The 55,921-nt window shown below is 70.0% G+C and carries 52 protein-coding genes and 1 pseudogene (2 of these 53 only partly in view); 32 read left to right on the forward strand and 21 right to left on the reverse strand.

Annotated elements, in window-relative coordinates:
• The 4 genes from K0H49_RS25870 to K0H49_RS25885 form a co-directional block, all read left to right on the forward strand.
• Window positions 1-448 carry the 3' portion of a hypothetical protein gene (locus K0H49_RS25870; protein ID WP_219218803.1) on the forward strand. It extends 836 nt beyond the left edge of the window, so the window shows 448 of its 1,284 coding nt (coding positions 837-1,284); the start codon falls outside the window, past its left edge; its stop codon occupies window positions 446-448.
• A 74-nt stretch (window positions 449-522) separates the two neighbouring features.
• Entirely contained in the window at window positions 523-894 is a 372-nt protein-coding gene (locus K0H49_RS25875; RefSeq protein ID WP_219218805.1) for a hypothetical protein, read from the forward strand.
• Window positions 895-921: 27 nt separating this feature from the next.
• Window positions 922-1,617: a C39 family peptidase gene (locus tag K0H49_RS25880; RefSeq protein WP_219218807.1), complete on the forward strand. Its 696-nt coding sequence runs from the start codon at window positions 922-924 to the stop codon at window positions 1,615-1,617.
• A complete protein-coding gene (locus K0H49_RS25885; protein ID WP_219218809.1) occupies window positions 1,617-2,186 on the forward strand; it encodes a hypothetical protein in 570 nt (189 codons plus the stop codon). The genes K0H49_RS25880 and K0H49_RS25885 overlap by 1 nt, the downstream gene beginning before the upstream one ends.
• Before the next feature lie 18 nt (window positions 2,187-2,204).
• On the opposite strand, the gene K0H49_RS25890 is transcribed toward K0H49_RS25885, so the two are convergent.
• From K0H49_RS25890 to bglX, 3 genes are all read right to left on the reverse strand, one after another.
• Window positions 2,205-2,627 carry a surface-adhesin E family protein gene (locus K0H49_RS25890; RefSeq protein WP_219218811.1) on the reverse strand — a complete coding sequence of 141 codons (423 nt, stop codon included), beginning with the start codon at window positions 2,625-2,627 and terminating at the stop codon, window positions 2,205-2,207.
• Window positions 2,628-2,692: 65 nt separating this feature from the next.
• On the reverse strand, window positions 2,693-4,072 hold the full coding sequence (locus K0H49_RS25895; protein ID WP_219218813.1) for a CoA transferase: 1,380 nt from the start codon (window positions 4,070-4,072) through the stop codon (window positions 2,693-2,695).
• Between the two features lie 24 nt (window positions 4,073-4,096).
• Window positions 4,097-6,382 carry a beta-glucosidase BglX gene (gene bglX, locus K0H49_RS25900; RefSeq protein ID WP_219218815.1) on the reverse strand — a complete coding sequence of 762 codons (2,286 nt, stop codon included), beginning with the start codon at window positions 6,380-6,382 and terminating at the stop codon, window positions 4,097-4,099.
• A 323-nt stretch (window positions 6,383-6,705) separates the two neighbouring features.
• On the opposite strand from bglX, the gene K0H49_RS25905 reads away from it, so the two are divergent.
• The gene (locus K0H49_RS25905; RefSeq protein ID WP_219218816.1) at window positions 6,706-8,370 is read left to right on the forward strand and encodes a glucan biosynthesis protein G; all 1,665 of its coding nucleotides are present in this window, start codon (window positions 6,706-6,708) and stop codon (window positions 8,368-8,370) included.
• A 46-nt stretch (window positions 8,371-8,416) separates the two neighbouring features.
• Here the strand turns inward: K0H49_RS25905 and K0H49_RS25910 are convergent, their stop codons facing one another.
• Complete coding sequence (locus K0H49_RS25910; protein WP_219218818.1) at window positions 8,417-9,055, reverse strand: 3-oxoacid CoA-transferase subunit B; 639 nt, start codon at window positions 9,053-9,055, stop codon at window positions 8,417-8,419.
• A 1-nt stretch (window position 9,056) separates the two neighbouring features.
• Window positions 9,057-9,869: a CoA transferase subunit A gene (locus K0H49_RS25915; RefSeq protein WP_219219199.1), complete on the reverse strand. Its 813-nt coding sequence runs from the start codon at window positions 9,867-9,869 to the stop codon at window positions 9,057-9,059.
• Between the two features lie 91 nt (window positions 9,870-9,960).
• Here K0H49_RS25915 and K0H49_RS25920 point away from each other — a divergent pair, with 91 nt between their 5' ends.
• The 3 genes and pseudogenes from K0H49_RS25920 to K0H49_RS25930 all read left to right on the forward strand — a co-directional run bounded on the left by K0H49_RS25920 (window position 9,961) and on the right by K0H49_RS25930 (window position 12,839).
• Window positions 9,961-10,572, forward strand: a complete 612-nt coding sequence (locus K0H49_RS25920; protein ID WP_219218820.1) for a LuxR C-terminal-related transcriptional regulator — start codon at window positions 9,961-9,963, stop codon at window positions 10,570-10,572.
• A gap of 219 nt (window positions 10,573-10,791) precedes the next feature.
• A pseudogene (locus K0H49_RS25925) lies at window positions 10,792-11,097 on the forward strand (signal peptide protein); the annotation flags it as partial.
• 149 nt (window positions 11,098-11,246) lie between these two features.
• Entirely contained in the window at window positions 11,247-12,839 is a 1,593-nt protein-coding gene (locus tag K0H49_RS25930; protein WP_219218823.1) for a glucan biosynthesis protein, read from the forward strand.
• An 18-nt stretch (window positions 12,840-12,857) separates the two neighbouring features.
• On the opposite strand, the gene K0H49_RS25935 is transcribed toward K0H49_RS25930, so the two are convergent.
• The gene (locus K0H49_RS25935; protein ID WP_219218825.1) at window positions 12,858-13,337 is read right to left on the reverse strand and encodes a ribonuclease HI family protein; all 480 of its coding nucleotides are present in this window, start codon (window positions 13,335-13,337) and stop codon (window positions 12,858-12,860) included.
• Window positions 13,338-13,407: 70 nt separating this feature from the next.
• Between K0H49_RS25935 and K0H49_RS25940 the strand changes: the two genes are divergently transcribed.
• The 6 genes from K0H49_RS25940 (at window position 13,408) to K0H49_RS25965 (ending at window position 22,888) form a co-directional block, all read left to right on the forward strand.
• Window positions 13,408-14,346, forward strand: coding sequence for a DedA family protein/thiosulfate sulfurtransferase GlpE (locus tag K0H49_RS25940; RefSeq protein WP_219218828.1), 939 nt, complete (start codon window positions 13,408-13,410; stop codon window positions 14,344-14,346).
• A 125-nt stretch (window positions 14,347-14,471) separates the two neighbouring features.
• Window positions 14,472-15,017, forward strand: coding sequence for an RNA polymerase sigma factor (locus K0H49_RS25945; protein WP_219218830.1), 546 nt, complete (start codon window positions 14,472-14,474; stop codon window positions 15,015-15,017).
• Window positions 15,018-15,093: 76 nt separating this feature from the next.
• Complete coding sequence (locus K0H49_RS25950) at window positions 15,094-16,149, forward strand: FecR family protein (protein WP_219218832.1); 1,056 nt, start codon at window positions 15,094-15,096, stop codon at window positions 16,147-16,149.
• 123 nt (window positions 16,150-16,272) lie between these two features.
• The gene (locus tag K0H49_RS25955) at window positions 16,273-18,678 is read left to right on the forward strand and encodes a TonB-dependent siderophore receptor (protein WP_219218834.1); all 2,406 of its coding nucleotides are present in this window, start codon (window positions 16,273-16,275) and stop codon (window positions 18,676-18,678) included.
• A 204-nt stretch (window positions 18,679-18,882) separates the two neighbouring features.
• A complete protein-coding gene (locus K0H49_RS25960) occupies window positions 18,883-21,528 on the forward strand; it encodes an autotransporter family protein (RefSeq protein ID WP_219218836.1) in 2,646 nt (881 codons plus the stop codon).
• 124 nt (window positions 21,529-21,652) lie between these two features.
• Window positions 21,653-22,888 carry an MFS transporter gene (locus K0H49_RS25965; RefSeq protein ID WP_374122420.1) on the forward strand — a complete coding sequence of 412 codons (1,236 nt, stop codon included), beginning with the start codon at window positions 21,653-21,655 and terminating at the stop codon, window positions 22,886-22,888.
• Here K0H49_RS25965 and K0H49_RS25970 read toward each other — a convergent pair.
• Complete coding sequence (locus K0H49_RS25970; RefSeq protein WP_374122421.1) at window positions 22,875-23,279, reverse strand: FKBP-type peptidyl-prolyl cis-trans isomerase; 405 nt, start codon at window positions 23,277-23,279, stop codon at window positions 22,875-22,877. The genes K0H49_RS25965 and K0H49_RS25970 overlap by 14 nt on opposite strands.
• A 139-nt stretch (window positions 23,280-23,418) precedes the next feature.
• On the opposite strand from K0H49_RS25970, the gene K0H49_RS25975 reads away from it, so the two are divergent.
• Together K0H49_RS25975 and K0H49_RS25980 are read left to right on the forward strand one after the other, a co-directional pair.
• Complete coding sequence (locus tag K0H49_RS25975) at window positions 23,419-23,667, forward strand: hypothetical protein (protein WP_219218841.1); 249 nt, start codon at window positions 23,419-23,421, stop codon at window positions 23,665-23,667.
• A 27-nt stretch (window positions 23,668-23,694) separates the two neighbouring features.
• On the forward strand, window positions 23,695-24,624 hold the full coding sequence (locus K0H49_RS25980) for a DUF6279 family lipoprotein (protein ID WP_257625132.1): 930 nt from the start codon (window positions 23,695-23,697) through the stop codon (window positions 24,622-24,624).
• Between the two features lie 23 nt (window positions 24,625-24,647).
• On the opposite strand, the gene K0H49_RS25985 is transcribed toward K0H49_RS25980, so the two are convergent.
• Window positions 24,648-25,382 (reverse strand): hypothetical protein, encoded by a 735-nt coding sequence (locus tag K0H49_RS25985; RefSeq protein WP_219218844.1) that lies wholly within the window; start codon window positions 25,380-25,382, stop codon window positions 24,648-24,650.
• A 95-nt stretch (window positions 25,383-25,477) separates the two neighbouring features.
• Here K0H49_RS25985 and K0H49_RS25990 point away from each other — a divergent pair, with 95 nt between their 5' ends.
• Window positions 25,478-26,056, forward strand: a complete 579-nt coding sequence (locus tag K0H49_RS25990; protein WP_219218845.1) for a peroxidase-related enzyme — start codon at window positions 25,478-25,480, stop codon at window positions 26,054-26,056.
• A 9-nt stretch (window positions 26,057-26,065) separates the two neighbouring features.
• Here K0H49_RS25990 and K0H49_RS25995 read toward each other — a convergent pair whose 3' ends face one another.
• Together K0H49_RS25995 and K0H49_RS26000 are read right to left on the reverse strand one after the other, a co-directional pair.
• Entirely contained in the window at window positions 26,066-27,823 is a 1,758-nt protein-coding gene (locus K0H49_RS25995; RefSeq protein ID WP_374122422.1) for a phosphoethanolamine transferase, read from the reverse strand.
• Between the two features lie 46 nt (window positions 27,824-27,869).
• Entirely contained in the window at window positions 27,870-28,616 is a 747-nt protein-coding gene (locus tag K0H49_RS26000; RefSeq protein WP_219218854.1) for a phosphatase PAP2 family protein, read from the reverse strand.
• A gap of 125 nt (window positions 28,617-28,741) precedes the next feature.
• Between K0H49_RS26000 and K0H49_RS26005 the strand changes: the two genes are divergently transcribed.
• Window positions 28,742-29,416 (forward strand): response regulator, encoded by a 675-nt coding sequence (locus K0H49_RS26005; RefSeq protein ID WP_219218856.1) that lies wholly within the window; start codon window positions 28,742-28,744, stop codon window positions 29,414-29,416.
• Window positions 29,413-30,783 (forward strand): sensor histidine kinase, encoded by a 1,371-nt coding sequence (locus K0H49_RS26010; RefSeq protein ID WP_374122423.1) that lies wholly within the window; start codon window positions 29,413-29,415, stop codon window positions 30,781-30,783. The genes K0H49_RS26005 and K0H49_RS26010 overlap by 4 nt, the downstream gene beginning before the upstream one ends.
• A 19-nt stretch (window positions 30,784-30,802) precedes the next feature.
• Here the strand turns inward: K0H49_RS26010 and K0H49_RS26015 are convergent, their stop codons facing one another.
• Window positions 30,803-31,225, reverse strand: coding sequence for an acyl-CoA thioesterase (locus K0H49_RS26015; protein ID WP_219218859.1), 423 nt, complete (start codon window positions 31,223-31,225; stop codon window positions 30,803-30,805).
• 229 nt (window positions 31,226-31,454) lie between these two features.
• On the opposite strand from K0H49_RS26015, the gene K0H49_RS26020 reads away from it, so the two are divergent.
• Complete coding sequence (locus tag K0H49_RS26020; protein ID WP_219218861.1) at window positions 31,455-33,155, forward strand: electron transfer flavoprotein-ubiquinone oxidoreductase; 1,701 nt, start codon at window positions 31,455-31,457, stop codon at window positions 33,153-33,155.
• A gap of 24 nt (window positions 33,156-33,179) precedes the next feature.
• On the opposite strand, the gene cysE is transcribed toward K0H49_RS26020, so the two are convergent.
• The gene (cysE, locus tag K0H49_RS26025; protein WP_219218863.1) at window positions 33,180-33,956 is read right to left on the reverse strand and encodes a serine O-acetyltransferase; all 777 of its coding nucleotides are present in this window, start codon (window positions 33,954-33,956) and stop codon (window positions 33,180-33,182) included.
• A 32-nt stretch (window positions 33,957-33,988) separates the two neighbouring features.
• On the reverse strand, window positions 33,989-34,738 hold the full coding sequence (locus K0H49_RS26030) for an RNA methyltransferase (protein ID WP_219218865.1): 750 nt from the start codon (window positions 34,736-34,738) through the stop codon (window positions 33,989-33,991).
• A gap of 193 nt (window positions 34,739-34,931) precedes the next feature.
• Here K0H49_RS26030 and K0H49_RS26035 point away from each other — a divergent pair, with 193 nt between their 5' ends.
• From K0H49_RS26035 to K0H49_RS26045, 3 genes are read left to right on the forward strand one after another with little or no spacing between them, the layout of a single operon-like run.
• Entirely contained in the window at window positions 34,932-35,993 is a 1,062-nt protein-coding gene (locus K0H49_RS26035) for an inositol monophosphatase family protein (protein WP_219218867.1), read from the forward strand.
• Window positions 35,993-38,245, forward strand: a complete 2,253-nt coding sequence (locus tag K0H49_RS26040; RefSeq protein ID WP_219218869.1) for an FUSC family protein — start codon at window positions 35,993-35,995, stop codon at window positions 38,243-38,245. Before K0H49_RS26035 ends, K0H49_RS26040 begins: the two co-directional genes overlap by 1 nt.
• Window positions 38,242-39,336 (forward strand): mechanosensitive ion channel family protein, encoded by a 1,095-nt coding sequence (locus K0H49_RS26045; protein WP_219218871.1) that lies wholly within the window; start codon window positions 38,242-38,244, stop codon window positions 39,334-39,336. Before K0H49_RS26040 ends, K0H49_RS26045 begins: the two co-directional genes overlap by 4 nt.
• Here K0H49_RS26045 and K0H49_RS26050 read toward each other — a convergent pair.
• The 3 genes from K0H49_RS26050 to K0H49_RS26060 form a co-directional block, all read right to left on the reverse strand.
• Window positions 39,333-39,734 carry a YgiW/YdeI family stress tolerance OB fold protein gene (locus K0H49_RS26050; RefSeq protein ID WP_219218872.1) on the reverse strand — a complete coding sequence of 134 codons (402 nt, stop codon included), beginning with the start codon at window positions 39,732-39,734 and terminating at the stop codon, window positions 39,333-39,335. The genes K0H49_RS26045 and K0H49_RS26050 overlap by 4 nt on opposite strands.
• 93 nt (window positions 39,735-39,827) lie before the next feature.
• A complete protein-coding gene (locus K0H49_RS26055; RefSeq protein ID WP_219218875.1) occupies window positions 39,828-41,204 on the reverse strand; it encodes an ATP-binding protein in 1,377 nt (458 codons plus the stop codon).
• Window positions 41,204-41,866, reverse strand: a complete 663-nt coding sequence (locus K0H49_RS26060) for a response regulator transcription factor (RefSeq protein WP_219218877.1) — start codon at window positions 41,864-41,866, stop codon at window positions 41,204-41,206. The genes K0H49_RS26055 and K0H49_RS26060 overlap by 1 nt, the downstream gene beginning before the upstream one ends.
• Before the next feature lie 115 nt (window positions 41,867-41,981).
• On the opposite strand from K0H49_RS26060, the gene K0H49_RS26065 reads away from it, so the two are divergent.
• Window positions 41,982-42,560 carry a PadR family transcriptional regulator gene (locus tag K0H49_RS26065; RefSeq protein ID WP_219218879.1) on the forward strand — a complete coding sequence of 193 codons (579 nt, stop codon included), beginning with the start codon at window positions 41,982-41,984 and terminating at the stop codon, window positions 42,558-42,560.
• A complete protein-coding gene (locus tag K0H49_RS26070) occupies window positions 42,561-43,388 on the forward strand; it encodes a siderophore-interacting protein (protein ID WP_219218880.1) in 828 nt (275 codons plus the stop codon).
• A 4-nt stretch (window positions 43,389-43,392) separates the two neighbouring features.
• Here the strand turns inward: K0H49_RS26070 and queG are convergent, their stop codons facing one another.
• Entirely contained in the window at window positions 43,393-44,460 is a 1,068-nt protein-coding gene (queG, locus tag K0H49_RS26075; protein WP_219218882.1) for a tRNA epoxyqueuosine(34) reductase QueG, read from the reverse strand.
• Between queG and tsaE the strand changes: the two genes are divergently transcribed.
• From tsaE to K0H49_RS26090, 3 genes are all read left to right on the forward strand, one after another.
• A complete protein-coding gene (tsaE, locus tag K0H49_RS26080; protein WP_219218892.1) occupies window positions 44,446-44,955 on the forward strand; it encodes a tRNA (adenosine(37)-N6)-threonylcarbamoyltransferase complex ATPase subunit type 1 TsaE in 510 nt (169 codons plus the stop codon). The two genes, queG and tsaE, sit on opposite strands and share 15 nt — an antisense overlap.
• Entirely contained in the window at window positions 44,952-46,391 is a 1,440-nt protein-coding gene (locus K0H49_RS26085) for an N-acetylmuramoyl-L-alanine amidase (protein WP_219218894.1), read from the forward strand. Before tsaE ends, K0H49_RS26085 begins: the two co-directional genes overlap by 4 nt.
• 136 nt (window positions 46,392-46,527) lie before the next feature.
• Window positions 46,528-46,791, forward strand: coding sequence for a glycine zipper domain-containing protein (locus K0H49_RS26090; RefSeq protein WP_219218896.1), 264 nt, complete (start codon window positions 46,528-46,530; stop codon window positions 46,789-46,791).
• Window positions 46,792-46,940: 149 nt separating this feature from the next.
• On the opposite strand, the gene K0H49_RS26095 is transcribed toward K0H49_RS26090, so the two are convergent.
• Entirely contained in the window at window positions 46,941-47,603 is a 663-nt protein-coding gene (locus K0H49_RS26095; protein ID WP_219218897.1) for a DedA family protein, read from the reverse strand.
• Between the two features lie 47 nt (window positions 47,604-47,650).
• Between K0H49_RS26095 and K0H49_RS26100 the strand changes: the two genes are divergently transcribed.
• Genes K0H49_RS26100 through K0H49_RS26110 form a run of 3 tightly spaced genes read left to right on the forward strand, consistent with a single transcriptional unit; the run spans window position 47,651 to window position 50,342 of the window.
• Entirely contained in the window at window positions 47,651-48,151 is a 501-nt protein-coding gene (locus tag K0H49_RS26100; protein ID WP_219218899.1) for a GNAT family N-acetyltransferase, read from the forward strand.
• Between the two features lie 27 nt (window positions 48,152-48,178).
• Window positions 48,179-49,393, forward strand: a complete 1,215-nt coding sequence (locus K0H49_RS26105) for a dienelactone hydrolase family protein (protein WP_219218901.1) — start codon at window positions 48,179-48,181, stop codon at window positions 49,391-49,393.
• 10 nt (window positions 49,394-49,403) lie between these two features.
• Window positions 49,404-50,342, forward strand: coding sequence for a LysR family transcriptional regulator (locus K0H49_RS26110; RefSeq protein WP_219218903.1), 939 nt, complete (start codon window positions 49,404-49,406; stop codon window positions 50,340-50,342).
• Here K0H49_RS26110 and K0H49_RS26115 read toward each other — a convergent pair.
• The 3 genes from K0H49_RS26115 to K0H49_RS26125 all read right to left on the reverse strand — a co-directional run bounded on the left by K0H49_RS26115 (window position 50,339) and on the right by K0H49_RS26125 (window position 54,455).
• Complete coding sequence (locus tag K0H49_RS26115) at window positions 50,339-51,700, reverse strand: MFS transporter (RefSeq protein WP_219218905.1); 1,362 nt, start codon at window positions 51,698-51,700, stop codon at window positions 50,339-50,341. The genes K0H49_RS26110 and K0H49_RS26115 overlap by 4 nt on opposite strands.
• A 38-nt stretch (window positions 51,701-51,738) precedes the next feature.
• Window positions 51,739-52,554, reverse strand: a complete 816-nt coding sequence (locus tag K0H49_RS26120) for a fumarylacetoacetate hydrolase family protein (protein ID WP_219218907.1) — start codon at window positions 52,552-52,554, stop codon at window positions 51,739-51,741.
• Window positions 52,555-52,667: 113 nt separating this feature from the next.
• On the reverse strand, window positions 52,668-54,455 hold the full coding sequence (locus K0H49_RS26125; RefSeq protein ID WP_219218909.1) for an IlvD/Edd family dehydratase: 1,788 nt from the start codon (window positions 54,453-54,455) through the stop codon (window positions 52,668-52,670).
• Between the two features lie 158 nt (window positions 54,456-54,613).
• On the opposite strand from K0H49_RS26125, the gene mutL reads away from it, so the two are divergent.
• A protein-coding gene (gene mutL / locus K0H49_RS26130) for a DNA mismatch repair endonuclease MutL (protein ID WP_219218911.1) crosses the window boundary here: on the forward strand, window positions 54,614-55,921 show its 5' portion. The gene runs 570 nt beyond the window's last position; only the first 1,308 of its 1,878 coding nucleotides appear in the window; it begins with the start codon at window positions 54,614-54,616; its stop codon lies beyond the right edge, outside the window.

A 55,921-nucleotide genomic window follows, 5' to 3' on the forward strand; every position in this document is an offset into this window, starting at 1 on the left:
CACGGGCACCGGCACGGGCGCAGCGGGTGGTGCGGGTGGGACCGGCGGCTCGCCGATGACCGCCAACACCGGGCCGCGCACGGCCGGCAACGGCACCGGCGGCGCCGGCGGCGCGGCCACCAACGGCAGTGCCACCAACGGGAACGCCAGCAACGGCAACAACACGGCCGGCAACGGCGGTGCGGGCGGCAGCGGCACGGGCGGCGCCGGCGGCGCGGGCAGCGGCGGCACCAACACCGCGATGGGCGGCACCGGTGGCGTCGGCCAGGGCGGCACTGGTGGCGCCGGCGGCACCAACACCGTGAGCGCGGGGACCTTCAACATGTCCAACACGATGACTTCGGTCGGGCAATCGGCCGCCGGCATCATGATCGCCAACCAGCAGAGCGGGATCAGCAGCCTGGTGCAGCAGAGCGTCAACGTCCAGGCCAACCTGAGCGTGCGCTGAGTCGCTGCCGGGTCCTTGGCGGCGCGCCCACCGCGCGCCGCCAAGGACCGTGTCTTTCCTCTCGAGGAGCCATCATGCGTACCACGTCCCTGCGGCGCGGCCTGGCAACGGCGGCGATCGCGCTGCTGCCGGCTCTGCTGCCCTTCCCGCTCGCGGCCCAGACCGGCCATCGAGCGCCCGATCCCGCAGCCGCGCGCCCGGCCTTCGCCGCACCCGTGGATGCCTCGGCACTGGCCACCATACGGGGCGGTCACGAACTCACGCAGAACGACATGCGGCTCGACGGCGTGACCGCCGGCAACACCGCGAGCCAGGTCACGACCGGCGCCAACACGATCTCCACGGGCGCGTTCTCGGGCATGGCCGGCTTGCCGCTGGTGGTGCAGAACTCGGGGGCGAACGTGCTGATCCAGAACGCCGTGATCGTCAACGTGAAGATGCAATAGCGGCTTTCAAGCCGCCTGGAGTGCCCCATGTCGCCTCTGCGCCTTCTGTGCCCCGCCGCCCTGCTCTGCCTGGCGGCCTCGGGCACCGGCCTGGCCCAGGACCGCGCGGTCCGGCTGACCGAGATGGGGGGCGCGAGCTATGCGGTCCCGGTGCGCAGCATGCAGCAGATCAAGCAGGCCGGCACGCTGCTGCAGCAGTACGACTTCAGCTGCGGCTCGGCCGCCGTCGCGACGCTGCTGACACACCACTACGGCCGCACGACCTCCGAACAGGAAGTGTTCGAGCAGATGTTCGCGGCCGGCGACCAGGACAAGATCCGGCGCGAGGGCTTCTCGCTGCTCGACATGAAGCGCTTCCTGCACACGAGGGGCTTTGAAGCCGACGGTTTCCAGCAGCCGCTCGACAAGCTGCGCGAGTCCGGCGTGCCGGCGATCGCCCTGATCACGGAGAACGGTTACCACCACTTCGTGGTCGTGAAGGGGCTGGACAACGAGCGCGTGCTGATCGGTGACCCGGCCAACGGCACGCGCGCGATGGCGCGCGCCGCCTTCGAGGCGCAGTGGAAGCAGAAGCTGCTCTTCGTGGTCCACAACCGGATGGAGATCGCACGCTTCAACCTCGCGTCCGACTGGCGCGCCGCGCCCGCGGCGCCGCTGGCCTCGGGCCTGCTGCGCGATGCACTGCTCAATTCGATGCCCAGAAACGGGCCGGGACAGTTCTGATGAACACCGCACACACCCCCGCCCGCCTGGCCCTGACCCTGCTGCTGGCCATGGGCGCCGCAGCCGCGGCGAACGCACAGCCCGGCAAGGCGCCCGCCGCGGACCGGACGACCTGGATGACCGTCGGCGACGCCACGCTGGAGCGGATGCGCGGCGGCTTCGACCTGGGCGGCGGGCTGATGGTGTCTTTCGGCATCAGCCGCTCGATCACGGTCAACGGCGTGCTGCTGGCCGCGATCACCTTCAACGTGCCGGACGTGGCGCGCATCACGCCGGTCCAGGCCGCGGCCCTCGAGCGGCAGATGAACAGCGCCAACCTGGTCCAGGTCGGCCCGAACAACAGCGTGGTGGCGACAACCGGCGTGGCGGGGGCAGCTGGCGTGGCAGGGGCAGCCGGTGTGGCGGCGCCGACCAGCCTGCCGGCGGCTGCGACCGTGGTCCAGAACACCCTGGACAACCAGAGCATCCAGACCCGCACGCTGATCGACACCACGACCAACGCCATGAGCCTGGCCAAGAGCATCAATGCGGCGGGCGCCCTGCGCGATGCGCTGCTGCGCGGGCGCTGAGGGTGGGCAAGGCCGCGTTCAATCGACGCCGCGGCAGGCCGCGCGCACGATGCGCGCGGTCGGATTGGGCGACATCCCGAGGAAGTTCATGGGCTTGGGCGCCTTCTGGTAGTCGACTTCCTTGAGCACCGGCCCCTGCCACAGGGGCTGGGCATGGAAGCTCACACGCCGGTACTCGGCGCGGCCGGCGCGGCAATCGAAGGCCACCTCGGACACATAGGAACGATAGGGCAAGCCCTCCCAGTTCTTGCGCGGGCCCGCGCGGCTCACGCGCACGCTCATCACCCGTACATCGCCGTCGCTGCGGGCCGCCAGGGGATCGACCTCGACCGTCTCGGCGCCAGGGTCCGACCGATTGCCGACCACGGTGAACCAGGTGGCCTGCGCCTGCACAAAGGTCGACACGACCCACACGAGAGTTCCGACCCACCACAGCTTCACGCTGATTCCTTGTTGCTGAACGATGCGGTGCCGATTCTAGTCAGCGCGCGCGCTTCGACTGGCGCTCAGGGCCACGCGGCGGCGTGGCTGCCGGGCGGCATCGACGGCCGCGGCCAGCCCGCCGGCGTGCGCGCCAACAAGGCGCTGTGGCGCACCGAGCGCAAGGCGCCGAAGCCCGAGGCCGAGGTCTCGAGCAGGGGCGCGATGTCGGGCTTGGCCGCAGCGAGCCCACCCTCGATTCGGCCCAGCCCGCGCAGCCATTGCCCGGTCTGCGCCAGCGACACCTGCACGTGCCAGCTGCCGCCTTCGCGCTGCTGCCGGCGCAGGGCCGTCGCGGCACCGAAGGCCATGAGGTAGCCCGTGGCCTCGTCGAGGATCTGCATGGGCATGGGGCGGGGCTTGCCATCGCCCGCGGCCTCGCCCTCGGCATGGTTGAAACCCATCGCGGTCTGCACCAGCGAATCGAAGCCGCGCCGGCCGGCCCAGGGGCCCTGCGTGCCGTAAGCGGTGAGCGAGACATAGACGATGCCGGGCCGCAGCACGGCCAGTTCGGCCGGGCCGAAGCCCAGCGTGGCCAGGCCACCGGGCCGGTAGCCCTGCGAGAACACATGGGCCTCGGCCACGAGCCCGCGCAAGGTGGTGCGGCCCGCGTCGCCTTGCAGATCGACATGGGCCGACAGCTTGCCGCGGCTGGTCTCGGCGATGGCCTCGATGTTGGGCAGGTTCGGCGAGTTGGTCAGCAGCACGTCCGCGCCATGGGCCGCCAGCGCGCGCCCGCCGACCGGGCCGGCCAGGATGCGCGTGAGGTCGAGCACGCGCAAGCCGCTCAACGGGCGCTGGTCCTCGCGCAGCGGCGGTAGGGTGCGTGGCGCCGCCTCGCCGATGCGCTCGATGGTGAACAACGGCTGCGATGCGATCGCCTGCCCCTGGGGCGTGGCGTCCCAGTCGGCGAAACGGCGCAGCGCGGTCGCGACCAGGCCGCGTTCGGCCGCGGCGGTCTCGAAATCGATGGCGCGCCAGTTCAGGAGCGCCTGCTCGGCATCGGCGCGCGTGGCGGTCGCTGCATCGAGCCCCAGCAGCTGGAGCGCACCCTCTCGATGGTGTTTGAAATTGGCATGGATGCGCACATGGCCGTCGGCGCAGCGGTAGAGGCCGGAGAAGGCATCCCACAGATCGGGCACGCGACCGTCGAGGCTGAACCAGCCGGTGCACTCGAGGGCCGCATGGGCCATGTCGACCGCCACCTGCTGGCGCGGCACGCCGCGCTGGTGGCCCAGTTCGCAAGCCGCGAGCGCGGCCGCGGCGATGGTGCTCTGCGCCGCGGCACCCACGGCGAAGGACGAGGGCAGCACCGGGTCGGCGCCCGCCAACTGCGCGAAAGCCAGCGCCTCCTCGGGCAGCGCCGCCTGCCGCCAGAGGCTCTCCAGTGTGTGCCTTGCATTCATCGTTCGCCCCTGCTCGCCAAGAAGCTATCGAAGCTCGAAAGTCTGCTGCTTCACGGCCTCGGAATCCAGGCCGACCTGCACGTTGAAGGCACCGGGCTCGGCCACGTTCTGCAGTTGCGCGTTGAAGAAGCGCAGCTTGGATTCGTCGATCGTGAAACGCACCGTCTGCTGCTCGCCGGGCTGCAGCATGAGCTTGCGGAAATCCTTGAGCTCCTTGACCGGGCGCACCACCGAGGCGGCCACGTCCTGGATGTAGAGCTGCACCACGGTCTCGCCCGCGCGCTGGCCGGTGTTCTTCACGTTGATGGCCGCTTCGATCCTGCCGTTGCGGGCCATGGTCGGCCCCGACAGCACCACGTCGGACAGTGCGAAGTCGGTGTAGCTCAGGCCATAGCCGAAAGGGTACAGCGGACCGTTGGTCTCCTCGAAGTACTGCGAGGTGTAGTTGCCCGGCTTGCCCACGGTGAAGGGCCGGCCCAGGCGGGCATGGTTGTAGTAGGTCGGGATCTGGCCGACCGAGCGCGGGAAGGAGATGGGGAGCTTGCCCGAGGGGTTGTAGTCGCCGAACAGCACGTCGGCGATCGCGTGGCCGCCTTCGGTGCCGGTGTACCAGGTCTCGAGGATGGCATCGGCCTCCTGCTGCTCGCGCTGCAGCGCCAGCGGGCGGCCGTTCATCAGCACCAGCACGAGCGGCTTGCCGGTGGCCTTGAGCGCGGTGATCAGGTCGCGCTGGCTCTGCGGGAGGTCGAGGCTGGTGCGGCTCGACGATTCGTGCGACATGCCGCGCGCCTCGCCCACGGCGGCGACGACCACGTCGCTCTGCCGCGCGGCGGCCACGGCCTCCTCGATCATCGCGGCCGGGCTGCGCTTGTCCTGCACGACCTCGGGCGTGTCCCAGTTGAGGAAGTTCAGGTACTTGACGATGGCCTCGTCGTTGGTGATGTTGGCGCCGCGTGCATAGACCACGCGCCCTTGCGTGCCGACGGCCGCGTTCAGGCCGGTGCGCAGCGTGACGGCGTTCTTCGAGTTGCCGGCGGCCGACCAGCTGCCCAGCATGTCGATCGGCGCATCGGCCAGCGGACCGACCAGCGCAATGGTCTTCGACTTCGCGAGCGGCAGGGCGCTGTTGCGGTTCTCGAGCAGCACCATCGACTTGCGCGCCACCTCGCGCGCCGCCGGGCGGTGCAGGCGGCTCTCGGCGTCGAGGTCCGCCGGATCGTCCTTGGCCACGCCGATGCGCAGGTAGGGGTTGTGGAACAGGCCCATGTCGTACTTGGCGCCCAGCACCTCGCGCACCGCGCTGTCGATCTCGCCGGTCGTGACCTCGCCCGACTGCACCAGGCCGGGCAGCTCCTTCAGGTAGACCGAATCGGCCATGCTCAGGTCGATGCCATTCTTGATCGCGAGCCTGGCGGCCTCGCGCTCGTCCTTGGCCACGCCATGGCGCATGAGCTCGACGATCGCGCCGTGGTCGCTCACGGTCACGCCCTTGAAGCCCCAGTCCTTGCGCAGCAGGTCCTGCATGAGCCAGGTGTTGGAGGTGGCCGGCACGCCGTTGATGGAGTTGAGCGCCACCATCACACCGCCCGCGCCGGCATCGATCGCGGCGCGGTACGGCGGCAGGTAGTCCTGGTACATGCGCATCGGGCTCATGTCGACCGTGTTGTAGTCGCGCCCGCCCTCGACCGCGCCGTACAGCGCGAAGTGCTTGACGCTGGTCATGATGCGGTCGGCCGGCACCGGCAGCGAGCCCTGAAAGCCCTTGACCGTGGCGCGCGCGATCTCGGACACCAGGTACGGGTCTTCGCCGAAGCCCTCGGAGGTGCGACCCCAGCGCGGGTCGCGCGCGATGTCGACCATGGGCGCGAAGGTCATGTCGACCGAATCGCCGGCTGCTTCCTTGGCGGCGGTGCGTGCCATCAGGCTCACGGCCGCCATATCCCAGCTCGAGGCCAGGCCCAGGCCGATCGGGAAGGTGGTGCGATGGCCATGGATCACGTCGTAGGCGAAGAACATCGGGATCTTCAGCCGGCCTTTCATGGCCGCGTCCTGCAGCAGCCGGTTGTGCGGGCGGTTGACCGAGTTGAAGGTGCCGCCCACGCGACCGGCGGTGATCTCCTCGGCGAGTTGCGCGATGGGCATCTCGGGGCCGATGCTGATCAGGCGCAGCTGGCCGATTTTTTCATCGAGGCTCATCTTTCCCACGATGTCGGCAATGAAGGCACTCTTGTTGTTCAGCGCTGCGGGATCGTGTTGGGCGAAGGCCAGCGGGCTGGCCAGGCCGGCCGCGACGGCCAGCAGAAACGACATCTTCAAAATCAATCCCTTTCAGATGGTGAGCCGCAAAGCCGGTCTTGGCCGACAGGCTCGCGCAATCGGCGATGCTAAGCTAAGCGCATGTTGGCGAGGCGATCACGCCTCGTTGCCGAAGCCTTCGCATTTCATGCTCATCGCCCGCGCAATTCCTCCTACACAGTCGGGCCTTTCAAGCGTCGAAGCCACGGTTCCCGACGCATGAACGCCACGACCTCGAGTGTGGCGGAGCCTCCCGCGGATTCTTGTCGGGAATCACCGCGAGTTCATCGCACCGCACCCGCACCTCTGCCTTCCACCTGCCTCGCAGACACCACTTCATGACTTCCAAGCCCAACGCCCCACTGAAGAAGACGCCGTCGCTCCCCCTGCTGTGCGCAGGCGCCCTCGCCTCCCTGCTGTGCGCCGGCCAGGCCCAGGCCTTCTCGCTCGACGACGTGACCGCCAAGGCGCGCGCGCTGATGGAGCAGCCCTATGCGGCGCGCGCCAACAACCTGCCGCCGGTCTTCAGCGGCATGCAGTTCGCCGACTACCAGAAGATGCAACCGCGCGCCGACCGCTTCGAGTGGCGCGACCAGGCCACGCCCTTCCGCCTGAACTTCTATCACCAGGGCATGCACTTCAATGCGCCCGTGCGCATCAACGAGATCAACGGCGACACGGTGCAGGAGATCAAGTACGACCCCGAGCGCTTCGACTTCGGCAACCTGAACTTCGACAAGGGCGCGACCAGCACGCTGGGCTATGCGGGCTTTCGCGTGCTCTACCCGATCAACCAGGCGGGCAAGAACGACGAGATCATGAGCTTCCTGGGCGCGAGCTACTTCCGCGTGGTCGGCAAGGGCCAGGTCTACGGCCTGTCGGCGCGCGGGCTGTCGATCGACACCGCGCCGCCCGGCGGCGAGGAGTTTCCCGACTTCCGCGAGTTCTGGGTGCAGCGACCCTCGGGCACGGACAAGCAGATCGTGATCTACGCGCTGCTCGATTCGCCACGCGCCACCGGCGCCTACCAGTTCATCCTCACGCCCGGCGGCAAGGATGCGGTGGTCGACGTGCAGGCCAACGTCTTCGTGCGCGGCGACATCAAGACGCTGGGCGTGGCGCCGCTGACCAGCATGTTCCTCTACGGCCCGAACCAGCAGTCGGACCTGAAGCGCAACTTCCGCCCGGCCATCCACGACTCCAACGGCCTCGCCATCCAGACCGGCAGCGGCGAATGGCTGTGGCGTCCGCTGAACAATCCGAAGAACCTCGCGATCAGCACCTTCACGGTCGAGAACCCGAAGGGCTTCGGCCTGCTGCAGCGCGGCCACGAGTTCTGGCGCTATGAAGACCTCAAGGACCGCTACGACCTGCGGCCCAGCGCCTGGATCGAACCGCAGGGCAACTGGGGCAAGGGCAAGGTCACGCTGATGGAGATCCCCACGCCCGACGAGACCAACGACAACATCGTGGCCTTCTGGACCCCCGACGAGCCCACGCGCAAGGGCCAGGCCCTGCAGTTCGCCTACCGCATGCACTGGACCACCGACGAGCCCGCGCTGCACGGCCAGGACAACGCCTGGGTGCGCCAGACCTTCCACACCGACGGCGAGCAGCTGCAGGCCAACCTGATCCGCGCGTTCGACGGCAGCAGCGCCTTCCTGATCGACTTCGAGGGCCCGGTGCTGGCCAAGCTGCCGCCCGACACGCCGGTCAGCGCGCTGGTGAGCGTGGGCGACAACGCCGAACTGCTGGAGAACACGGTGCAGCGCAATCCCGCCATCAAGGGCGTGCGCGTGTCGCTGCGGGTGAAGGTGAAGAACCCGGCGCTGCCGGTGGAGATGCGCGCCGCGCTGATGCAGGGCGACAAGCCGTTGAGCGAGACCTGGAGCTACCAGCTGCCGCCGAATCCGCAGGCGGTGGTGCCGCCCGTGGCACCGGCGGTGACGCCAGTGGCACCTGCTGCAACCCCCGCACCGGCGGCACCACAGCCCGCCTCCTGAGCAAGGGAGGCCGGAGCCGCCGAGGGCGGGCGGCTCCGGGGCAGGATCAGCGGATCAGCTGAACGCCGGTCTTGGCCTGCAGGGTCTCGAAGCTCACGCCGTCGGCGAGTTCGACCAGCTTCAGGCCCTCGGGCGTCACGTCCAACACGGCCAGGTCGGTGATGATCCGGTCGACCACGGCCACGCCGGTCAGCGGCAGCGTGCACTCTTCGAGGATCTTCAGGTCCTCGGTGCCGTCCTTCTTCTTCGCGACGTGCTCCATCAGCACGATCACGCGCTTGACGCCGGCCACCAGGTCCATGGCGCCGCCCATGCCCTTGACCATCTTGCCCGGGATCATCCAGTTGGCCAGGTCGCCCTTGGCGCTGACCTGCATCGCGCCCAGGATCGACAGGTTGATCTTGCCGCCGCGGATCATCGCGAAGCTTTCATGGCTGCCGAAGATGGCCGAGCCGGGAATCGTCGTGACGGTCTGCTTGCCAGCGTTGATCAGGTCGGCGTCGACGTTGTCCTCGGTCGGGAAGGCGCCGATACCCAGCATGCCGTTCTCGCTCTGCAGCCAGACTTCCTTGGTGCCCGTGTGGTTGGCCACCAGCGTCGGGATGCCGATGCCGAGGTTCACGTAGAAGCCGTCTTCGAGTTCCTGGGCCGCGCGTGCGGCCATCTGGTCTTGGGTCCAGGGCATCTCAGGCTCCTTCTTTCTTGCTGACGGGGACGGTGGGCACGGGCACTTCGCTGCCGGCGGCGGCCTGCGCGATGGCGGCCTGCGCCTCGACCTTGGCAGCCGCGGCATCGACCGGTGCGGCCGCGCTCACGGTGCGCTTCTCGATGCGCTTCTCGGGGTTGGCGTTGAGCACGATGCGGTGCACGTAGATGCCCGGCAGGTGGATGTCGTCGGGGCCCAGCTCGCCGACTTCGACGATCTTCTCGACCTCGACGATGCAGACCTTGCCGGCCATCGCGGCCGCGGGGTTGAAATTGCGCGCCGTGAGGCGGAAGCGCAGGTTGCCCGACTTGTCGGCCACGTCGGCCTTGACCAGTGCCACGTCGGGCACCAGCGAGCGTTCCATCACGTAGGTCTCGCCGTCGAACTCGCGCAGTTCCTTGCCCTCGGCCACCTGCGTGCCCACGCCGGTCTTGGTGAAGAAGGCCGGGATGCCCGCGCCGCCGGCGCGCAGCTTCTCGGCCAGCGTGCCCTGGGGCGTGAATTCGAGCTCGAGCTCCTTGGCCAGGAACTGACGCTCGAACTCCTTGTTCTCGCCCACGTAGCTGGCGATCATCTTCTTGATCTGCCGGGTCTCGAGCAGCTTGCCGAGGCCGAAGCCGTCGACGCCCGCGTTGTTCGAGACCACCGTCAGGTTCTGCACGTTGCTGTCCTTGAGCGCATCGATGAGCGCTTCAGGGATGCCGCAGAGGCCGAAGCCGCCGACGGCGAGCATCTGGTCGTCGGCGACGACGCCGGCCAGCGCCTCCTTGGCGGAGGCATAGATCTTGTTCACCATGGGTCGTGATCCTCGCGAGCTGAGTGAAAGAAGGAATGAAGAAAGAGCCTCCGACGATACTACGTACCCGCATACGTAGTATTTCGTAATGGAGACACCTGAGCAGACCCGCGCACCCCCGGCCGCCCCCGGCCTCGGCGCCATCGACTACCGGCTGGCCTTCGAGCACGCGCCGGTGGGCATGGTGCTGTCGCGCAACCGCACCATGGTCGATTGCAACCAGCGGCTGTGCGAGATGTTCGGTGCCGCGCGCGAGACGCTGGTGGGCCAGTCCTTCCAGGTGCTCTATCCCAGCGTGGCCGAGTTCGAGCGCATCGGCAAGCGCATGGTGCCGATCCTCAATCACGTCGGCCGCTACGCCGACAACCGCATGATGCGGCGGCTCGGGAGCCTGCATGGCGCCTTTGCGGGCGAGACCTTCTGGTGCCACGTGACCGGCCATGCGCTCAACCGCGCCGCACCGCACGAGGCCGGCATCTGGACCTTCGAGGACCTGGGCTCGCGTCGCAGCGCCAAGGCCGAACTCACGCCGCGCGAACGCGAGGTCGCGGCGCAGGTGATGCAGGGCCTGACCTCCAAGGAGATCGGCCGCGTGCTGGGCATCAGCCACCGCACGGTCGAGCTGCACCGCGCGCGGCTGATGCGCAAGTACGCGGCCGCCACCACGGCCGAGCTGGTGCAGAAGCTGATGGCCGGCTGAACGCCGGCAGCGGCCTCGCCCTCGCCGGGCGCGATGCAGGGTGACGAAAATCACGCGCCGATGGTGCGACACACACGCGTACAACTCGGCGGTCAACAGAAAGATCACCGGGGCGTTGGTTGGGGCATGCACGTCTTTCCGTGCGTACCTGGAGATGCAACCTTGAAAAAAGCTCTGATCCTGTTGGCTGTCGGTACCGTCTTCACCGCCTCGGTCTTCGCGCAGAAGGCCCCCACAGCGCCCGCTGCCATGAGCCCCGCGCCCGCAGCCCAGATGGCACCCGCAGCACCGGCTGCACCGGCTGCACCGGCTGCACCGGCCACCGCTCCCGCGGCCAAGCCCATGGCGACCGCCGCTGCCGCGGCGCCTGCACCGGGCGCCACCGCCGGCCAGGTCTGGGTCAATGGCAAGGTCTACCACTGCCCCAGCGACAAGTACTTCGGCAAGACCAAGCAGGGTTCGTACATGTCCGAGGCCGATGCCAAGGCCAAGGGCGCGCACGTGGCGCACGGCAAGGCCTGCTGACCTGCGTGTCCTCAGGCAAGTCCGCTCATCCGGGCTTGCCTGAACCGAGGTGCACGGCGCATGCAACAAGTTGAATCGGTTGCAACGGTTTCAGCGGGAGCCCTGCGCCTACACCCGCGTGCCGAGCGCCTGTGCACCATCGTCGGCACATGCTCCATCGACGACACTTCATTGCCGCCAGTGGCAGCGCACTGACCCTCGCCTCCCTGGGACTTCCTGCCGACGCACTCGCGGCCACCGGGCTTCAGCTCGGTCCTCCCAGCCCCTTCTCCTTCGACCGGCTCGCCGCCCTGGCCGAGTCGCTGGCCTCCAGGCCTTTCGTCGCCGCCGCACCCTTGCCGGCCGGCGTGCTCGAGCGCATCGACTACGAAGCCCACGGCAAGATCCGCTTCGACACCGACAGCGCGCTGTTCCGCGACGGCCCGGGCAACTTCCCCGTCACCTTCTTCCACCTCGGGCGCTTCTTCCCGACGCCGGTGCACATGCACCTGCTGGAGACGGCGGCGGGCGACGCCTTTTCGCGCGAGATCCTCTATGACCCGGGCTACTTCGACATGCCGGCCGACAGCCCGGCGCGCAAGCTGCCGCCGGGCGCGGGCTTCGCGGGCTTCCGCTTCCAGGAAAGCCGGCTCGGCGACCCGAAGCAGCTGGACTGGAAGAAGAACGACTGGGTGGCCTTCCTCGGCGCCTCGTACTTCCGCGCCATCGGCGAGCTCTACCAGTACGGCCTGTCGGCGCGCGGCATCGCGATCGACGTGGCCGAGCCCGACCGGCCCGAAGAGTTTCCGGCCTTCACCCGCTTCTACTTCGAGCCTTCGGCACCGGGCAGCACCAGCGTCACGGTCCATGCGCTGCTCGAGGGACCGAGCATCACCGGTGCCTACCGCTTCGTGATGGAGCGCACGAAGGCCGTGCGGATGGACGTCGAGTGCCGGCTCTTCCTGCGGCGCGACGTGGCACGGCTGGGCATCGCGCCCTTGACCTCCATGTACTGGTTTTCGGAGACGCATCCCAGCAGCATCGACTGGCGCCCGGAGGTGCACGACTCCGACGGCCTGGCGATGTGGAGCGGTGGCGGCGAGCGCATCTGGCGCCCGCTCAACAACCCGGAGCAGACCACCGCTTCGGCCTTCGTCGACACCCGGCCGCGCGGCTTCGGGCTGCTGCAGCGCGACCGCGCGTTCGAGCACTACCTCGACGGCGTGCACTACGAGAAGCGCCCCAGCCTCTGGGTCGAGCCCATGGGCGATTGGGGCGAAGGCGCCGTGCAACTCATCGAGATCCAGACCGACGACGAGATCCACGACAACACGGTCGCCTTCTGGGTGCCCAAGGCGCCGGCCACGGCCGGCTCGCGGTTCGCGTTGCGTTACCGGCTGCACTGGACCGACGTGGAGCCCTACCCTTCGCCGCTGGCGCGCTGCGTGGCCACGCGCACCGGCCGCGGCGGCCAGCCCGGGCAGCCGCGGCCCGCGGGCGTGCGCAAGTTCATGGTCGAGTTCCTCGGCGGCCCGCTGGCCGCGCTGCCGACCGGCACCAGGCCCGAGCTGGTGCTGACCACTTCACGCGGCAAGTTCTCCTACCTGTTCGCCGAGGCCGTGCCCAACGGCGTGCCCGGCCACTGGCGCGCGCAGTTCGACTTCACGGCCGACGGCAAGGAGACGGTCGACATGCGGCTCTATCTCAAGAGCGGCGATCAGACGCTGTCGGAAACCTGGCTGTACCAGCACCATCCCGCGTAGCGCACGTGGCGCACCGTGTCAGGCGCGGGCCTTGTGGCGCCGGCCGGCCTTGCCGCGCGGCTTGGCGGCGGGCTTCGGCGCCATGCCCAGTGCCGCCCGGGCCAGCGCATCGGCCTCGGCGTTGCGGTGCCGCGGTATCCATTGCAGCGCCACGCGCTCGAAGGACGCGAGCAGCGCGCGCGCCTCGTCGAACAGATCCGCCAGCCGCTCGATCGGCTTGACGGCGCGCCCCCCCAGCTGTTCGACCAGGATGCTGTTGTCGCTGTAGACCTGCACCGCCGCGGCCCCCTGCGCCCGTGCGGCCAGCAAGGCCTCGGTCAATGCCCGCAGTTCGGCCTCGTTGTTGCAGCCGACCGAGTGCGTGGCGCGCGACAGCGCATGGCGCGAGCCGTCGGGCGCGATCAGCAGCGCGCCCAGGCCCATGCGGCCGGGGTTGGGCACGGCGCTGCCGTCGCAATAGACGGTCCAGGCGGGGGAATCTGAAACAGGAACGGCCATGCACCACGCTACCAGATGAACAGCCACAGTTCGGGCCGCACGTGAAATGCGAAACGGTTAGATTGCGCGCATGCAAGAACTCCTGTCCCTGGCCACCGCGCATGGCGTCACGGTGGTCTTCCTGGCCACGCTCGCCGCCCGCCTCGGCGTGCCGGTGCCGGCCTCGGCCGTGCTGGTGGTGGCCGGCGGGCTGGCGGCCATGGGGCAGATCCCGCTCTGGGCCACGGTGGCGGTCGCACTGGCCGGCAACCTGCTGGGCGACGCCGCCTGGTTCTATGCCGGGCGCCGCTTCGGCCACCGCATCATGCGGCTGCTGTGCAAGGTCTCGCTCTCGCCCGACACCTGCGTGCGGCAGAGCGAGTCGCTGATCACGCGCTGGGGCGGCACCTCGCTGATCGCCGCCAAGTTCGTGCCGGGCGTGTCGGTGGTCGCGCCACCGATGGCCGGCGCGCTGCAGATGTCGACCGCACGCTTCCTCGGTTTCGACACGCTGGCCGCGGCCATCTGGTCGGCCGCCTTCCTGGTGCCGGGCTGGCTGTTCAGCAGCCAGATCCAGGCCGTGCTCGACGCCATGGCCGATGCCGGCGCGGCCGCGCTGGTGGTGCTGGCGATCGCCGTGGCGGCCGCCCTGGGCCTGCGCTACTGGCGGCGCCGCGCGATGCTGCTGAGCATCGACATCCCGCGCGTGAGCGTCGACGAGCTGCACGCGCTGATGGCCTCCGACGCGCCGCCGCTGGTGATCGACGTGCGCTCGCCGGCCGGCGCCGAACTCGAACCGCGCCGGATTCCGGGCGCGATCGTGCTGCACCTGCAGGACGTGAAGGCCCAGCGCGGGCTGCCCGACTTCTCGGCGCACCACGAGATCGTGCTGTATTGCAACTGCCCGAACGAGGTCTCGGCGGCGATGGCGGCGCGCCTGCTGCAGACACGCGGTGCGAAGCGGGCCCGGCCGCTGGCAGGCGGGCTCGACGCGTGGCTGGCCTCGGGGCGCGCGACCGAATCGGGCTGAGGGCCGTCGACCGGCGTCGGAGATAATCGCGCTCCGTCTTCTGAATCGCCCCCAGGTCAGCCACGCCAAGCGAAGCCCACCTGCCCCCAGGACTTCGACCCGCCCTCTCCGGCCGTGGACTGCCCGTGTTCGAGCGTTACTACCGCGAACTGCTGAACTTCCTCGCCCGCAAGGTGCGGGACCGCGAGACTGCGGCCGATCTGGCGCAGGAGAGCTTCGCGCGCGTGTACGCGGCCGAGCGCAACGGCGTGGAGGTGCGCGACCCGCGCGCACTGCTCTACCAGACCGCGCGCAACCTGGTCACCGACGACCATCGCCGCAGCGAAACACGCAGCGAGCCCGGCCCGCACGATGCCGTGGTCGAGCCCGACGAACAGGCCGGTCCCGAGGCGCAGGAGCCCGAGGCCGCGCTGGCTTCGCGCCAGCGCTTCGAAGCCATTGCCGCCGTGATCGACACCTTGCCCCCGCGTTGCCGCGAAGCCTTCCTCTGCGTCAAGTTCGACGGCCTGTCGCATGCCGAGACCGCCGCGCGCATGGGCATCGCGACCAAGACGGTGGAGATGCAGGTCCAGATCGCGCTGGAGGCCTGCTGGGCGGCGCTGGAGGACTTCGATGGCACGGCCGGCGTGCCGCACCCTTCGCGCGCGCGCAAGCGCCGACCCACGAAATGAAAAGAATCCGACGATCCCGGCCGGCGCCTACAGGGTGCGGCACCGCCCGTGCGTCTACAACAGCAAGAGCCCCCGCATGAATGCCCCTGCCCCGCCATCCGAAGAAGCCGCGCGCCTGCGCCGGGATGCGCTCGGGTGGTTCGTGTGCCGCCAGGATGCCGCCTGGGCCCTGGCGGACGAGCGCGCCTTCCAGGCCTGGCTGTCCGCGAGCCCCCTGCACGGCGAGGCCTACCAAAGCTGCGCCGCGCCCTGGCAAACGCTCGACGCCATGCCCGACGACCTGCGGGCCCGCATGCGCGGCCAGCTGGCCCGCGACAAGACCGCGCTCGAACGCGCGCCGCGGCGGTCCGCGCCGCGCTCGCGGCGGCGCTTCCTGCAGCCGCTCTTCGCGGCCGCAGGCGCGGCGGCCGTGCTGGGCGGCGTGGGCTACGTCGCCTGGCAGCAGCTGCTGGCCCAGCCCCGATGGACCCAGGCCTTCGCCACCGAGCGCGGGCAGCAGAAGGACATCCCCCTGCCCGACGGCAGCCGGCTGCGGCTGGACACGGCCACCCGCATCGAGGTGGTCTTCTACCGCCAGCGGCGCGAAGTCCGGCTGCACGAAGGCCAGGCGGTGTTCTCGGTGGAGCCCGATGCGTCGCGCCCCTTCGACGTGCTGGCCGGCCCGCTGCGCGTGACCGTGGTCGGCACGCGCTTCTCGGTGCGGCACACGCCCGGGCAGTCCGGCCACGACGGGGTCACGGTGGCGGTGGCGCAAGGCAAGGTCCGGGTGGCGCGTGCCGATGCGCCCGCCGGTCAAGGAGACCCGTCCGTGTTGCTGACCCCGGGACAGCAGGTCGCGAGCGACGCCCAGGGCGCGCTCGGCCCGGTGGGCCCCGTGCCCGCCGCCGGCATCGCGCCCTGGCGCGAGCAGCGCCTGAGCTTCACCGACGTGCCGCTGGGCCAGGCGCTCGAAGAACTGGCGCGCTATGGGCGCACCGGCCTGGTGGTGCGCGACCCGCAGGTAGCCGCACTGCGGCTGACCGGCACCTTCGACCCGATGAACCGCGCGACGCTGCGGCTCGCGCTGCCTCGGGTGCTGCCGGTGCGCCTGCAGCAGGACGGGCGCGACACCGAAGTGCTGCTCGCGCGCTGAAAACGGGTCGGTCCGGCCCCTTTCAAAAACAAATGAGATTTATTTCAGAATGCATACAGGGTGGCCGGCCCCCTGTGCGTCTTCCCAGGTAGGAACCATTTTTTCTACCTGGAGCACATCGAAATGAATCGCCTTCTGACGCGGCCCGCGCCGCTTGCCGTGGCGCTCGCCCTGGTCTTCGGCATGGCCCCGGCCCTCGCGCAGAACGGCCCTGCCGGCACGCCGATGCAGATCAGCATCGGCGCCCAGCCGCTGGCCTCGGCACTCAACGACTGGGCGCGCCAGACGCGGCTCCAGCTCGCGGTGCAGCAGGACGTGGTGGCAGGCAGGACCGCACCGGCCGTGTCGGGCCAGCTGAGCCCGCGCCAGGCGCTCGAACGCCTGCTGGCCGGCAGCGGCCTCTTCGGCCGCTTCGAGGGCAACATCGTGACGGTCGAGCGCCAGGCCGCCTCCTCGGGCACGACGCTGGGCGCGATCACCGTCACGGCCACGACGGAGCGCGAGACCGCGACCAGCCCGGTGCTCGGCTATGTGGCGCAACGCAGCGCCACGGGCACCAAGACCGACACGCCGCTGATCGAGACGCCGCAGTCGATCTCGGTCGTGACGTCCGACTTCATCGAGGCCACCGGCGCGCTGCGCCTCAAGGACGCGCTGGCCTACACGCCCGGCATCAACGTGTCGCCCTGGGGCGCCGATTCGCGCTTCGACTGGACCATCATCCGCGGCTTCGACGCCCAGACGCCCGGCTACTACCTCGACGGCCTGCAGCTGCGCAACAACAACGGCTGGGCCATCTGGCAGACCGAGAACTACGGCACCGAGCGCATCGAGGTGCTGCGCGGTCCCTCGTCGGTGCTCTATGGCCAGACCGGCCCGGGCGGCATGATCAACGTGGTCAGCAAGCGGCCCACCGAGGAGCCGCTGCGCGAACTGCAGCTCCAGCTGGGCGACCACTCGCGGCGCCAGGTCGCGGGCGACTTCTCGGGCCCGGTCGACGCCGACGGCAAGCTGCTGTACCGCTTCACCGGCCTGGTACGCGACGCCAAGCTGGAAGGCAGCGGCCTGCCCAACGACCGCGTGTTCCTCGCGCCCTCGCTGACCTGGAAGCCCTCGGGCGACACCTCGCTCACGCTGCTCTCGCACTACCTGCGCATCCGTGACGGCAGCTCCTACGGCAGCTTCCCCGAGGTCGGCACGCTGCTGCCCAATCCCAACGGCCGCTTCTCGCCCAAGACCTATGTGGGCGAGCCCGGCTTCGACCACTTCAACCAGGACCAGTGGATGGTGGGCTACCTGCTCGACCATCGCCTGAACGACACCTGGACGCTGCGCCAGAACCTGCGCTACGGCTCGATCAAGGTCGACTACCGGCAGGTCTACAACCAGAGCGACTTCGCGATCGTCAACCCCGACGATCCGGCGGACCCGGCCAACTTCCGCGTGCTCAACCGCTTCCCCTTCGGCAGCCACGAGAGCGCGCGGCTCCTGACCCTCGACAACCAGGCGCAGGCCAGGCTCCGGCTGGGCGACTGGCAGCACACCGTGCTGTTCGGCCTGGACCACCAGCGCTCGCGCAACGACCAGCGCACCTACAACGCCGGCACGGTCTCGGGCATCGACGGCTACGACCCGGTCTACACCCACGACGTGGTGCCCGGCGACCCGTGGTTCGACGCCCGGACCCGCCTGGTGCAGACCGGCGCCTACCTGCAGGACCAGGTCAAGTGGGGCGACTGGGTGGCGACGCTGGGCGGCCGCTACGACAGCGCCACCGCCACGCTCGACAGCCACACCGACGGCTCCCGCACCCGCATCTCCGACCACAAGTTCACCCGCCGCGCGGGCCTGGTCTACCTGCATCCGAGCGGCTGGGCGCCGTACCTCAGCTACTCCGAGTCCTTCTCGCCGACCGCGACCATCGACCCCGAGACCAACACCCCGCTCAAGCCCGAGACCGGGCGCCAGTACGAGGTCGGCGTGCGCTACCAGCCGGTCGACGGCAAGAGCAGGTACAGCGCCGCGATCTTCGACCTGCGCCGCAAGAACTACATCACCTACACGCCGGACTTCCTGCCCAAGCAGACCGGCGAGATCCTGGTGCGCGGGCTCGAGCTCGAAGCGGCCTTCCAGCCGGTCAAGCGCATGAACGTGATCGCCGCCTACACCTACACGCCCAAGGCCATCGTCACGGCCAGCAGCACGCCCAGCGAGATCGGCAAGCAGATGCAGGCGGTGTCGCGCAACCAGCTCTCGGCGTGGACCGACTACCGCTTCGATTCCGGTTTCAGGGTCGGCCTGGGCGCGCGCTTCATGGGCTCGAACCACGGCTACCAGGAATCGGCGGCCGCGAAGGTGCCCTCGTACACCGTGTTCGATGCGCTCGTCGGCTACGAGCTGCAGCACTGGAGCCTGGCGCTGAACCTGCGCAACCTCACGAACAAGACCTACCTCAACGCCTGCAGCGCCGGCAGCTGCCGCTACGCCGAGCTGCGCAAGGTCGTGGCGACGGCGACCTACAACTTCTAGCGGGCCGGCGCGGCGATCACAGCCGCCCAGCGCGGCCGGCGGGCGCGCCGGGAGGGCATGGACACCCCTTCGCGCAAGGCGCCGCCTCGTCGAAACAGGACTGTGGCCTGCGCGCAACCCGGGATTTCCAACGGTTTCTCAAATGTTAACCAGAACCCACAATGGGCCGATCCCATCCTGGTCGCGATACCTTGAGGAGCCCTCATGCCCGTTGAAACGCAGCGTCTTCGCATCCGCCACCGCACCCCGCGCCAAGCCGGAGGAAGACCGCGTGCCACGCTGACGGCAGCGCTCGCCGCGCTGGCGGGCCTGTCCGGCGGCGCGGCCGAAGCCGCGTGCGGCCCCACCCTCTCCCCGGGCAGCGGCGTCAGCGTGCTCTGCCAGGGGACGATCACCGGCTCGACCAGCGTACAGGCCGCGACCAACAGCACCGACGTCACGATCACGGTCGACACCGGCGCCTCGCTGAGCACCAACGCCACCCAGGCGCTGGTGGTCGGCGACCGCAGCCGCATCACCAACAACGGCAGCATCACGGTCTCGGGCGGCTCGGGCCCCGCGCGGGCCGCCATGGCGGCGACCGGCGACGACAACGTGCTGACCAACAACGGCAGCATCCGCACCACCAGCAGCGGCACCGCGGGCATGGCCACGCCCTCGGGCAGCAGCACGCGCAGCACGCTGACCAACACCGGCAGCATCACGACCACCGGCGGCAGCTCGCACGGCATCTTCGTCTTCGGTCCGGGCAACACCGTGACCAACAGCGGCACCATCACCGTCAGCGGCACCGCCTCCAAGGGCGTGTACCTGCAAGGCGGCAACGGGGTGGCCAACCTGCTGATCAACACCGGCACCATCCGCGCGCTGGGCGCCAACACCTCGCCTTCCGCCGGCTTCGCCGACGCGGTGCATGCCAACACGGTGGGCGCCGCCAGCTTCTTCTCGCGGGTCGAGAACCGCGCGGGCGGCGTGATCTCGAGCGCGAGCTCCTACGGCTACCGCGGCCAGAACGGCAACGACGTGCTGGTCAATGCCGGCCTGATCGAAGGCGCCGGCGGCGCCACGCAGGACGGTGCGATCTTCATGGGCCCGCTGGGCACGGGCACGCTGATCCTGCAGACCGGCTCGGTGATCCGCGGCGCGGCCGACGGCGGCGGCGCGCGCAGCGACACCTTTCTCGAAGGCAGCGGCACGGTCGACAACGCCTTCCGCAATTTCCAGAACCTCACGATGCGCGGCACCGACTGGCGCTGGACCACCGACGCCACGTTCGCCAACAGCATCCGCGTCGAGAGCGGCCGCTTCGAAGTGAGCGGCACGCTGAGCAGCCCCGGCATCGCGATGCTGCCCGGCACGGTGGTGGCGGGCACCGGCACCTTCGCGGGCAACGTGACCAACCAGGGCACCTGGCAGCCCGGGCCCGGCGCGGGCAATGGCTACGGCGCGTTCACGGTGCGCGGCAACTACGTGGGCAATGGCGCGCTGCTGCAGGTCAACAGCGTGCTCGGCAGCGACGGCTCGCCGGCCGACCGGCTGGTGATCGACGGCGGCACGGCCTCGGGCGACACACGCATCCAGGTCAGCAACCGCGGCGGCACCGGTGCGGCGACCGTGGCCGACGGCATCGTACTGGTGCAGGCCGTCAATGGCGCCACCACCACGCCCACGGCCTTCGCGCTGGCGCAGCCGGTCGAGGCCGGCGCCTATGCCTACCGCCTGTTCCGCGGCGGCGCCAACGGCGCGACCGGCGACGCCACGCAGAGCTGGTACCTGCGCACCAACGCGCTGGCGGTGGGCGGTGCGGTGGTCGGCTCGCCCGAAGAGGCCGCGGCCGTGATCGCCGAGGCCGCCGCCGCCCATCCCGGCGCGCCGCCGCCGGCGGTCGCGCCGGTCACGCTGTACCGGCCCGAGGTCGCGCTCTACAGCACGATCCCGATCGTCGTGCGCCAGCTCGGCATCGCGCAGCTCGGCACCTTCAACGAGCGCCAGGGCGACACCGGCCTGCTGCTGCGCGACGCCAATGCGCCCGCCTCCTGGGCCCGCGTCTTCGGACAGCGCACGAAGCAACAGCTCAATGGCGACGCCCGCCCACAGTTCGACGGCACGCTGAGCGGCCTGCAGGTCGGGCACGATCTGCTCTCGCGGCGCGGCGACGGCGGCAGCAGCGACCGCGCCGGGCTGATGGCCGGCTACACCCGCGCCAGCGGCGACGCGAGCGGCATGGCCGACGGCGCGACGAAGACCCAGGTCGGCCAGCTGGTGGTCGAGGGCTACAGCCTGGGCGCCTACTGGACGCACATCGGCACCACGGGCTGGTACAGCGATGCGGTGCTCATGGGCACGCGCTACAAGGCCGATGCGCTGTCGACGCTGGGCCGGGGTGGCAAGCCGCGCGGCGACCTGTTCACCGCGTCGATCGAGGCCGGCTACCCGGTGGCGCTGGGCGGCAGCGCGGTGCTCGAACCGCAGGCCCAGCTCATCTGGCAGCGCAGTTCGCTCGACGACATCGACGACGGCATCGCCACGGTCCGCTTCGACAACGACAACGCGGTGATGGCGCGGCTGGGCGCGCGCCTGTACGGCACGGTCGGCAGCACGGGCGCGTGGAAGCCCTACCTCAAGCTCAACCTGTGGCATGCGCTGCGCGGCAGCACCGACGCGGTGTTCGGCGCCAGCGATGCGGTGCAGACGCAGCGCAACGCCAGCGCGCTGGAGCTCGGCGCGGGCATCACGGGACAGGTCAGCACCGCGGTCTCGCTGTACGCCGGCCTGTCGGCCACCCGCGCGCTGGGCGCCACGGAACTGCGCAGCGTGCAGGGGCAGGTGGGGCTTCGGGTCCACTGGTAGGGACGTCCGGGCGCCACGATTGTTGGCGCCGGGGAAACACACTGGGACCGTCCGGTGGCTTGGTCTGAAGCGCCGCGGTGCCCACACTCCAGGGTTTGCACATACGCCCCTCGGAGCCCTCCCCGTGTCCCCTTCCTGCCCCACCTGCGACGACGCCGTCGCCACCCCGGCGCTCGCACCCGCCCTCGCGGCACCCCGCTCGGCCTGGCTCGCGGTCGGCTCGATCGCCGTGGGCACCTTCGTCATGGTCACGACCGAGTTCCTGCCGGTCGGCCTGCTCACCGACATCGCGCGCGGCCTGAACGTGTCCGACGGCACCGCGGGCCTGATGGTCACGATGCCGGGCGTGCTCGCGGCCTTCGCCGCACCGGCGCTGACCGTGGCCGCGGGCCGGCTCGACCGGCGCACGGTGGTGCTGGCGCTGACCGCGCTGCTGCTGGTGTCGAACCTGCTGGCCGCCTTCGCGCCCAGCTTCTCGACCATGCTGGTGGCGCGCCTGCTGCTGGGCCTGTGCGTGGGCGGCTTCTGGTCCTTCGCGCCCGCCGTGGGCACGCAGCTGGTGCCGCCGGCCGACCAGCCGCGTGCGATGTCGATGATCCTGGCCGGCATCTCGGTGGGCACCGTGCTGGGCGTGCCGGCCGGTGCGCTGCTGGGCAGCGTCGCGGGCTGGCGCTCGGCCTTCGCGGCCTCGGCGCTGCTGACCGCGGTGGTGCTGGTGGTGCAGCTGTGGCTGCTGCCCGCGCTGCCGGCGCTGCGCGCCATCCGGCCGCGCGACCTGCTCACGCCGCTGACGCGCCGCCTGGCGGCCGTCGGCCTGGCGGCGGTCGTGCTGATGGTGGCCGGGCACTTCGCGGCCTACACCTACCTCAAGCCGCTGCTGCAACAGATCTTCGGCCTCTCGCCGGCGCTGGTCACGGCCCTGCTGCTGGTCTATGGCGCGGCGGGCTTCGTGGGCAACTTCATCGGCGGGCGCATCGTGGCGCGCAGCCCGTTGACGGCGGTGATCGCCACCACCCTGCTGCTGGCCGCTTCGCTGGCCGTCTCGACGCTGATCGGTGCGGGCGTGGCCGCGGGGGCGGTGGTGGTGCTGGCCTGGGGTGTGGCCTTCGGCATGGTGCCGGTCTCGGCCACGGGCTGGATGCTCAAGGCGCTGCCCGAGGCACCCGAGGCCGGCCAGGCCATGCTGGTGACGGCCTTCCAGGTCGCGATCGCCTCGGGCGCGCTGCTGGGCGGCCTGGCGGTCGACGGCCGGGGCATCGCGAGCGCCATGCTGCTGGGGAGCGTGCTGGTGCTCGCGGCCGCCGCGGTGGCGGCCGTGCTGGGGCGCGCGCCGCGCGCCGCCGCGCTCAGCGTCCCTTGACCGAGATCAGCTCGACCTCGAAGTTGAGCGTGGCATTGGGCGGGATCACGCCGCCCGCGCCGCGCGCGCCGTAGGCGATGGCCGGCGGGCACACCAGCTTGGCCTTGCCACCGGGCTTCATCTTCTGCACGCCTTCGGTCCAGCAGGGGATCACGCCCGACAGCGGAAACTCGATCGGCTCGCCGCGCTTGTAGGAGCTGTCGAACTCCTTGCCGCTGTCCGGGAAGGTGCCGCGGTAGTGCACCTTGACCGTGTCGCTGGCCGTGGGCGAGGCGCCGCTGCCTTCCGTGAGCGACTGGTAGATCAGGCCGCTGGGCGTGGTGACCGGTGCGCTCTGGGCGAAGGCGGCCGACGAAAGACACAGGAGGGAAGCACACAGCAGAAATCGCACGGGATGTCCTTGGAGGGATGAAAGCCCCATTATTGCGGGCTGGCGCCACGCCACCACAGGCAGGCGCGGCGGCGGCTGACAGGGCCGGGCCCCGAGACGGTGTCTAGTCGATGGATCGATTCAATTTATGGAGAACCCGATGAAGAAGATGCTGTTCGTGCTCGCCGCCTCCCTCACCGTTTTAACTGCCGGCGCACAGGTCGGCAAGGCCGCGTCGGAAGCCACCGACGCTGCCAAGCACAAGATCGACGAGAAGCGCGCCGACAACGAAGCCAAGAAGAGCGGGCCGGTGGGCAAGGCCGTCAACAACGTCAAGTCGGGCTACCACAAGAACCGTTCGCAGAACTCCGCCGAAAAGGCCAAGAAGGCCTTGAAGGACGCGGGTTAAGCGCTCCCTTCCCCCACAGGTACGCCCTTGAAACGACCGCGGCTCTGGCCCCTGGCCCGGTGGTCGAGGGCGACTTGTGCCCTGCTGCTGGGTGCGGCGCTGGTGGGCTGCAGCGCCGTCAAGCTGGCCTACAACAACCTGCCCGAACTGGGCTACTGGTGGCTTGACGGCTATGTGGACTTCAACGGCGGCCAGACACCCCATGTCCGCGAGCAACTCGCGGCGCTGCTCGAAAGCCATCGACGCAGCGAACTGCCCCGGTTTCTGCAGCTGATCGAGAAGGCCGCGGCCAAGGCGCCAGCCGACGTGACGGCATCGGAGGTCTGTGCGGTCGGCGACGAGGTCCGCGATCGCCTGCTCGTCACGGCGCTCGAGGCCTCGCAGGCGGGTGCCGAATTGGTGGCGAGCCTCGACGAGACGCAGTTGCACCAGGTCGAGCGCAAGTACGCGAAGAACAACGCGACCTATGCGCGCGACTGGCTGGAGCGCAGCGTGGCGCAGCAGCACCAGAAGCGCTATCAGGACTTCCTCGATCGAAGCGAGGATTTCTACGGTTCTCTCGACAGCACCCAGCGCCAGCTGTTGCGCGAAGCGGTGGACCGCTCGATCTTCGATCCCCGGCGCGTCGACGCCGAGCGCCGCCAGCGGCAGCAGGAGTCGCTGTCCCTGCTGCGCCGCTTCAGTCGCAGTGCGGCGCCGGTGTCCGAGGTGCGGACCGCCATCGACGCCTACGCACAGCGCATCGCGCATCCACCGGCCGGTCCGTGGCAGGCCTATCAGCAGGCCCTGCTGCAGGAGAGCTGCGCCAACATCGCGGCGCTGCACAACCTCACGCGCCCGGCCCAGCGCGAGCGTGCGGCACGCCGGCTGCAAGGCTATGCGCAGGACATGCGCGACCTGATCGCCACGCCGCGCGCGACCCCGTCGCGCCTGCCGTCGGAGCAGCTCGCACCCTGACGCGCCCTGGCGGGCGCCTCAGCTCAGTGGCCGTTGGCGGAGAGATCGTCGCGCGCAGGGTCCGCGTGTGCGCCGAAGCCACCGCCCATGCCGCCACCGCCCCCACCGCCGCCCTGACCGCCTCCCCCCTTGCCAGCGCCCTTCGCAGCGCCGCCGGCTGCCGCCCGCCCGCTGCCCCCGTTCACGCGCAACGGCCCCTGCTTGGGAATGGCCAGCGAGGCCGGGATCACCTCGAGGTCGAGCACGTCGCGGATGAAGCCGCGCAGCGAAGCGACCAGCGCGGCCGTCTCGATCGGCCGGCCGGCCACCATGTCGTTGGCCGCCTCGGCCGCCATGCGCACCTGGTCGTGCGTGCCCAGCAGGATCACGTCGGAGAGCGCGGCCTCCACGGCGTCACGCACCCGGCGCCGGCGGTCCGAACCGGTGTCCTCGCGTGGCGCGGGCGCCTCGGCCGGCACGCCGGCGATGCGCTCCGCGGTATCGAGCGCCGCCTGCGCCGCACCGGCCCGGGCGCGGAGTTCGCGCAGATGGCTGGGGTCCACCGCCAAGTCGCCGGTGAACGAGCCGCCCAGCGTCTTGTAGGCCGCGATCAGCGTCTTGAGCCGCTCGTTGATCTGCCGGTTCTGCCGCTCGCGCCGCTGCTGCACGCTGTGCATCACGACCAGGCGGATGCCGACCGCGATCAGCGACACCAGCACGAGGCCGAGCAGCGTGGAGAGCAGTCCTTGCCAGGAGCTGAAGTCGAGGGCATTGCGCATGAGGTCGGGTGCAGACGGGTGGACGGTCCTCGAGGGTAGACCCAAACGGGGTCTTCGCGCTGCCTATGATGGGCGATCAAACGACGGAGACACCCATGACATCACGCTACCCGCTGGCCGAACTGAAGGACCTGCCCGAGGACATCCGCACCGCCGTGCTCGCGGTGCAGGAGAAGGCCGGCTTCGTGCCCAACGTGTTCCTGGCGCTCGCGCGCCGCCCGGCCGAATGGCGCGCCTTCTTCGCCTACCACGACGCGCTGATGCTCAAGGAAGAAGGCTCGCTGACCAAGGGCGACCGCGAAATGATCGTCACTACCACCAGCGCGGCCAACCAGTGCCTCTACTGCGTGGTGGCGCACGGCGCGCTGCTGCGCATCTACGAGAAGAAGCCGCTGGTGGCCGACCAGGTGGCGGTGAACTACCGCAAGGCCGACATCACGCCGCGCCAGCGCGCGATGCTCGACTTCGCGATGAAGGTCTGCGACCGCTCGCACGAGATCGACGATGCCGACTTCGCCGCGCTGCATGCGCAGGGCTTCGACGACGAGGACATCTGGGACATCGGTGCCATCACGGCCTTCTTCGGCCTGTCGAACCGGATGGCGAGCTTCACCGGGATGCAGCCGAACCCCGAATTTTTCCTGATGGGCCGCCTTCCCCGCGAGAAGAAGTAGCCGCACAGCTCAGTTGGAGGCGACCTTGCAGTGTGCGAAGGCGTCGAGCGTGGGCTGGTAGGTCGGCGTCTTGATGTCGAGCACGCCCAGCAGCGTGTGGTAGAGGTTGTCGTGCGTGAGCTCCGCTTCGCGGTCCTTCTGCAGGCAGGCGGTCGACAGGTGTTCGCGCGTCTTCAGGCCGTCGTCGAACCACGCGACCATCGGCACGTGCTTCTGCACCTCGGGCGCGATGTTGTAGGGCAGGCCGTGCAGGAACAGGCCGTACTCGCCCAGCGACTCGCCGTGGTCGCTCATGTAGAGCAGGCCGGTGTCGAAGTGCGGCGACTGGGTCTTGAGCCAGTCGATGGTGCGGGCCAGGAAGCGGTCGGTGTGGGCGATCGAGTTGTCGTAGGCGTTCATGAGCTCGCCATGGCTGCAGTCGGCCAGCACATTGGTCTTGCACTCGGGCACGAAGCGCTTGGTCTCGGCCGACGAGCGCTTCGCATAGGACGGGCCATGGCTGCCCATCTGGTGCATCACCAGCAGCACGCCGCGCTGGCGCCGCTCGGCCGGCAGCGCGGCGATGCGCTGGTCGATGTTCTTGAGCATCACGTCGTCGAGGCACTCGTCGCCGTCGCAGAGCTTGCCCTTCGCTTCGGCGGACAGGCCCACCGCCGCCGAGGTGTTGGGCACACGGTCGCACACGCCCTTGCAGCCGGCCTGGTTGTCGATCCACAGCACCGCCAGGCCCGCCGCCTGCGCCACGTCGAGCAGGTTCTCGTAGTCGTCCTTGCGGCCCTCATAGCCCTTCTTGCCCAGCGAAGAGAACATGCAGGGCACCGAGGCCAGCGTGTTGGTTCCGCAGGAATGCACGTTGCGCCAGCTCAGCACCTCGCGTGCCGCGAGTTCGGGCGTGGTGTCGCGCGCATAGCCGTTGAGCGCGAAGTGATCGGAACGCGCCGTCTCGCCCACCACCATCACGAACAACGGCGGCCGGACCTGCGCCGCGTAGCTGGGGCCCAGTGCCGCGCCGGCCGTGATGGGGATCAGTTTGCGGCTGCGCTTGAACAGCGGCCGGATGGCGGCCGTGCCGGCCGAGTAGACGCTGGCCAGCGGGTTCATCATGTAGCGCAGCGTGACGTGGTTGCGCATCAGCGGCGCGACCTCGCGCGACATCGCGGCCGTGGCGGCGATGCCCACCGCCAGCGCCGCGACCAGCAGCGCGGCATTGCGCCAGATCTGCCCCCAGGCGCGCATCGGCAGCACGCGCACGCGCAGCAGCCACCAGGCGGGCAGCACGCTCACCAGCAGCACGTTGAACAGCAGTCGCCAGCTCAGCAGGTCGCGCGTCTCATGCATGTCGGTCTGCATGGCGTTGGCGGCCATGGTCGGATCGATCACCACATGGTAGGTGAGCATGTAGTGCTGGGCGATGGCCGAGACCAGCACGAGCGCGAACCACAGCGGCTTCATCCATCGCGTCCAGGCGGTGAACGAAAACAGCGCCACGGTGCCGAAACCGATCATCACGGCCATCGCGCCGACCGAGCGCATGTAGACACTGGGCGCGCCGCCGATGCGTGCGAGCTCGAGCCACAGCGCCCAGTTGGCCGCCACCAGCAGATACAGCGACAGACCGATCACCACCGCCTGGGCGGACCGCGGGCGCGCCATCCAGGCATCGAGGGCGAGCAGCCAGGCGGGAGGACGCAGCGACGAAGGCGCACGCGCACGCAAGGGTGCGCCAGTCTCGATCGGTGAAAACGCCGTGGGAAGGGAAGCAGTCATCTGCCGATGGTGAGGAGCGGGACTGAAATATGCCTGAACACATCGTTCAGGATTCATTCAGCTTAGGCATCGCATCGCGGGTGCGCCAGCGGGTATGCGCGAGCAGGTCGACGAGCCCGCCGACCGACCAGCACAGCCAGGCGCTCCAGAGCGTGTGGCTCATGTAGTGCGCTCCGCGCCACTGCTGCGCGAGCCCGAGCACCAGCCCCAGGACCAGTGCGGTCACGAGCCAGGACGCCGCGGCGCGCGGCATGCGGCGCCGCAGCACGAACCAGCCGCCCGCATAGGCCAGCGCCGCGGACGCATGGCCGGCGGGGAAGCAGCCGCCGGGACCGCCGTCGGCCACGCCCCAGGCCCAATGCGAGACATAGACCGCCGTGCCACCGAACTCGCGCAGGTCCCAGGGGCAGCTGGCATGGCTGCTGCGCTTGATCAGCGACACGACGATCACAGAGGCCAGCACGGTGAGCGCGAGCTGCACGCGCTCGGCGCGTGCCAGGCGGCGCAACAGGCCGACGGGCCATCGGATGGCGGCCAGCAGGCCGGCCACGCACAGCCAGCTCAGCCGCCGCGGCCCCTCGTGAAAGACCCACAGGAAGACCGGATCGTCGCGCAGGGGAAAGCCGTGGGCGCTGCCGGCCCAGCGGGCCAGCGGCAGGTCGAGGCCGCTCGCGTCCCAGAGCAGCACGACGAGCAGGCCGGCGAGCGTGGCGAGGAGGATCCTGGACTTCCCGAAGGAAAGGGAAGCGGGGACAAAAGAGGGAATGGTGGCAATGCGAGCGCTGGAAAACATGCACCTCGGGCGCAGTGCCCGTCCAAAGAGGCCAGTCGACGATGGCGGCGAGCGTAATGAGGCAGGCTGAACGCCGCCTGAAGCGCCCCCTTCGATAGACTTGCTCCCTTTTGGAGGTGACTTCCGTGCGCGTTCTGCTGGTCGAAGACGATGCGACGCTGTCCGAAGCGGTCTGCGGCTACCTGCGGGCCAAGGCCTTCGTGGTCGATGCCTGCGGCAGCCTGGCGCAGGCCTCGGCCGCGCTGCACTCGGCACAGTACGCGGCCGTGCTGCTCGACCTGCATCTGGGCGATGGCGACGGCCTGGCGCTGCTGCCGCAGATCCGGGCGATCAAGGAGCGTCCGATCGTGATCGTGCTCACGGCGCGCGACCAGGTCACCGACCGCATCCGGGGCCTCGACGCCGGTGCCGACGACTACCTCATCAAACCCTACGACCCCGGCGAGCTGTTGGCCCGGCTGCGCGCCGTGGAGCGGCGCCGCAGCGCGGCCAGCGCGCCGATCATCGAACTGGGCGACCTGCAGATCGACCTGTCGCACGAGCTGGTGCGCCGCAACGGCGTGCCGGTGGCACTGACGCAGAAGGAATGGTCGCTGCTGCGCGTGATGGCGACGCGGCCCGACCGCATCCACACGCGCGAGAACCTGCAGGACGCGCTCTACGGCTTCGACGACGAGGCCGACAGCAACACGCTCGAGGTCTTCGTCAGCCGGCTGCGCCGCAAGCTGGGCCGCAACCACATCCAGACCCTGCGCGGCCTGGGCTACCGGCTGGTCAACGCAGTCGGCGACGACGAGTGAGCGCCCTGCCGAACGCCGCGGGCGCGGCGGTCCCGGTCAAGCGACAGACGCTGGCCGGCCGCCTGATCCAGACGCTGATCCTGTGGGTCGGCGGGGTCTGGCTGCTGTGCGTGATCGGCGTGGTCTGGTATGTGGACCGCGAGATCAACTACAACTTCGACAACGAACTGGTCGAGGTGTCGCACCGCATGTTCGACATCGCGCTCGACGAGTTCGACCGCCGCGCTGGCGAGGTGCCCGAGGGCCAGTTCCTGATCGCGCCGACGCCGACCTTCGCCGATGCCGCGGTCATGTTCCAGGTGGTCGACAGGAACGAGCGTGTGCTGATGCGATCGGCCGAGACGCCCGCCAACGTGTTCGACGTGCCGCTGGCCGCGGGCTTCTCCAACGACGAGTCCTGGCGCATCTACACCGTGCGCCATCCGAGCCGCGAGCTGTTCCTGCAGGTGGCCGACCCGCTGGACGAACGGCGCGTCGCGCTCAACCGCACGCTGTTCGGCCTGATCATTCCGCTGGGCGCGGTGCTGCCGCTGCTGGCCTGGGTGCTGCGCAAGATCGCGCGCGACGAACTGCAGGTGCTGCAGCGCCTGGCCCAGGAGATCGGCGAGCGCAGCGGCGCCGACCTGCGGCCGATCGCCCTGCCCGGCCTGCCTCAGGAACTGCAATCGGTGGGCGACCACGTGAACCGGCTGCTCGATCGCCTGTCGCAATCGCTGGACGTCGAGCGCGCACTGGCGGCCAACGCGGCCCACGAGCTGCGCACGCCGCTGGCGTCGGCCCGCCTGCGGCTGCAGACCGCGCTGGAGCACGAGCTGCGACGCGAGGACATCGAAGCCGCGCTCGATGCGCTGCGCGTGCTCAGCCAGCGCACCGAGAAGCTACTGCAGCTCTCGCGCGCCGAGTCGGGGGCCTCGTTCTCGCGCGAGCGCGTCGACCTGTCGCAACTGGCGGCCACCGTGGCCCAGGAGTTCTGGCAGGACGCACGGACACTCGACCGGCTCGGCCTGACGGTGCCCGACAGCGGCGCGCTGCCGGTGGTGCTGGGCGACTTCGACGTGCTGGCCATCGCGCTGCGCAACCTGGTGGAGAACGCACTGCGCTACAGCGGCAACGGGCCGGTGCAAATCGCGGTCGAGGCCGATTGCTCGCTGGTGGTGCGCGACTTCGGCCCGGGCGTGAGCGAAGCCGCATTGCGCACCTTGCGCATGCGCCATGTGCGCCACAGCGACGAGCACGCCGGCTACGGACTGGGCATGTCGATCGTCGCGACCATCGTGCAGAAGCACGACGCGCGGCTCGAACTGCGCTCGCCGCCCGAAGGCGCCGCCACCGGCTTCGAGGCCCGCATCGTGCTGCAGCCCGCCTGAGCCGGCGGCGCGTCGCGGGTCAGGCCGCGACGATCTCGCGCAGCCAGTCGGGCAGCGTCATCGCCTTCTGCTTCGGGAAGTCGACCCAGATCGTGGTGGCGCCGCCGGCCGCACAGACCGTGTCGGGCGCATCGGCGCGCGCCATCGTGGCCCAGCTCTCGAAGGTGGTGCGGCCCGGGTCGCTCACGTACATCTTCAGCAGCACGTCGCCGGGATATTCGATCTGGCGGTAGAAATTGCAGAAGGCATTGACGATCACCATGCCCTCGCCCTTGGGGTCGGGCTCGAAGCCGATCGAGCGCATCCAGTCGATGCGGGCGGTCTCCATGTAGCGGAAGTAGGTGCCGTTGTTGAGGTGGCCCATGGCGTCCATGTCGCCCCAGCGGATGGGAATGGACATCTCGTAGACGAGCTTCTTCTGCTCGGGAATTTCAATCTTCATCGGATAGCGCCTTGAGAAAAACGGGAGGCCCGGAGCCGGGCGGCGCCCCTGCGGACGCACGTCGCGCATTGTCCACGCGTCCCCACGGGGACTGCCGGTCGCGCAGGTGACGCTTAGGCTGTCCGGGGCGCGCTCAGGGCGCGTGCAAGCAGCCGCATAAAATGTTGCAAGAACGTACGGCTCTGCGGTGCCGGGCCCACTCCCACCCTATCGACGAGACTTCCCACAAATGACCCACGACGAAATCCTTGCCCAGTTCGGACCCCGCGAAGCCATGGAGTACGACGTCGTCGTCGTCGGCGGCGGGCCCGCCGGACTCTCGACCGCCATCCGCCTGAAGCAACTGGCGGCGCAGAACGACAAGGAGATCTCGGTCGTGGTGCTCGAGAAGGGCTCCGAACCCGGCGCCCACATCCTGTCGGGCGCGATCATGGACCCGCGTGCGCTGTCCGAGTTGATCCCCGACTGGAAGGAACGCGGCGCGCCGCTGAACCAGCCGGTGACGGCCGACACCTTCCTGATGCTCAGCGAGACCGGCGCCACGCGCACGCCGAACTTCATGCTGCCGCACAACTTCCACAACGAAGGCAACTACATCGTCAGCCTCGGCAACGTGGTGAAGTGGCTGGCGCAGCAGGCCGAGGAACTGGGCGTGGAGATCTTCCCCGGCTTCCCGGCCGCCGAAGTGCTCTACACCGAAGACGGCAAGGTGCGCGGCGTGGCCACCGGCAACCTCGGCATCGGCAAGGACGGCGAACCCACCGAGAACTTCCAGCTCGGCATGGAGCTGCTGGGCAAGTACACGGTGTTCGCCGAAGGCGCGCGCGGCCACCTGGGCCGCCAGCTGATCGCCAAGTACAAGCTCGACGACGGCAAGGACCCGCAGAGCTACGGCATCGGCATCAAGGAGCTGTGGGAGATCGACCCCGCACGCCACCAGCCCGGCCTGGCGATCCACACGGCCGGCTGGCCGCTGCCCTCGGACGTCTACGGCGGCTCCTTCGTCTACCACGCCGAGAACAACCAGCTGATCATCGGCTACGTGGTCGGGCTCGACTACCAGAACCCGCACATGAGCCCCTTCGAGGAGTTCCAGCGCTTCAAGACGCACCCGAACATCCGCTGGTACTTCGAAGGCCAGGACAAGGGCCTGAAGGCGCCCAAGCGCCTGAGCTACGGCGCGCGTGCGATCACCGCCGGCGGCCTGCTCTCGCTGCCCAAGACCGTGTTCCCGGGCGGCGCGCTGGTCGGCTGCGAAGCCGGCTACCTCAACGCCAGCCGCATCAAGGGCAGCCATGCCGCGATCAAGACCGGCATGCTCGCGGCCGAGGCCGCCTTCGACGCCGTGACCGCGGGCCGCCAGCACGACGAGCTCAGCGCCTACCCGGCCGCCTTCGAGAAGAGCTGGCTGCACACCGAGCTCAACAAGTCGCGCAACTTCAAGCAGTGGTTCAAGAAGGGCCTGACCGTGGGCACGGTGATGACCGGCATCGAGCAGTTCGTGCTGCGCGGCCACATCCCCTGGACCATCCACCGCACCGAGGCCGACCATGCGCGCCTCAAGCCGGCCTCCGCCTGCAAGAAGATCACCTACGCGCGGCCCGACGGCAAGCTCACCTTCGACCGGCTCTCAAGCGTGTTCATCAGCAACACCAACCACGAAGAGAACCAGCCGGCGCACCTGACCCTGAAGGATGCATCGGTGCCGGTGCGCATCAACCTGCCCGAGTACGCGGGCCCCGAGGCACGCTACTGCCCGGCCGGCGTCTACGAGTTCGTGCCCGACGAGGCCAACGCGGGCAAGGAGCGGCTGCAGATCAACGCGCAGAACTGCGTGCACTGCAAGACCTGCGACATCAAGGACCCGACGCAGAACATCGTCTGGGTCACGCCCGAAGGCGGCGGCGGCCCGAACTACGTCGGCATGTGAGCGCAGCGCAGCGGCGCGGGAAGCCTATTTCCCGACCAGCTGCGCCAGCTTATCGGCCTCGAAGCGCTCGCTGAGTGCGGCGTCGCCAGGCACGCAGCCGGCCGCCTCGGGCTGGCGCGCCGACAGCGTCTCGATGGCCTGCCAGATCAGCGCGATCTGGTGTTCCTGGCCGGCCGCGCTGTCGATCAGGCCGCGCATGGCCTGCGACAGCGGATCGTCCTGGACCGTGAGCCCGTAGGCCGAGAAGCCCCGCGCCGCCTCGCTCACGTCGGCGCTCGCGCCGCTGGTCGACGCGATGATGCGCGCCGGAATGCCCACGGCCGTGGCGCCCGCGGGCACCGGCCTGGTCACGACCGCGTTCGAGCCCACCTTGGCGCCATCGCCCACGGTGAAGCCACCCAGCACCTTGGCCCCCGCGCCGATCACCACGTCGCGCCCCAGCGTCGGGTGCCGCTTGGTGCCCTTGTAGAGCGAGGTGCCGCCCAGGGTCACACCCTGGTAGATGGTGCAGCCGTCGCCGATCTCGGCGGTCTCGCCCACCACCACGCCCATCGCGTGGTCGAAGAAGACGCGCTCGCCCAGCCTGGCACCCGGATGGATCTCGATGCCGGTGACCCAGCGCGAAAACTGCGACACCCAGCGCCCGAGCCATTTGAAGCCATGGGTCCAACAGCCATGCGCAACGCGATGCAGCACCACGGCGTGGAAGCCGGGGTACAGCGTGACCACTTCCCAGCGCGTGCGTGCGGCGGGGTCGCGGTCGAGGATGCACTGGATGTCGGAACGCAGGCGCGAAAGCATGGGTGTCGTGGAAAGGTGAAAGCGGCGGAAGTCTAAGTCGCGTTGTCCTTGCGCGATGCCGGCGGGTTCTTCGCGTCGGCCATGGCCTTGGCGATGCCGCGCAGGATGTGGATCTCCTCGGGCGTGGGCTGCGCACGGTTGAACAGCTGCTGCAGCCGCGGCATGAGCTTCTTGGGCGCCTCGGGGTCGAGAAAGCCGATCTGCACCAGCGAGCGTTCCCAGTGCTCGAGCATGCCGGCCACGGCCTTGGCATCGGCCGCCTGCGGGGGCACGACCGACTCGGTCACGGGGAAGCCGCCCAGCGCCAGCCGCCATTCGTAGGCGATCAGCTGGATGGCCGCGCCGAGGTTGAGCGAGCCGAACTTCGGATCGGCCGGGATGCTCAGCGCGACGTTGCAGCGGTAGACGTCCTCGTTGCGCATGCCGAAGCGCTCGGAGCCGAACAAAAAGCCCACATGCTGCGCCGGGTCGACCTTGCCCAGCGGCTCGAGGTGCTCGCGCGGCGTGCGCGTGGGCGGGCCGAAGTCGCGCGGGATCATGGCGGTGGCGCACAGGTGGGTCACGCCGTCGAGCGCCTCGTCGAGCGTGTCGACGATGCGCGCGTTGGCCAGCACGTCGAGCGCGCCGCTGGCCCGCTGGATGGTCTCCTCGCGGCGCAGCACGTTGGCCCAGCGCGGCGCCACCAGCACGAGGTCGTCGAAGCCCATGGTCTTCATGGCGCGCGCGGCGGCGCCCACGTTGCCGGCGTGGCTGGTCTGGATCAGGATGAAACGGGTGCGCATGGACGAACGAAAAAGGCGTGCGGGAAGGGCCCCGATTAGAACGGAAGCGCCGGCGCTTGCGCCCGTGCGGGCGCCGTGAAGGCCCGAAAAATGCACCGGAGCGCGCCGGACCTGTAAAATCGCGGCCTTCCTGCGTCCCGCATCGCCCGGACGCCTCCTCAGGGCCCCTGCCCCCGCCGCTCTTCCACAATCCATGTCGTCGCCCAATCTCCATCCCATGCTCAACGTGGCCGTCAAGGCCGCACGCGCCGCCGGTGCCATCATCAACCGTGCCGCGCTCGACGTCGAAGCCGTCCGGATCTCGCAAAAGCAGGTCAACGATTTCGTCACCGAGGTGGATCACGCCGCCGAGAAGGTCATCATCGAGACCTTGCTCACCGCGTACCCGGGCCACGGCATCCTCGCGGAAGAGTCGGGCAGCGAATTCGGCGCCAAGGATTCGGATTTCGTCTGGATCATCGATCCGCTCGACGGCACCACCAACTTCATCCACGGCTTCCCGGTCTACTGCGTGTCGATCGCGCTGGCGGTCAAGGGCAAGGTCGAGCAGGCCGTGGTCTACGACCCGAGCCGCAACGACCTGTTCACCGCCACCAAGGGCCGTGGCGCCTACATGAACGACCGGCGCATCCGCGTGAGCAAGCGCGTCAAGCTCAGCGACTGCCTGATCTCGACCGGCTTCCCCTTCCGCACCGGCGACAACTTCAAGCAGTACCTGGCCATCATGTCCGACCTGATGCCCAAGATGGCCGGCCTGCGCCGCCCCGGCGCGGCAGCGCTCGACCTGGCCTACGTGGCGGCCGGCTTCACCGACGGCTTCTTCGAGACCGGCCTGAACCCCTGGGACGTGGCCGCGGGCTCGCTGCTCGTGACCGAGGCCGGCGGCCTGGTCGGCAACTTCACGGGCGAGCCCGAGTTCCTCGAACAGCGCGAATGCCTGGCCGGCGCTCCGCGCATCTACGGCCAGCTGGTGCCGATGCTCGCCAAGTACTCGAAATTCGCCGGCGTCGACGACAAGATGCGCGCCAGCCACCGCATGCGCCAGGTCGCGGCCACCGCCAACCCCGAAGCCGACACCTCGGCCGACCTCTACGCCCGCACCACCACCTCGGGCCTGGACGCCGAAAACGCCGATGCGACCGACGAGACGCCCGCGGTGCCCGCAGCGCCCGTGGCGGCATCGCCGCGCAAGCTGACGCGCATCCGGCGCGACGCCCCCACGCCGCCCGCAGAGGGCGACCCCACCGCCCGCTGATGCTGGCGCCGCGCGCCGCCGTCTCACGCACCCGCGCCGCGCTGCGGGTCGCGCTCAGCCACTACATCGCGAACGGCCTGTCCGTCGCGTTCGGGCTGTTCCTGATCTCGGCCGGCGTGCACCTCTGGCTGGGCGCGCTGGCAGGCGCCTCCGCGGCGGTCGGCGTGATCGTCGCCGCGCCACCGGACCTGGCCGCCCCGCGCCGCGGCAAGTTCCTGCAGATGCTGCCGGCCCCGCTGATCAGCCTGCCGCTGTTCTTCGCGGTGCAGATGCTGCACGGCGCACCGATCGGGCTCGGCCTGCTGATGGTGCCGGCCACCTTCCTGGCCTTCACCGCCATGGCCTGGGGCAAGCGCGGCATTCCCATCGCCATCGCGGTGATGCTGTCGATGATCTTCTCGATGGCCACGCACAAGCCCGCGAACCTGCACGAGGCGCTCGACCGCACCGTGCTCTTCGGTGTCGGCGCGGCGCTCTACATCGTCTATGCGACGCTGGCCAACCTGGCGCTCAACGGCCGCTACCGTGTGCAGGCCATGGCCGACGTGCTGCTCTCGCTGTCCGCGCTGATGCGCACCGAGGCCAGCCAGTTCACGTCGCGCGAGGAGTCGGGCGATGTGCGCGAGGTGCCCGCGCCGCTGCTCGGGCGCCTGCTGCGCGACCAGGCGGCGCTGGCCGACCAGCTGCAGGCCACGCGCGACCTGGTGCTCGAGTCGCCACGCACGCCGCAGCGCCAGCGGCTCGCCGGCATGCTGGTGATCGTGCTCGAGATGCGCGACCACCTGCTGGCCAGCGAACTCGACCTCGAAGCGCTGCAGGCCCATCCCTCGCATGCACCGGCCCTGGCCGAGATGCGCCGCGTGCTCGAGGCCCTGGCCGACGACACCGCCGCGCTGGCCGACGCCTTGCTGATGGGCCGGCGCCCCGAGGCCGTGCCCGACCGCCGGCCGCAGCTGATCGCGGTGCGCCCCTCCGCAGACGGTGCGCTACCCAACGCCGCGGCCGGCCCCTCGGCCGCCATGCTGGCGCGCGGCCTGGCCAGCCGCATCGGCCACATCAACGACGAGGTGCTGCGGCTGTCGGCCATGGCGCGCGGCGAAGCCGCCCCCGACCTGGCCGTGGTGCGCGCCAACTGGCACATGTTCGTCAGCCCGACGGCCTGGTCCTGGCGCCCCTTTCTCACGCTGTGGCGCTGGGATGCGCCGCCGCTGCGCCATGCGATCCGGGCTTCGCTGGCCATCGCCGTGGGCTATGGCGTGGCGCTGCTGCTGCCCTGGGGCTCGCACGACTACTGGATCCTGCTGACCATCGTGGTGGTGCTGCGCGGCAGCCTGTCGCAGACCCTGGAGCGGCGCAATGCGCGGGTCGCCGGCACCTTGCTGGGCTGCGTGCTCGCGGTCGGCCTGCTGTCGGCGCATCCGTCGGCCGCGGTGCTGCTCACGGCGACGGTGGTGGCCCAGGCCGTGGCGCACGGCTTCGCGGTGCGGCGCTACCTGATCGCCGCGGTGGCGGCCACGGTGCTGGGGCTGGTGCAGGCGCACCTGCTCAACACCGGCGCAGCCCCGACCTTCGCGCTCTTCGAACGCATCGCCGACACCCTGATCGGCGCCGCGCTGGCCTGGGCCTTCTGCTACGTGCTGCCCTCGTGGGAGCGCAACCAGATCCCGGCGCTGGTGGCGCGCGTGCTGCGCGCGCAGGCGCTGCACGCGCGGTTGGCACTGGGCCTGGGCCAGTTGCACGCGATCGACAGCAGCCCCGAACTCGATTGGCGGCTGGCACGCAAGGAAGCCTTCGACAGCCTCTCGGCGCTGGTGCAGGCCACGCAGCGCTCGCTGTCGGAGCCGCGCGCGGTGCGCCCGCCGATCGTGCCGCTGGAGCAGCTGCAGGCCCACAGCTACCAGCTGCTGGCCCAGCTGAGCGCGGTCAAGTCGATGCTGGTGCTGCGCCGCGACCGGCTCACGCCCGCCGACATCGAAGGGCCGCTGCAACGCACCTCCGCGCGCATCGAAGCGGCCATCGGCAGCATGCCCATCGCCGGCAGCGACCTGCCCTCCGCCGCGCCGGCCACCGCGCTGGCCGGCCCGATCCCGCTGCCCGACCCCTTCGACAACGACATCAGCCCCTGGCTGCTGCGCCGGCTCGACCTCGCCACCGGCATCTCGGTGCAGCTGCGCGATGACGCGGCACGCATCCTGCAGGCCCTTTCCGAAGATTCCCTCCACCCCTCCTTGCAAGGAACCCCTGAACGATGAACAAAGACATGCTGCTCGGCCACCCCTGGTTCGCTCCCGCCCTTTCCGCCCTGATCGCCGTCTTTCTCGCGCTGCTCGTGCACCGCGTGGCCTCGGCGGTGCTTCAGAGGGTGACGCGCCACACGCCGGTGCTGCATGCGCTTCTGGTCAACATCAAGCCTGCGGCCCGACTGGTGCTGCCGCTGCTGGCGCTGCAGATGGTCTGGCAGGCGGCGCCCGATGAACTGCGCTTCATCGCGGGCGTGCGGCATCTCAACGGCCTGCTGCTGATCGCCGCGGCCAGCTGGCTCGCGATCCGCGCAATCAACGGCTTCGCCGACGGCCTGATCGCCAAGCACCCCTACGACGCGGCCGACAACCTGCAGGCGCGGCGCGTGCTCACGCAGACGCGCGTGCTGGCGCGCACTGCCAACAGCATGCTGCTGGTGGCCGGGGGCGCCATGATGCTCATGACCTTCCCGGGCGCGCGCCAGGTCGGCGCCAGCCTGCTGGCCTCGGCCGGCGTGATCGGTATCGTGGCCGGCCTGGCCGCCAAGCCGGTGTTCAGCAACCTGATCGCGGGCCTGCAGATCGCGCTGGCGCAGCCGATCCGCATCGACGACGTGCTGGTGGTCGAGGGCGAATGGGGGCGCGTGGAAGAGATCACCGGCACCTTCGTCGTGCTCAAGATCTGGGACGACCGCCGGCTGATCCTGCCGCTGAGCTACTTCATCGAGAAGCCCTTCCAGAACTGGACCCGGCACAACGCGCAGCTGCTGGGCACGGTGTTCGTCTACGCCGACTACGGCATGCCGCTCGAACCGCTGCGCACCGAGGTCGAGCGCCTCGTGAAGGCGGCGCCCGAATGGGACGGACGCTTCTTCAACCTGCGGGTGGTCGACACCACCGAGCGCGCGATGCAGATCCGCGTGCTGTGCACCGCGGCCAATTCCAGCCTGGCCTTCGACCTGCGCTGCACGGTGCGCGAGGGGCTGATCGCCTTCATGCAGCGCGAGTACCCGCAGTTCCTGCCGCGACTGCGCGTGGAGGACGGCGATGCGGCCGCGCCGCGCGGCGCCGCCGCGCTGCCTCCGCAACAGCAGCCCGTCTAGGGCAGCAGGCGCAGCGACTCGACCTCGAACTCCGTCTTGCGCAGGTCCTTGTCGATCTCGCCCGTGAGCTCCACGCGCTGCTCGGCACTGACCGGCTGGCCCGGCGGGAAATGCTTGGCCGAGATCTCCACCGTCATGCGGCCGCTGTCGTCGGCGAAGCTGTAGTTCTTGCCGCCGTCGTGCGACACGATGCGGCCCTGCAGCCGCGCGTACTGGTCGTCGCGACCGGTCTCGAGCAGCTGCTTGACCGTCATCAGCGGCACCGTGCTGGGGCCGGTGTAGGTCGATGCGGCCTGGCCCTTGGCGGCGGGCGACGGGCCGGTGTACTGGGCCCATGCGGGCGCCGTGACACCCGCGATGCTCAGCGCGAGGACGAAGGCGGTGGCGGTCTTTTTCATGGTTTCACTCCTTGAGGTGGAATGCCCGGTGCCGGATGCACCGAAGGCATGACCGCATTGAAACTGCCGAAGCTGAAGGCGATCTGATGCCGCTCAAGCGGCGGGGAACGCCAGCACCACGCCCAGTCCCCGGCCGTCGATCCCGGCCTCGAAGCGCAGCGTCGCACCATGCAGCGCCGCGATGCGCGCCACGATCGACAGGCCCAGCCCGCTGCCGGCCTGGCCGCTGCCCAGCACGCGGTAGAAGCGCTCGGTGAGCCGTGCGCGATCGGCCTCGGACACGCCCGGTCCGTCGTCGCGCACCGCGATGCGGAGCTTGCCGTCGATGGACCTGGCATCGACCTGCACGCGCCCGCCCGCGCCGCCGTAGCGCAGCGCGTTGTCGACCAGGTTGCGCAGCGCGCTCTCGAGCAGCGCGGGATGTGCCTGCACCACCAGGCCGCCGCCATCGCAGTGCAAGGCCGCGCCGGGCCACGCGGCGGCCAGGCGGCCCATGAGCGCATCGAGGTCCACCGCTTCCGTCACCAGGGCTTCCGGCCGCTCGGGATCGAGCCGGGCCAGCGCGAGCAGGCTCTCGGTCAGCGCGGTGCAGCGATCGACCTCCTCGCGCAGACCCTGCAGGTCGATCGGCACACCGCTGGCCACGGCCTGCTGCCGCTGCATCAGCTGGATGCGCATGCGCAAGGCGGCCAGCGGCGTGCGCAGCTCGTGGGCCGCGTCGGCGGTGAAGCGCCGCTCGGCCTGCAGCGCGTGGCCCAGGCGGCCGAGCACCAGGTTGAGCGCCTGCACGATCGGCAGCAGCTCGCGCGGCTCCTGGTCGGCGGCCACCGGGCTCAGGTCGTCGGGCGACTTGGCCGCGATGCGCTCGGCGGTGCGCTCGACCGGCTGCAGCAAGCGGCGGATCACGAACCAGCAGAAGCCGCCGAGCAGCACCAGCAGCGCCAGCATCGGCCAGACCAGGTCCTCGGCCATTTCCTCGAGCAGTTCGAGGCGCTCGTCCCAGGGCTGGCCGATCTGCACCTGCGCGCCGCCGTCCGCGGCCCGCAGCAGGTAGACGCGCCAGGCGCGGCCGTCGACCCACACGTTCTCGTAGCCCTTGCGGCGATCGAAGGACCGCGAGAAGGGCTGCGCTGGCGCGTCGTCGGCGCGGTGCAGCACGCGGCCGTCGCGCGAGACCAGCTGGTAGTGCAGCTTGAGCTTGGCCGCCGCGCGGCGCTCGTCGAGTTCGCCGGGCGCGCTGCTCGGTGCCTGCGCCGTGCCGAGCACCAGCACCAGCCGGGCGCCCTCCTTCAGCGCATCGTCGAACACCTCGCTGGTCTCGCGCCAGGCCACGTGCACCACCACCGCCAGGCTCACCAGCCAGACCGCCACGCTGGCGCCGAGAACCGAGACGATCAGCCGGCGCCGCAGCGAATAGGCGCCGCGCGCGGCACGGCGCTCGGCGCGCCAGCGCTGGAAACGGGCGCGCATCAGACCACCGCGCCCAGGCCGTAGCCCTGGTTGCGCACGGTCACGATGAACTTGCTGCCCAGCTTCTTGCGCAGGTTGTAGACATGCACCTCGATCGCGTTGCTCTCGACCTCCTCGCCCCAGCCGTAGAGCGCCTCCTCGAGCTGCGCGCGGCTCTGCACCTGGGCGCTGCGCCGCATCAGCGCCAGCAGCACCGCGAACTCGCGCGCGGTGAGCTGCACCGGCTCGCCGTCGCGCGTCACGCGCTTGGCGGCCGGGTCGAGCTCGACGCCGCCGTGGCGCAGCGTGGGCGCGGGCTCGCGCGCTTCGCGGCGCAAGGCAGCGCGGATCCGGGCCGACAGTTCTTCCAGGTCGAAAGGCTTGACCAGGTAGTCGTCGGCGCCCAGGTCCAGGCCCGCGACGCGGTCTTCCAGCGTGTCGCGCGCGGTGATCACGATCACCGGGATCGCCGCGCGGCGTGAGCGCAGCGCCGCGAGCACCGCCTCGCCCGCCATGCCGGGCAGGCCGCGGTCGAGCAGCAGGCACTGGTAGTCGTGGGTGCGCAGCGCCGTGTCGGCCTGGTCCCCACGACGCAGCCAGTCGACCGCATAGCCGTCGAGCTGCAGCCACGACTGGAGCGTGGCGCCAAGGGAGGGATCGTCTTCGACCAACAGGATGCGCATGGCGCAAGGCTAGCGCAGCGCGATGAAGCGAATCTGAGGCGATGGCGCGCGACCTGGTTGACTTAGACTCTATTTAGATATATCGTTATCTAATTCGATAGAACGAAAGAACCCCATGCGCCATTCCCACTCCCCCCATTTCCACGGCCACCACCACGCCCGCATGGCCCGCAGCGAACACGAAGACGGCCTGGGCGGCGGTCGCGGCCCCCGGGGCGGCGGCGGTGGCCGCATCTTCGGCCATGGCGGCCTGCGCTTCGTGCTGCTGCAGCTGATCGCCGACAAGCCAAGCCACGGCTACGAACTCATCAAGTCGATCGAGGACCGGCTCGGCGGCGCCTACAGCCCCAGCCCGGGCACGGTCTACCCCACGCTCACGCTGATGGAAGAACTGGGCTACCTCACGGTCGAGGCCGCCGATGCGGGCGGCCGCAAGCGCTACTGCATCACCGACACCGGCCAGGCTTTCCTGGCCGAAAACCGCGCCACCGCCGACGCCATGCTGGCGCGGATGAACGGTGGCGTCGATGGCGCCGGCCCGCGGGCCGGCCGGCCGCCGCAGGTCATGCGGGCCATCGAGAACCTCAAGCTAGCCATGCGAATGCGACTCGCGCGTGAAGCGCTGACGCCGGCGCAAGCCAATGCCTTCGCCGCGGTGCTCGACCACGCCGCACAACAACTGGAACAGATCTGAATGAACGACATCACCACTGCCTCTTCTCCCGAGCGCACACCCCAACGCGTGCGCCACACGCTGCGCTTCCGTGAACTCGAAGTGCGCCAGGTCCGGCGCATCACGCCGCACTTGGTGCGCGTCACTGTCGGTGGCGAGGCGCTCGAGGGCTTCACGAGCCCGGGCTTCGACGACCACGTGAAGCTCTTCTTCCCCGACGCGCAGACCGGCGTGCTGACGCTGCCCACGGCCGGCCCCGAGGGCCCGATCTGGCCCGAGGGCCGCAAGCCCACGATGCGCGACTACACGCCGCGCCGCTTCGATGCGGCCGCGCGCACGCTGGAACTCGACTTCGCGCTGCACGAGGCCGGCCCGGCCACACGCTGGGCCGAACAGGCCGCCCCCGGGCAGCGCCTGGGTGTGGGCGGTCCGCGCGGCTCCTTCATCGTGCCGATGGCCTTCGACTGGCACCTGCTGATCGGCGACGACACCGCGCTGCCCGCGATCGCACGCCGCCTGGCCGAACTGCCGAAGGGTGCGCGCGCCGTCGTGCTGGCCGAAGTCGAGAGCGAGGCCGACCATGTCGACCTGCCCAGCGAAGCCGACGTCGCCATCACCTGGGTGCACCGCGCAGGCGCAGCCCGTGGCACGCCGCCGCTGCTGGCGGCGCTGCATGCGGCGCGCCTGCCCACCGGCGCGTTCCATGCCTGGATCGGCTGCGAGTCGGCGCACGCGAAGGTGCTGCGCGCGCACCTGATCGACGAGTGCCGCGCCAATCCGAAATGGATTCGTGCCTCGGGTTACTGGCGCGACGGCAGCGCCGGGACCCACGACTCGCACGACGAGTAAGAACTCAGTCGGCCTGCGCCAGCGCCCATTCGACGTGCTCGCGCACGAGCGCGCTCGGGTGCTCGGCGCGTGAGGACAGCGCCTCGGCCGCATCGGCCGCCCCGGCGCGCACCGCGTTGCCCAGCGCGACCGCGATGTTGCGCAGCCAGCGCTCGTGGCCGATGCGGCGGATCGGGCTGCCTTCGGTGTGGCGCAGGAATTCCTCCTCGCTCCACGCGAACAGCGCGCCCAGCGTGCGGCCGGTCAGGCCCTCGCGCGCATCGAAATCGGGCAGCGTGCTCTTCTTGGCGAACTTGTTCCAGGGGCAGATCAGCTGGCAGTCGTCGCAGCCGTAGATGCGGTTGCCGATCAGCGGCCGCAGTTCGGCCGGGATCGCGCCCGGATGCTCGATGGTCAGGTACGAGATGCAGCGCCGCGCGTCGAGCCGCTGCGGCGCGACGATGGCCTGCGTCGGGCAGACGTCGATGCAGGCGCTGCAGCTGCCGCAGTGCGGCGTGACCGGCGCGCTTTCGGGCAGCGCCATGTCCACGTAGATCTCGCCCAGGAAGAACATCGAGCCGGCGTCGCGGTCCAGCACCAGCGTGTGCTTGCCGCGCCAGCCCTGGCCGCTGCGCGAGGCCAGCTCGGCCTCGAGCACCGGCGCCGAATCGGTGAAAGCGCGGTGGCCGAAGGGGCCGACCTCTTCGGCGATGCGCGTGGCCAGCGTCGCGAGCCGGTTGCGCAGCACCTTGTGGTAGTCGCGGCCCCGCGCATAGACCGACACGATCGCCTCGCCCGGCCGCTCGAGCCGCGCGAACTCCACCGCCTGCCAGTCGCCCGGCGTGGCGCGCGGCAGGTAGTTCATGCGCGCGGTGATCACCGACACCGTGCCCGGCACCAGCTCGGCCGGCCGCGCGCGGCGCGTGCCATGCGTGGCCATGTAATGCATCTCGCCATGGAACCCTTGGGCCAGCCATTGCATCAGACCCGGCTCGGCGCTCGACAGATCGACGCCCGCGACGCCGATTTGGGAGAATCCCAATTCCCGGGCCAAGGCCTGAATACGAAGAACGAGTGGATGGCTGCCGATCACCTGCCGATTGTAGAAACGCCCGAGGCGAAGCTCGCCACGCTGACCTGGCGCAGCGAAGCCGACACCGAAGCCTTTGCACGCGCCCTCGCGGCGGCACCTGAACTGCGCGATGCCTTCATCGCGCTGCACGGCGACCTCGGCGCCGGCAAGACCACTTTCGTTCGCCACCTGCTGCGCGCGCTCGGCATCGCGGGACGCATCAAGAGCCCGACCTATGCCGTGGTCGAGCCGCACGAGGCGCCCGACGGATTGCTCATCTTCCACTTCGACTTCTACCGCTTCAGCGACCCGCGCGAGTGGGAAGACGCGGGCTTTCGCGACATCTTCGCGGGCCCGGGCCTCAAGCTGGCCGAATGGCCCGACAACGCGGCCGGCCGACTGCCGCGCGCAGACCTCACCCTTAGGATCGACACCATGACCGACGACACCCGCACCGTGAACCTCCGCGCCGGCACACCGCGCGGCCAGGCCCTGCTGGCCGCCGCCGCTGCATGAAGAAGGCACAGAACCCCGACGGCGCACCGCGCCGCACCTTCCTCAAGGCCGGCAGCCTGGTGCTGCTGCTCGGCGTGCAGGAGATCGCGCGCGGCGCCACCATCATGGCGGTGCGCGTGTGGCCCGCCAACGACTACACCCGCGTCACCATCGAGTCCGACGGCCGGCTGCAGACCCAGCAGCTGATCGTCGGCAGCCCGCCGCGGCTGGCGGTCGACATCGAAGGCATCGAGCTCAACCCGGCCCTGCGCGACCTGGTGGGCCAGATCAAGCCGGGCGACCCCTACATCAACGGCCTGCGCGTGGGCCAGTACGCACCGAACGTGGTGCGCATCGTGTTCGACCTCAAGCAGCCGGTGCAGCCGCAGGTGTTCTCGCTGGCGCCCATCGCGGCCTACCGGCACCGGCTGGTGCTCGACCTCTACCCCGAGCAGCCGGTCGACCCGATGGAGGCGCTGATCGCCGACCGGCTGCGCGATGCGCCACGCGTGGGCAGCAATGGCAACGCCGTCGCGGCCGCCCCGCCGCCTGCGGCCGATCCGCTGGGCGACCTGATGGCGCAGCACGCCACCCGCCCCTCGCCCGCGGCGCCCGCCACGGCACCGCCGGTGATCGCTGCCGCGCCCGCCCGGCCGCCGGTCGCGCCCGTGCCACCGCCCGTGGCGCCCCCACCGCCGCCGCCGCGCGTGGCCGCCACCGCCAGCCGCACCGACCGCATCATCATCGTGGCGCTCGACCCCGGCCACGGCGGCGAGGACCCCGGCGCCATCGGGCCCAACGGCACGCGCGAGAAGGACATCGTGCTGCAGGTGGCGCACCGGCTGCGCGACCGCATCAACGCGGGCAACGTCAACGGCAGCCCGATGCGCGCCTTCCTCACGCGCGATGCCGACTTCTTCGTGCCGCTGGGCGTGCGCGTGCAGAAGGCACGGCGCGTGCAGGCCGACCTGTTCGTGAGCATCCACGCCGACGCCTTCACCACGCCGGCCGCGCGCGGCGCCAGCGTGTTCGCGCTGAGCCAGTCGGGCGCCTCGAGCAGCGCGGCGCGCTGGCTCGCCAACAAGGAGAACCAGGCCGACAAGGTGGGCGGGCTCAATGTGGGCGCGCACGAGGTGCAGGTGCAGCGCACGCTGCTCGACATGAGCACCACCGCGCAGATCAACGACAGCCTCAAGCTGGGCAGCGCGATGCTGGGAGAGATCCGCGGCATCGGCGCGCGGCTGCACAAGCCGCAGGTCGAGCAGGCCGGCTTCGCGGTGCTCAAGGCGCCCGACATTCCCAGCGTGCTGGTCGAGACGGCCTTCATCAGCAACCCGGAAGAGGAAGCCAACCTGCGCAGCACCAAGTACCAGGAAGACCTGGCCGACGCGCTGATGCGCGGCATCCAGCGCTACTTCGCGCAAAACCCGCCGCTGGCGCGCAGCCGCCAGCTGTAGGACCGGTGGGGCCGGGCCCCCACCATGTCTCGCACCGATGCCGCGCCCTCTCGCGCAGGGGGGCGCGGCCTGCGCCTACAACGAAGTGCAGCGCGATCCAGACAATGGACGCATCACTCCTTGAAAGGTGCACACCATGAAGACACGTCTCTGGACCACAGCCGCAGTTGCCGCCACTGTCATGACTTTGGCCGGTTGCGCCGCCAACGGCCCCAACCAGAACCTCGGCGTCGCCGGTGGCGCTGTGGGGGGTGCCGTGCTGGGCAACGTGATTGGCGGCAGCACGGCCGCCACCGTCGGCGGCGCCGCGATCGGCGGCCTGATCGGCAACGAAGTGGGCCGCAATGCGGACCAGCGCAACCAGCAGCGCTACTACCCCAACAACGGACCCCGGTATTGACTCTCCCCCGAGGCGTCGCGCACTTCGTGTCGCTAGCCCTTCCCCTTCCGGGGGCGATACCAGCGGCCCGGCAGAGCCGGTTCCGCGGTATCCCTGGAACAGTCAGAAGCGCGCTTTGGCGCGCTTCTTCCGTTTGGGAGTGAGGGGTGTCAGCGAGCGACTTGTGCCCGGGCCTTTTCGGCCCGGCCGGCGCGCCAGGCGCCGAAGATGGCGATCAGGCCGGGGATCAGGATCAGGCCCCAAATGATCTTCTCAAGGTGCTCGCGCACCAGCGGCAGGTTGCCGAAGAAATAGCCGGCGGTGGCGATGCCCAGCACCCAGATCAGCGCACCGGTCACGTTGAAGAGCGTGAACTTGCCGCGGTCCATGGCGGCCACCCCGGCGACGAAGGGAGCGAAGGTTCGGATGAAGGGCATGAAGCGCGCGAGGATGATGGTCACGCCGCCGTAGCGTTCATAGAAGCCGTGGGCCTGGTCGAAGGCCTTCTTGTTGAAGAAGCGCGAGTCCTCCCACTGGAAGACCTTGGGCCCGAGGTAGCGCCCGATGGTGAAGTTGCACTGGTCGCCCAGGATCGCGGCCACGATCAGGATCGCGCAGGCGATGGGGAAGCTCATCAGGCCGATGCCGCACAGCGCGCCCACGATGAACAGCAGCGAATCGCCTGGCAGGAAAGGCATCACCACGACGCCGGTCTCCACGAACACGATGAGGAAGAGCAGCGCATAGACCCACGGCCCGTAGGCGATCACGAAAGCCTCGAGGTGTTTGTCGATGTGGAGAATGAAGTCGACGAGAAAGCTGATGATTTCCATGGCCGCGGATTATCCTTGTTGAACCCGAACGCTCCGTGAATCCCCCCATGCTGCACATCCGCACCGCCACCGAGGCGGACTGGCCCGCTCTCTGGGCCGTCCTCGAACCGACCTTCCGCCGCGGCGACACCTACACCTACCCGCCCGACATCAGCGAGGCACAGGCACGCCAGTCCTGGATGACCGTGCCCACCGCGATCTTCGTGGCCTGCGACGACCGGGGCACGGTGCTGGGCACCTACGCGATCCGGCCCAACCAGCCCGGCCAGGGCGCGCACGTGGGCAACTGCGGCTACGTGGTGTCCGACGCCGCGCGCGGCCTGGGCGTGGCCTCGGCCCTGTGCGAACACTCGCAGCAGGAAGCGCTGCGCATGGGTTTCGTCGCGCTGCAGTTCAACTTCGTGGTCTCGACCAACGAGGGCGCGGTGCGGCTCTGGCGCAAGATGGGCTTCGCCATCGTCGGCACCTTGCCCGGCGCGTTCAGGCACCCGCAGCTCGGCTTCGTCGACGCCTACGTCATGTTCAAGCAGCTGCAGCAACCCGAATAAGAACCACCCCACCCGGAGACACACACGATGACAGAGACCTACATCCAGCTGAAGGCCGCCGACGGCAGCGGCAGCTTTCGCGGCTACCTCGCGCTGCCCGCGGGCGGCAGCGGGCCGGGCCTGGTGATCGCCCAGGAAATCTTCGGCATCAACCACACCATGCGCGAGGTGGCCGACTACTACGCCGAGGAAGGCTATGTGGTGCTGGTCCCCGACCTGTTCTGGCGACAGGAGCCGAACGTCGAACTGGGCTACAGCGAGGCCGACTGGCAGCGCGCCTTCGCGCTCTACGGCGGTTTCGACGAAGCCAAGGGCATGCAGGACATGCAGACCGCCATCGACGCATTGCGCGCCCGCAGCGAAGTGAGCGACAAGAAGGTCGGCGTGCTGGGCTTCTGCCTGGGCGGCAAGCTGGCCTACCTGGCGGCCTGCCGCACCGATGCCGATGCGGCGGTCGGCTACTACGGCGTGGGCATCGACGCCGCGCTCGACGAGGCCGAGCACATCCGCTGCCCGCTCACGCTGCACATCGCCGAGCGCGACACCTTCTGCCCGCCCGAGGCGCGCGAGCGCATCGTCGCCACGCTCAAGGGCCGGCCGGGCGTGTCGCTGCACGTCTACCCCGGCATGGACCACGCCTTCGCGCGCGCCGGCGGCGAGCATTTCCACAAGCCCTCGGCGCTGATGGCGCACGAGCGCAGCATCGCCACGCTCAAGGGCGCGATCGGCCCGCACTACGACCTGTCGGCGCTGTGGGACAAGCACTGCGAGTACGAGTTCGGCACCCGCAACGTCGACGACACCATGTCGACCATGGTGCCCGAGCCCTACGTCAACCACATCCCGACCATGACCGGCGGCGTAGGCTACCAGGCGCTGCACGCCTTCTACACGAACCACTTCGTCAACAGCAACCCGCCCGACACCACGCTGACCTCGATCTCGCGCACCGTCGGCGCCACGCAGGTGGTCGACGAGCTGCTGTTCTGCTTCACCCACACCACCGAGATCCCGTGGATGCTGCCGGGCGTCGCGCCCACAGGCCAACGCGTCGAGGTGCCGCTGCTCGCGGTGATCAAGTTCCGCGGCAACAAGCTCTACCACGAGCACATCTACTGGGACCAGGCCAGCGTGCTGGTGCAGGTCGGCCTGCTCGACCCCAAGCTGCTGCCGGTGGCGGGCATCGAGACCGCGCGCAAGCTGCTCGACGAGAAGCTGCCCTCGAACACGCTGCTCGCGTGAACACCGGCGGATGAAGAAGGTCGACCCGCGGCTGCTGCAGGCCTTCGTGGCGGTCGCGCGCGAAGGCTCGGTGTCGCGCGGAGCGCAACGCCTGTTCCTCACGCAGCCGGCGGTGAGCCTTCAGTTGAAGGAGCTGGGCGCGCTGGTCGCGCTGGAACTGTTCCAGCGCACGCCCACCGGCCTGCTGCTGACGCGCGACGGCGCGGCCCTGCTCCAGCACGCCGAGCATGCGCTCGAAGGGCTCAGCGACTTCGTGCTGGCGGCGGAACGCATGAAGGGCGGCGTGCGCGGATCGCTGCGCATCGGCACCATCCTCGACCCCGAGTTCACGCGCCTCAGCGTGCTGCTCGCGGAACTGGTGGCGCTGGCGCCCGAGCTCGAGACCGAACTGCACCACGGCACCAGCGGCGAAGTGCTGGCCAGGCTGCTGAACAAGGAGCTGGACATCGGCTTCTACCTGGGCGACCCGAATGCGAGCGACCTGCCGCAGGCCAGTTCGGCGGCGCGGCGCAGCGCGGGCAAGACCTTCCACTCGCAGGTGCTGAGCCCCTTCTCCTACCAGGTGATCGGCCCGCCGGGCTGGGCGCCGCAGGTCATGGGCCGCGACTGGCCCGACCTGGGCCGCCTGCCCTGGGTGCTGGCGCCCGCGAGCTCCTCGCACTCGCGGCTGCTGGCGCCGGTGCTGCAGGCGCACGGGCTGGTGCTCAAGAAGGCCGCGCAGGCCGACCAGGAGTCGTCGATGCTCGCGTTGGTGCGCGCGGGGGTGGGCATCTCGCTGGCGCGCGATGCGGTGGCCTTGCGCGCCAGCCAGCACGACGGCGTGGTGATCGCCGACCGGGTCGGCATCGACAGCGACCTGCGCTTCGTCTGCCTGGCCGCATCGCTCAAGCGCCCGGAAGTCGACTGCGCGATGCAGGCCCTGTCGCGCGCCTGGCGGCTCGCGCGCTAAGCCTTGGGCAGAACGCCGCCGGCGCCCTCGCGCACCGCCATGCGCTCGCGCGGCACGGCACGCGTCGCCGCCACCACCGTGCGCCAGCCCCTGGGCATCAGCGCCAGCATCAGGGCCGCCAGCAGCGCCGCGCTGCCCAGCGCGTAGAGCCCGGCGGCGGCGCCGCCGTGGTGCTGCTCGACATAGGTGCGCAGGCTGGGCGCCACGAAGCCGCCCAGGTTGCCGATCGAGTTCACCAGCGCGATGCCGGTGGCGATGCCCAGCCCCGACAGGCGCTCCGACAGGAAGGCATAGAAGATCGGCGTGCCCGACAGGTAGGTCGAGGCACCGATCGACAGCGCCGCGATCGCGAAGACCGGCGAGCCGTGCGCCGATAGGCACACGCAGACACCGAAGACCGTGTAGAGCGAGGCCACGGTCACGCGGCGCTGCTCGTGGTGCCGGTCCGACCAGCGCGTGACGAAGAAGACCACGAACAGCGCCAGCAGCCAGGGAATGCTGGTGATCAGCCCCACCGTCAGCCCGACCTTCTGGCCCATGATCTGCGCCACCTGGGTCGGCAGATAGAAGATCAGGCCATAGGCCGCGATCTGCACGATGAAGAAGTTCAGCGCGAAGAACATCACCTTCGGGTTGCGCAGGGTCTGCAGCACCGTCTGCGGGCTGTGGACCGACTTCTGCGCCGCCTCCTCGTCGAGCACCGCCTGCAGCGCGTTCTGCTCTTCGGCGGTGAGCCACTTCGCGTGGCGTGGCCGGTCGACGATCACGAAGAAGGCGACGATGCCGACCACGACCGCCATCACACCTTCGATCAGGAACATCCACTCCCAGCCCTTGAGGCCTCCGATGCCGTGCATGTCGAGCAGCGCGCCCGAGACCGGCCCGCCGATGACCAGCGCGCCCGCGAAGCCGAACAGCAGGATGCCGTTGGCCTGCGCCCGCACCTTGGCCGGGAACCAGTAGGTCAGCGTGAGCAGCACGCCCGGATAAAAGCCCGCCTCCGCGATGCCCAGCAGGAAGCGCAGGGCGTAGAAGGACATCTCGGTGGTCGCGAACATCATGGCCGAGGCCACGAGCCCCCAGCTCACCATGATCCGGCTGAGCCAGATGCGCGGGCCGACGCGCGAGAGGATCACGTTGCTCGGCACTTCGAAGATGGCGTAGCTCACGAAGAAGATGCCGGCGCCCAGCGCGAAGGCGCTGTCGCTGATGCCGGTGTCGATCTGCAATGCGCTCTTGGCGAAGCCGACGTTGACGCGGTCGAGGATCGACATGATGTACATCACGATCAGCATCGGCAGCAGGCGCCATCGCGCCTTGCCGACGGCCGCGGTGACCAGGGTGCTGTAGGGGCTCATTCTCTTGTCTCCTGTTGTTCTCTTGATCGGGCCCGGGCTCAGCCGCGTGCGACCGCGCCTTCGACCGGGTTCGTGACCGAGCCCAGGCCGTCTATCTCGACCGACACCACGTCGCCCCGCTTCAGGAAGCGCGGCGGCTTGAGGCCCAGCCCGACACCGGCCGGCGTGCCGGTGAGGATCAGGTCGCCGGGCTCGAGCGTGATGGCGCGCGACAGGTAGGCGACCAGGAAGGCCACCGGAAAAATCATCTCGCGCGTGTTCGAAGACTGGACCGCTTCGCCGTTGACCAGGCAGCGGATGCCCAGCGCCTGCACGTCGGCGATCTCGTCGCGCGTGACCAGCGCCGGCGCCAGCGGGCAGAAGCCGTCGAGCGACTTGCCGCGCACCCATTGCGCCTCGCCCAGCTGCACGTCGCGCGCGCTCACGTCGTTGGCCGCGACATAGCCGAAGACATGCGACAGCGCATCGGCCTCGCTGACGCCGCGGGCACGGCGGCCGATCACGACGCCGAGCTCGGCCTCCCAGTCGACCTGCTCGGTGAAGCCCTCGGGCCAGGTCAGCGCATCGCCGTCGGCGGCCAGCGTGTTTCTGAACTTGGCGAAGATGACCGGCTTCTCGGGGATCGCGAGGCCGGTCTCGATGCAGTGGTCGCGGTAGTTCGCGCCGATGCAGACGATGTTTCGGGGCACCAGGGGCAGCCCCGGCCGGACGCTGGCGAGCGGCACGGTCTCACCCACGTCGCGCCAGGCCGCGCCCGCCACGATGTCTTGCATGCGATCGGCATCGACGAACTGCAGCGCATCGCCCTCTTTCACATAGCCCACGCGCAGGCCGTCCTGCGTGGGAACGCTCATCCATTTCATGTTGACTCCGGTTGGATTGAAGGAATTACGGGGGTGCGCACGAGGGCACGCCGGGGCCGTACGGCCGTCGGCGTCTGCGTGCCCTGCACACGCAGAGGTTTCGCCTAGTGATTGCGGCGCGGGATCCCCGCCGTCTGCGCCACGCGCTGGTACTTGGTCGCGGGCTTGAGCACCATGCCTTCGGACAGCGTGTCCACCATCGCGCGCTGGATTTCCTGCCACGGCGTCTGGCTCGCCGGGATCGGGTAGCCGCCTTTCGCTTCCAGCTGACGGGACCGTTCCTGCAGTTCCTCGTCGCTCACCAGCATGTTGACCGTGCGCTGCTTCAGGTCCACGCGCACCCGGTCGCCGGTCTGCAGCAGGGCCAGGCCCGCGCCCGCCGCGGCTTCGGGCGAGGCGTTCAGGATCGAGGGCGAACCCGAGGTGCCCGACTGCCGGCCGTCGCCGATGCAGGGCAGCGCCGAGACACCGCTCTTGAGCAGGTGCGCGGGCGCGCGCATGTTCACCACTTCCGACGAACCCGGATGGCCGATGGGGCCGACGCCGCGCATGAACAGGATGCACGAGGCGTCGATGTCCAGCGCCGGGTCCTCGATGCGGCGTTCGTAGTCTTCCGGGCCGTCGAAGACGATGGCGCGGCCGACGAAGGCATCGAGGTCGCCGGGGGCGCTGAGGTAGCGCGCCCTGAACTCGTCCGAGATCACGCTGGTCTTCATGATCGCGCTGTCGAACAGGTTGCCCGACATCACGAGGAAACCGGCGTTCTCCCGCAGCGGCGCTTCAAAGGGCCGGATCACGTCGGCGTCCTTCACTCGAACCCCGGCGCAATTGGCGGCCAAGGTCTTGCCGTTGACCGTGAGCGCGTCTTCACGGATCAGGCCGTGCCGATGCAGTTCCGCCACCACGGCCGGCACGCCGCCGGCGCGGAAGAACTCCTCGCCCAGGTACTTGCCGGCCGGCTGCATGTCGAGCAGCAGCGGCACGTCGAGCCCCACGCTTTCCCAGTCTTGAATGACGAGCTCGACGCCCGCATGCTTGGCCACGGCGATCAGGTGGATGGGCGCATTGGTCGAGCCGCCGATGGCCGAGTTGACGACGATCGCGTTCTCGAAGGCCGCGCGCGTCAGGATGTCCGAGGGCTTGAGGTCCTCGCGCACCATCTCCACGATGCGGCGGCCGGTCTCGTAGGCCATCTGTCCGCGCTCGCGGTACGGCGCCGGAATGGCGGCGCAGCCCGGCAGGCTCATGCCCAGCGCTTCGGCCAGCGCGTTCATGGTCGAGGCCGTGCCCATCACGTTGCAATGGCCGATCGAGGGCACGGTGGAACCGACCAGGTCGATGTAGCCGGGGAAGTCGATGCTGCCCTTGGCGAACAGTTCGCGCGCCTTGAACAGCGTGGTGCCGGTGCCGGTGCGCTGGCCGTCGTGCCAGCCATTGAGCATCGGACCACCCGAGAAGATGATCGCGGGGATGTTGGCGGTGGCGGCCGCCATCAGCGCGGCCGGCGTGGTCTTGTCGCAGCCGGTGGTCAGCACCACGCCGTCGATCGGGTAGCCGGTGAGCGTCTCGACCAGGCCCAGGTAGGCCAGGTTGCGGTCGAGCGCGGCCGTGGGGCGGCGGCCGTTCTCCTGGATCGGGTGCATCGGGAACTCCATCGCGATGCCGCCCATCTCGCGGATGCCTTCGCGCACGCGCAGCGCCAGTTCGCGGTGGTGCCGGTTGCAGGGCGTGAGGTCGGAACCGCTCTGCGCGATGCCGATGATGGGCTTGCCGGACTGCAGTTCTTCCCGCGTGAGACCGTAGTTCAGGTACCAGGCCAGGTGGAGCACCGAGAGTTCGCTGTGCTCGGGGTTGTTGAACCACGAGGCGGAGCGGAGGGGGCGGGGGGTCATGGGCGTCTGTCTCCTGTGCGTTGTCGTTGTGCGGCCGGAGCTTAGGTGGGCGATTCTTCGAGCGCCAATGAGATCGGTTGCGGGGCCGTATAAGCGCTCCAAATACGCCCGATGCCCTGTCGATCCTCTGGGCTTGCCTGCGCTTCTAGAATGCCCCGGTGAGCGCCCTTCCCTCTTCCAGCCCCCTGCCCGAACGCCGCCCCATCCGCGAGCTGCCCGACGAACTGATCAGCCAGATCGCGGCCGGCGAGGTGGTCGAGCGGCCGGCCTCGGTGGTGCGCGAACTGGTCGACAACGCACTCGACGCGGGCGCCACGCAGGTCACGCTGCGGCTGTCGGCCGGCGGCGTGCGGCTGATCTCGGTCGAGGACGACGGCGGCGGCATTCCGCGCGAGGAGCTCAGCGTGGCGCTGCGCCGCCATGCCACCAGCAAGATCGCCAGCCTCGACGACCTCGAGACCGTGGGCACCATGGGCTTCCGGGGCGAGGCGCTGGCCGCCGTCAATTCGATCGCCGAACTCACGCTGCATTCGCGCGCGCGCGGCGCCGACGCGGCCTATGCGCTCGACGGCCGCACCGGCGAGCTGCGCCAGGTCGCGCGTGCCGAGGGCACCACGGTCGAGGTGCGGGAGCTGTTCTACGCCACGCCCGCGCGCCGCAAGTTCCTCAAGACCGACGCCACCGAGCTCGCGCATTGCGTGGAGGCGGTGCGCCGCCACGCGCTGGCGCGGCCCGACGTCGGCTTCTCGGTCTGGCACGAGGGCAAGCTGGTCGAGCAGTGGCGCGCCACCGGCACGCGCGACCCGCGGCTGTCGGATGCGCTCAGCGAAGACTTCGTGGCGCGCAGCGTGGCGGTCGACCACGAACGCGGCGCGGTGCGCGTCGAGGGCCGGGCCGGCATCCCGGATGCGGCGCGTTCGCGCGGCGACCAGCAGTTCTTCTACGTCAACGGCCGCTTCGTGCGCGACAAGGTGCTCAACCACGCGGTGCGCAGCGCCTACGAAGACGTGCTGCACGGCCAGCGCCAGCCCGTCTATGCGCTGTACCTGACCATCGACCCGGCCCGGGTCGACGTCAACGTGCACCCGACCAAGATCGAGGTGCGCTTCCGCGACGGCCGCGAGGTGCACCAGGCGGTGCGCCACGCGGTCGAGAACGCGCTGGCCGCACCGCGCGCGGGCGATGCCGAGGCACCGGCCGCCGTGCCCTTGTTCCATGCGACGCCGGCCGCGCCGGCCCCCAGCCTGCCCGCCTGGACCCAGCCGCGCATGCATTTCGCGGCCGAGCGCGGCACGGGCGACCTGGCGGCGATGTGGCCCTCGGCCCCCGCGACCGTGCCGCCCACCACCGCCGACGCGGCCCTCGACGCACCGCCGCCCTGGTCGGCACCGCGGCCGACCGCGCCGGCGCCGGCCCCCGTGCCCAGCCCGGCTGCCGCCGACGGCGAGCCCGTCTGGCCCCTGGGC

Origin of the sequence: Variovorax boronicumulans, from assembly GCF_019352895.1 — a bacterium.
GTDB lineage: Bacteria > Pseudomonadota > Gammaproteobacteria > Burkholderiales > Burkholderiaceae_C > Variovorax > Variovorax boronicumulans_A.

Bases quoted from the DNA above. Each gene is read 5' to 3' on its own strand.
- K0H49_RS25875 (WP_219218805.1), top strand. From the start codon at position 523: ATGCGTACCACGTCCCTGCGGCGCGGCCTGGCAACGGCGGCGATCGCG.
- K0H49_RS25880 (WP_219218807.1), top strand. From the start codon at position 922: ATGTCGCCTCTGCGCCTTCTGTGCCCCGCCGCCCTGCTCTGCCTGGCG.
- K0H49_RS25885 (WP_219218809.1), top strand. From the start codon at position 1,617: ATGAACACCGCACACACCCCCGCCCGCCTGGCCCTGACCCTGCTGCTG.
- K0H49_RS25895 (WP_219218813.1), bottom strand. From the start codon at position 4,072: ATGAATGCAAGGCACACACTGGAGAGCCTCTGGCGGCAGGCGGCGCTG.
- bglX (WP_219218815.1), bottom strand. From the start codon at position 6,382: ATGTCGTTTCTGCTGGCCGTCGCGGCCGGCCTGGCCAGCCCGCTGGCC.
- K0H49_RS25905 (WP_219218816.1), top strand. From the start codon at position 6,706: ATGACTTCCAAGCCCAACGCCCCACTGAAGAAGACGCCGTCGCTCCCC.
- K0H49_RS25910 (WP_219218818.1), bottom strand. From the start codon at position 9,055: ATGCCCTGGACCCAAGACCAGATGGCCGCACGCGCGGCCCAGGAACTC.
- K0H49_RS25920 (WP_219218820.1), top strand. From the start codon at position 9,961: ATGGAGACACCTGAGCAGACCCGCGCACCCCCGGCCGCCCCCGGCCTC.
- K0H49_RS25930 (WP_219218823.1), top strand. From the start codon at position 11,247: ATGCTCCATCGACGACACTTCATTGCCGCCAGTGGCAGCGCACTGACC.
- K0H49_RS25935 (WP_219218825.1), bottom strand. From the start codon at position 13,337: ATGGCCGTTCCTGTTTCAGATTCCCCCGCCTGGACCGTCTATTGCGAC.
- K0H49_RS25940 (WP_219218828.1), top strand. From the start codon at position 13,408: ATGCAAGAACTCCTGTCCCTGGCCACCGCGCATGGCGTCACGGTGGTC.
- K0H49_RS25950 (WP_219218832.1), top strand. From the start codon at position 15,094: ATGAATGCCCCTGCCCCGCCATCCGAAGAAGCCGCGCGCCTGCGCCGG.
- K0H49_RS25955 (WP_219218834.1), top strand. From the start codon at position 16,273: ATGAATCGCCTTCTGACGCGGCCCGCGCCGCTTGCCGTGGCGCTCGCC.
- K0H49_RS25960 (WP_219218836.1), top strand. From the start codon at position 18,883: ATGCCCGTTGAAACGCAGCGTCTTCGCATCCGCCACCGCACCCCGCGC.
- K0H49_RS25975 (WP_219218841.1), top strand. From the start codon at position 23,419: ATGAAGAAGATGCTGTTCGTGCTCGCCGCCTCCCTCACCGTTTTAACT.
- K0H49_RS25985 (WP_219218844.1), bottom strand. From the start codon at position 25,382: ATGCGCAATGCCCTCGACTTCAGCTCCTGGCAAGGACTGCTCTCCACG.
- K0H49_RS25990 (WP_219218845.1), top strand. From the start codon at position 25,478: ATGACATCACGCTACCCGCTGGCCGAACTGAAGGACCTGCCCGAGGAC.
- K0H49_RS25995 (WP_374122422.1), bottom strand. From the start codon at position 27,823: ATGACTGCTTCCCTTCCCACGGCGTTTTCACCGATCGAGACTGGCGCA.
- K0H49_RS26000 (WP_219218854.1), bottom strand. From the start codon at position 28,616: ATGTTTTCCAGCGCTCGCATTGCCACCATTCCCTCTTTTGTCCCCGCT.
- K0H49_RS26015 (WP_219218859.1), bottom strand. From the start codon at position 31,225: ATGAAGATTGAAATTCCCGAGCAGAAGAAGCTCGTCTACGAGATGTCC.
- K0H49_RS26020 (WP_219218861.1), top strand. From the start codon at position 31,455: ATGACCCACGACGAAATCCTTGCCCAGTTCGGACCCCGCGAAGCCATG.
- cysE (WP_219218863.1), bottom strand. From the start codon at position 33,956: ATGCTTTCGCGCCTGCGTTCCGACATCCAGTGCATCCTCGACCGCGAC.
- K0H49_RS26030 (WP_219218865.1), bottom strand. From the start codon at position 34,738: ATGCGCACCCGTTTCATCCTGATCCAGACCAGCCACGCCGGCAACGTG.
- K0H49_RS26035 (WP_219218867.1), top strand. From the start codon at position 34,932: ATGTCGTCGCCCAATCTCCATCCCATGCTCAACGTGGCCGTCAAGGCC.
- K0H49_RS26040 (WP_219218869.1), top strand. From the start codon at position 35,993: ATGCTGGCGCCGCGCGCCGCCGTCTCACGCACCCGCGCCGCGCTGCGG.
- K0H49_RS26045 (WP_219218871.1), top strand. From the start codon at position 38,242: ATGAACAAAGACATGCTGCTCGGCCACCCCTGGTTCGCTCCCGCCCTT.
- K0H49_RS26050 (WP_219218872.1), bottom strand. From the start codon at position 39,734: ATGAAAAAGACCGCCACCGCCTTCGTCCTCGCGCTGAGCATCGCGGGT.
- K0H49_RS26055 (WP_219218875.1), bottom strand. From the start codon at position 41,204: ATGCGCGCCCGTTTCCAGCGCTGGCGCGCCGAGCGCCGTGCCGCGCGC.
- K0H49_RS26060 (WP_219218877.1), bottom strand. From the start codon at position 41,866: ATGCGCATCCTGTTGGTCGAAGACGATCCCTCCCTTGGCGCCACGCTC.
- K0H49_RS26065 (WP_219218879.1), top strand. From the start codon at position 41,982: ATGCGCCATTCCCACTCCCCCCATTTCCACGGCCACCACCACGCCCGC.
- K0H49_RS26070 (WP_219218880.1), top strand. From the start codon at position 42,561: ATGAACGACATCACCACTGCCTCTTCTCCCGAGCGCACACCCCAACGC.
- tsaE (WP_219218892.1), top strand. From the start codon at position 44,446: ATGGCTGCCGATCACCTGCCGATTGTAGAAACGCCCGAGGCGAAGCTC.
- K0H49_RS26085 (WP_219218894.1), top strand. From the start codon at position 44,952: ATGAAGAAGGCACAGAACCCCGACGGCGCACCGCGCCGCACCTTCCTC.
- K0H49_RS26090 (WP_219218896.1), top strand. From the start codon at position 46,528: ATGAAGACACGTCTCTGGACCACAGCCGCAGTTGCCGCCACTGTCATG.
- K0H49_RS26095 (WP_219218897.1), bottom strand. From the start codon at position 47,603: ATGGAAATCATCAGCTTTCTCGTCGACTTCATTCTCCACATCGACAAA.
- K0H49_RS26100 (WP_219218899.1), top strand. From the start codon at position 47,651: ATGCTGCACATCCGCACCGCCACCGAGGCGGACTGGCCCGCTCTCTGG.
- K0H49_RS26105 (WP_219218901.1), top strand. From the start codon at position 48,179: ATGACAGAGACCTACATCCAGCTGAAGGCCGCCGACGGCAGCGGCAGC.
- K0H49_RS26110 (WP_219218903.1), top strand. From the start codon at position 49,404: ATGAAGAAGGTCGACCCGCGGCTGCTGCAGGCCTTCGTGGCGGTCGCG.
- K0H49_RS26115 (WP_219218905.1), bottom strand. From the start codon at position 51,700: ATGAGCCCCTACAGCACCCTGGTCACCGCGGCCGTCGGCAAGGCGCGA.
- K0H49_RS26120 (WP_219218907.1), bottom strand. From the start codon at position 52,554: ATGAGCGTTCCCACGCAGGACGGCCTGCGCGTGGGCTATGTGAAAGAG.
- K0H49_RS26125 (WP_219218909.1), bottom strand. From the start codon at position 54,455: ATGACCCCCCGCCCCCTCCGCTCCGCCTCGTGGTTCAACAACCCCGAG.